General features: G+C 67.9%; 54 protein-coding genes, 3 tRNA genes and 1 pseudogene (1 of these 58 cut by a window edge). 32 read left to right on the forward strand and 26 right to left on the reverse strand.

Annotated elements, in window-relative coordinates; genetic code table 11:
* Positions 1–42: 42 nt before the first annotated feature.
* From BM417_RS42425 to BM417_RS42435, 4 genes are all read right to left on the reverse strand, one after another.
* The gene (locus tag BM417_RS42425; protein ID WP_093595977.1) at positions 43–933 is read right to left on the reverse strand and encodes an IS3 family transposase; all 891 of its coding nucleotides are present in this window, start codon (positions 931–933) and stop codon (positions 43–45) included.
* Positions 930–1247: a transposase gene (locus BM417_RS42430; protein WP_093595980.1), complete on the reverse strand. Its 318-nt coding sequence runs from the start codon at positions 1245–1247 to the stop codon at positions 930–932. The genes BM417_RS42425 and BM417_RS42430 overlap by 4 nt, the downstream gene beginning before the upstream one ends.
* A 300-nt stretch (positions 1248–1547) precedes the next feature.
* Positions 1548–2147: a hypothetical protein gene (locus tag BM417_RS47325; protein ID WP_143139061.1), complete on the reverse strand. Its 600-nt coding sequence runs from the start codon at positions 2145–2147 to the stop codon at positions 1548–1550.
* A gap of 514 nt (positions 2148–2661) precedes the next feature.
* Positions 2662–3972 carry a site-specific integrase gene (locus tag BM417_RS42435; protein ID WP_093605914.1) on the reverse strand — a complete coding sequence of 437 codons (1311 nt, stop codon included), beginning with the start codon at positions 3970–3972 and terminating at the stop codon, positions 2662–2664.
* A gap of 224 nt (positions 3973–4196) precedes the next feature.
* On the opposite strand from BM417_RS42435, the pseudogene BM417_RS50430 reads away from it, so the two are divergent.
* The 4 genes and pseudogenes from BM417_RS50430 (at position 4197) to BM417_RS42450 (ending at position 7285) form a co-directional block, all read left to right on the forward strand.
* Positions 4197–4870, forward strand: a pseudogene (locus tag BM417_RS50430) (aldo/keto reductase).
* Positions 4871–4877: 7 nt separating this feature from the next.
* Positions 4878–5048: a hypothetical protein gene (locus BM417_RS49650; RefSeq protein WP_245822728.1), complete on the forward strand. Its 171-nt coding sequence runs from the start codon at positions 4878–4880 to the stop codon at positions 5046–5048.
* 99 nt (positions 5049–5147) lie between these two features.
* Entirely contained in the window at positions 5148–6266 is a 1119-nt protein-coding gene (locus BM417_RS42445; RefSeq protein ID WP_093605789.1) for a serine hydrolase domain-containing protein, read from the forward strand.
* Positions 6263–7285: a serine hydrolase domain-containing protein gene (locus BM417_RS42450; RefSeq protein WP_177320929.1), complete on the forward strand. Its 1023-nt coding sequence runs from the start codon at positions 6263–6265 to the stop codon at positions 7283–7285. The genes BM417_RS42445 and BM417_RS42450 overlap by 4 nt, the downstream gene beginning before the upstream one ends.
* 2 nt (positions 7286–7287) lie before the next feature.
* Here the strand turns inward: BM417_RS42450 and BM417_RS42455 are convergent, their stop codons facing one another.
* Together BM417_RS42455 and BM417_RS42460 are read right to left on the reverse strand one after the other, a co-directional pair.
* A complete protein-coding gene (locus BM417_RS42455) occupies positions 7288–8196 on the reverse strand; it encodes a CobW family GTP-binding protein (protein ID WP_093605791.1) in 909 nt (302 codons plus the stop codon).
* 11 nt (positions 8197–8207) lie between these two features.
* The gene (locus BM417_RS42460; RefSeq protein WP_093605915.1) at positions 8208–9005 is read right to left on the reverse strand and encodes an LLM class F420-dependent oxidoreductase; all 798 of its coding nucleotides are present in this window, start codon (positions 9003–9005) and stop codon (positions 8208–8210) included.
* A gap of 89 nt (positions 9006–9094) precedes the next feature.
* Here BM417_RS42460 and BM417_RS42465 point away from each other — a divergent pair, with 89 nt between their 5' ends.
* Genes BM417_RS42465 through BM417_RS42475 form a run of 3 tightly spaced genes read left to right on the forward strand, consistent with a single transcriptional unit; the run spans position 9095 to position 15968 of the window.
* A complete protein-coding gene (locus BM417_RS42465) occupies positions 9095–9625 on the forward strand; it encodes a hypothetical protein (protein ID WP_245822731.1) in 531 nt (176 codons plus the stop codon).
* Positions 9626–9627: 2 nt separating this feature from the next.
* Entirely contained in the window at positions 9628–11553 is a 1926-nt protein-coding gene (locus BM417_RS42470; protein ID WP_245822733.1) for a flotillin family protein, read from the forward strand.
* Positions 11550–15968 carry a DNA repair ATPase gene (locus BM417_RS42475; protein WP_093605792.1) on the forward strand — a complete coding sequence of 1473 codons (4419 nt, stop codon included), beginning with the start codon at positions 11550–11552 and terminating at the stop codon, positions 15966–15968. Before BM417_RS42470 ends, BM417_RS42475 begins: the two co-directional genes overlap by 4 nt.
* On the opposite strand, the gene BM417_RS48865 is transcribed toward BM417_RS42475, so the two are convergent.
* Both BM417_RS48865 and BM417_RS42485 read right to left on the reverse strand, forming a co-directional pair.
* On the reverse strand, positions 15958–16440 hold the full coding sequence (locus tag BM417_RS48865) for a hypothetical protein (protein ID WP_093605793.1): 483 nt from the start codon (positions 16438–16440) through the stop codon (positions 15958–15960). The two genes, BM417_RS42475 and BM417_RS48865, sit on opposite strands and share 11 nt — an antisense overlap.
* An 88-nt stretch (positions 16441–16528) precedes the next feature.
* Positions 16529–16939 (reverse strand): PPOX class F420-dependent oxidoreductase, encoded by a 411-nt coding sequence (locus BM417_RS42485; RefSeq protein WP_093605794.1) that lies wholly within the window; start codon positions 16937–16939, stop codon positions 16529–16531.
* A gap of 34 nt (positions 16940–16973) precedes the next feature.
* Between BM417_RS42485 and BM417_RS42490 the strand changes: the two genes are divergently transcribed.
* Entirely contained in the window at positions 16974–17786 is an 813-nt protein-coding gene (locus tag BM417_RS42490; protein WP_093605917.1) for an oxygenase MpaB family protein, read from the forward strand.
* An 82-nt stretch (positions 17787–17868) separates the two neighbouring features.
* Positions 17869–18684 (forward strand): glutamate ABC transporter substrate-binding protein, encoded by an 816-nt coding sequence (locus BM417_RS42495; RefSeq protein WP_093605918.1) that lies wholly within the window; start codon positions 17869–17871, stop codon positions 18682–18684.
* On the opposite strand, the gene BM417_RS42500 is transcribed toward BM417_RS42495, so the two are convergent.
* Complete coding sequence (locus tag BM417_RS42500; RefSeq protein WP_093605795.1) at positions 18681–19853, reverse strand: L,D-transpeptidase; 1173 nt, start codon at positions 19851–19853, stop codon at positions 18681–18683. The two genes, BM417_RS42495 and BM417_RS42500, sit on opposite strands and share 4 nt — an antisense overlap.
* Before the next feature lie 323 nt (positions 19854–20176).
* Between BM417_RS42500 and BM417_RS42505 the strand changes: the two genes are divergently transcribed.
* A complete protein-coding gene (locus BM417_RS42505; RefSeq protein WP_030477903.1) occupies positions 20177–20380 on the forward strand; it encodes a cold-shock protein in 204 nt (67 codons plus the stop codon).
* Between the two features lie 86 nt (positions 20381–20466).
* Here the strand turns inward: BM417_RS42505 and BM417_RS42510 are convergent, their stop codons facing one another.
* The 4 genes from BM417_RS42510 to BM417_RS42525 form a co-directional block, all read right to left on the reverse strand.
* Positions 20467–20772: a hypothetical protein gene (locus BM417_RS42510; RefSeq protein ID WP_030477904.1), complete on the reverse strand. Its 306-nt coding sequence runs from the start codon at positions 20770–20772 to the stop codon at positions 20467–20469.
* A gap of 344 nt (positions 20773–21116) precedes the next feature.
* Positions 21117–23300 carry a heavy metal translocating P-type ATPase gene (locus BM417_RS42515; protein WP_093605796.1) on the reverse strand — a complete coding sequence of 728 codons (2184 nt, stop codon included), beginning with the start codon at positions 23298–23300 and terminating at the stop codon, positions 21117–21119.
* A complete protein-coding gene (locus BM417_RS42520) occupies positions 23300–23506 on the reverse strand; it encodes a heavy-metal-associated domain-containing protein (protein WP_093605797.1) in 207 nt (68 codons plus the stop codon). The genes BM417_RS42515 and BM417_RS42520 overlap by 1 nt, the downstream gene beginning before the upstream one ends.
* Positions 23507–23561: 55 nt before the next feature.
* Positions 23562–23822, reverse strand: a complete 261-nt coding sequence (locus tag BM417_RS42525) for a hypothetical protein (RefSeq protein ID WP_093605798.1) — start codon at positions 23820–23822, stop codon at positions 23562–23564.
* A 153-nt stretch (positions 23823–23975) separates the two neighbouring features.
* On the opposite strand from BM417_RS42525, the gene BM417_RS42530 reads away from it, so the two are divergent.
* The 5 genes from BM417_RS42530 (at position 23976) to BM417_RS42550 (ending at position 25415) form a co-directional block, all read left to right on the forward strand.
* A complete protein-coding gene (locus tag BM417_RS42530; protein WP_093605799.1) occupies positions 23976–24221 on the forward strand; it encodes a hypothetical protein in 246 nt (81 codons plus the stop codon).
* Positions 24222–24346: 125 nt separating this feature from the next.
* A complete protein-coding gene (locus BM417_RS42535; RefSeq protein WP_093605800.1) occupies positions 24347–24976 on the forward strand; it encodes a ScbR family autoregulator-binding transcription factor in 630 nt (209 codons plus the stop codon).
* 149 nt (positions 24977–25125) lie between these two features.
* Positions 25126–25198 (forward strand) — tRNA-Glu (locus BM417_RS42540).
* A gap of 38 nt (positions 25199–25236) precedes the next feature.
* Positions 25237–25310 (forward strand) — tRNA-Asp (locus BM417_RS42545).
* 31 nt (positions 25311–25341) lie between these two features.
* Positions 25342–25415: transfer RNA gene (locus BM417_RS42550), tRNA-Phe, on the forward strand.
* Between the two features lie 46 nt (positions 25416–25461).
* Here BM417_RS42550 and BM417_RS42555 read toward each other — a convergent pair.
* Entirely contained in the window at positions 25462–26166 is a 705-nt protein-coding gene (locus tag BM417_RS42555) for a protein phosphatase 2C domain-containing protein (protein WP_093605801.1), read from the reverse strand.
* Between the two features lie 61 nt (positions 26167–26227).
* On the opposite strand from BM417_RS42555, the gene BM417_RS42560 reads away from it, so the two are divergent.
* Both BM417_RS42560 and BM417_RS42565 read left to right on the forward strand, forming a co-directional pair.
* Positions 26228–26437 (forward strand): helix-turn-helix domain-containing protein, encoded by a 210-nt coding sequence (locus tag BM417_RS42560; protein ID WP_065915808.1) that lies wholly within the window; start codon positions 26228–26230, stop codon positions 26435–26437.
* Positions 26434–26961, forward strand: a complete 528-nt coding sequence (locus tag BM417_RS42565; RefSeq protein ID WP_245822734.1) for a Clp protease N-terminal domain-containing protein — start codon at positions 26434–26436, stop codon at positions 26959–26961. Before BM417_RS42560 ends, BM417_RS42565 begins: the two co-directional genes overlap by 4 nt.
* Here the strand turns inward: BM417_RS42565 and yczE are convergent.
* Positions 26912–27565, reverse strand: a complete 654-nt coding sequence (gene yczE, locus BM417_RS42570) for a membrane protein YczE (RefSeq protein ID WP_093605802.1) — start codon at positions 27563–27565, stop codon at positions 26912–26914. The genes BM417_RS42565 and yczE overlap by 50 nt on opposite strands.
* Positions 27566–27626: 61 nt before the next feature.
* On the opposite strand from yczE, the gene yczR reads away from it, so the two are divergent.
* Positions 27627–29063 carry a MocR-like transcription factor YczR gene (gene yczR / locus BM417_RS42575; protein WP_093605803.1) on the forward strand — a complete coding sequence of 479 codons (1437 nt, stop codon included), beginning with the start codon at positions 27627–27629 and terminating at the stop codon, positions 29061–29063.
* A gap of 297 nt (positions 29064–29360) precedes the next feature.
* Here the strand turns inward: yczR and BM417_RS42580 are convergent, their stop codons facing one another.
* Complete coding sequence (locus BM417_RS42580; RefSeq protein WP_093605804.1) at positions 29361–30152, reverse strand: hypothetical protein; 792 nt, start codon at positions 30150–30152, stop codon at positions 29361–29363.
* Positions 30153–30407: 255 nt separating this feature from the next.
* Between BM417_RS42580 and BM417_RS48285 the strand changes: the two genes are divergently transcribed.
* The gene (locus BM417_RS48285) at positions 30408–31247 is read left to right on the forward strand and encodes a S8/S53 family peptidase (protein ID WP_177320930.1); all 840 of its coding nucleotides are present in this window, start codon (positions 30408–30410) and stop codon (positions 31245–31247) included.
* Here the strand turns inward: BM417_RS48285 and BM417_RS42590 are convergent.
* The 4 genes from BM417_RS42590 to BM417_RS42605 all read right to left on the reverse strand — a co-directional run bounded on the left by BM417_RS42590 (position 31217) and on the right by BM417_RS42605 (position 35422).
* A complete protein-coding gene (locus tag BM417_RS42590; protein ID WP_093605806.1) occupies positions 31217–33214 on the reverse strand; it encodes a CHAT domain-containing protein in 1998 nt (665 codons plus the stop codon). The two genes, BM417_RS48285 and BM417_RS42590, sit on opposite strands and share 31 nt — an antisense overlap.
* Positions 33211–33582: a hypothetical protein gene (locus BM417_RS42595; RefSeq protein ID WP_093605807.1), complete on the reverse strand. Its 372-nt coding sequence runs from the start codon at positions 33580–33582 to the stop codon at positions 33211–33213. The genes BM417_RS42590 and BM417_RS42595 overlap by 4 nt, the downstream gene beginning before the upstream one ends.
* A gap of 49 nt (positions 33583–33631) precedes the next feature.
* The gene (locus BM417_RS42600; RefSeq protein ID WP_093605808.1) at positions 33632–34162 is read right to left on the reverse strand and encodes an RNA polymerase sigma factor; all 531 of its coding nucleotides are present in this window, start codon (positions 34160–34162) and stop codon (positions 33632–33634) included.
* A 96-nt stretch (positions 34163–34258) separates the two neighbouring features.
* Positions 34259–35422, reverse strand: coding sequence for a pyridoxal phosphate-dependent aminotransferase (locus BM417_RS42605; RefSeq protein ID WP_093605809.1), 1164 nt, complete (start codon positions 35420–35422; stop codon positions 34259–34261).
* 121 nt (positions 35423–35543) lie between these two features.
* Between BM417_RS42605 and BM417_RS42610 the strand changes: the two genes are divergently transcribed.
* Together BM417_RS42610 and BM417_RS42615 are read left to right on the forward strand one after the other, a co-directional pair.
* Positions 35544–36686, forward strand: coding sequence for an RNA-guided endonuclease InsQ/TnpB family protein (locus tag BM417_RS42610; RefSeq protein WP_218164743.1), 1143 nt, complete (start codon positions 35544–35546; stop codon positions 36684–36686).
* A gap of 121 nt (positions 36687–36807) precedes the next feature.
* Positions 36808–38055 (forward strand): DUF445 domain-containing protein, encoded by a 1248-nt coding sequence (locus BM417_RS42615; protein ID WP_407656217.1) that lies wholly within the window; start codon positions 36808–36810, stop codon positions 38053–38055.
* Here the strand turns inward: BM417_RS42615 and BM417_RS42620 are convergent.
* Positions 38028–38525 carry a CGNR zinc finger domain-containing protein gene (locus tag BM417_RS42620; protein WP_245822736.1) on the reverse strand — a complete coding sequence of 166 codons (498 nt, stop codon included), beginning with the start codon at positions 38523–38525 and terminating at the stop codon, positions 38028–38030. The genes BM417_RS42615 and BM417_RS42620 overlap by 28 nt on opposite strands.
* Positions 38526–38611: 86 nt before the next feature.
* On the opposite strand from BM417_RS42620, the gene BM417_RS42625 reads away from it, so the two are divergent.
* From BM417_RS42625 to BM417_RS42635, 3 genes are read left to right on the forward strand one after another with little or no spacing between them, the layout of a single operon-like run.
* On the forward strand, positions 38612–39136 hold the full coding sequence (locus BM417_RS42625) for a PadR family transcriptional regulator (RefSeq protein ID WP_093605923.1): 525 nt from the start codon (positions 38612–38614) through the stop codon (positions 39134–39136).
* On the forward strand, positions 39133–39807 hold the full coding sequence (locus BM417_RS42630; RefSeq protein ID WP_093605810.1) for an ABC transporter ATP-binding protein: 675 nt from the start codon (positions 39133–39135) through the stop codon (positions 39805–39807). The genes BM417_RS42625 and BM417_RS42630 overlap by 4 nt, the downstream gene beginning before the upstream one ends.
* Complete coding sequence (locus BM417_RS42635; protein WP_093605811.1) at positions 39804–42038, forward strand: FtsX-like permease family protein; 2235 nt, start codon at positions 39804–39806, stop codon at positions 42036–42038. Before BM417_RS42630 ends, BM417_RS42635 begins: the two co-directional genes overlap by 4 nt.
* Here BM417_RS42635 and BM417_RS42640 read toward each other — a convergent pair.
* Positions 41974–43992 carry an NACHT domain-containing protein gene (locus BM417_RS42640; protein WP_245822738.1) on the reverse strand — a complete coding sequence of 673 codons (2019 nt, stop codon included), beginning with the start codon at positions 43990–43992 and terminating at the stop codon, positions 41974–41976. The two genes, BM417_RS42635 and BM417_RS42640, sit on opposite strands and share 65 nt — an antisense overlap.
* Positions 43993–44064: 72 nt before the next feature.
* Entirely contained in the window at positions 44065–45132 is a 1068-nt protein-coding gene (locus tag BM417_RS42645; RefSeq protein ID WP_093605812.1) for a methyltransferase domain-containing protein, read from the reverse strand.
* A 118-nt stretch (positions 45133–45250) separates the two neighbouring features.
* Between BM417_RS42645 and BM417_RS42650 the strand changes: the two genes are divergently transcribed.
* From BM417_RS42650 to BM417_RS42670, 5 genes are all read left to right on the forward strand, one after another.
* On the forward strand, positions 45251–45628 hold the full coding sequence (locus BM417_RS42650; RefSeq protein WP_030477927.1) for a helix-turn-helix domain-containing protein: 378 nt from the start codon (positions 45251–45253) through the stop codon (positions 45626–45628).
* A 5-nt stretch (positions 45629–45633) separates the two neighbouring features.
* Positions 45634–46299 carry a hypothetical protein gene (locus tag BM417_RS42655; RefSeq protein WP_093605813.1) on the forward strand — a complete coding sequence of 222 codons (666 nt, stop codon included), beginning with the start codon at positions 45634–45636 and terminating at the stop codon, positions 46297–46299.
* Between the two features lie 102 nt (positions 46300–46401).
* Entirely contained in the window at positions 46402–46695 is a 294-nt protein-coding gene (locus tag BM417_RS42660; protein ID WP_093605924.1) for a DUF2516 family protein, read from the forward strand.
* Positions 46692–47348, forward strand: coding sequence for an alpha/beta fold hydrolase (locus BM417_RS42665; protein WP_093605814.1), 657 nt, complete (start codon positions 46692–46694; stop codon positions 47346–47348). Before BM417_RS42660 ends, BM417_RS42665 begins: the two co-directional genes overlap by 4 nt.
* A gap of 9 nt (positions 47349–47357) precedes the next feature.
* Positions 47358–47903 carry a type 1 glutamine amidotransferase domain-containing protein gene (locus BM417_RS42670; protein ID WP_093605815.1) on the forward strand — a complete coding sequence of 182 codons (546 nt, stop codon included), beginning with the start codon at positions 47358–47360 and terminating at the stop codon, positions 47901–47903.
* Between the two features lie 59 nt (positions 47904–47962).
* On the opposite strand, the gene BM417_RS42675 is transcribed toward BM417_RS42670, so the two are convergent.
* Positions 47963–48721: a MerR family transcriptional regulator gene (locus BM417_RS42675; protein ID WP_093605816.1), complete on the reverse strand. Its 759-nt coding sequence runs from the start codon at positions 48719–48721 to the stop codon at positions 47963–47965.
* A gap of 153 nt (positions 48722–48874) precedes the next feature.
* On the opposite strand from BM417_RS42675, the gene BM417_RS42680 reads away from it, so the two are divergent.
* On the forward strand, positions 48875–49423 hold the full coding sequence (locus BM417_RS42680; protein ID WP_093605817.1) for a YbaK/EbsC family protein: 549 nt from the start codon (positions 48875–48877) through the stop codon (positions 49421–49423).
* Here the strand turns inward: BM417_RS42680 and BM417_RS42685 are convergent.
* Positions 49420–52830, reverse strand: a complete 3411-nt coding sequence (locus tag BM417_RS42685; RefSeq protein WP_093605818.1) for a WD40 repeat domain-containing protein — start codon at positions 52828–52830, stop codon at positions 49420–49422. The two genes, BM417_RS42680 and BM417_RS42685, sit on opposite strands and share 4 nt — an antisense overlap.
* Before the next feature lie 111 nt (positions 52831–52941).
* Between BM417_RS42685 and BM417_RS42690 the strand changes: the two genes are divergently transcribed.
* Positions 52942–54213 carry a hypothetical protein gene (locus BM417_RS42690; protein WP_143139064.1) on the forward strand — a complete coding sequence of 424 codons (1272 nt, stop codon included), beginning with the start codon at positions 52942–52944 and terminating at the stop codon, positions 54211–54213.
* Between the two features lie 60 nt (positions 54214–54273).
* A complete protein-coding gene (locus BM417_RS42695; RefSeq protein WP_093605820.1) occupies positions 54274–54738 on the forward strand; it encodes a hypothetical protein in 465 nt (154 codons plus the stop codon).
* Here the strand turns inward: BM417_RS42695 and BM417_RS42700 are convergent, their stop codons facing one another.
* On the reverse strand, positions 54739–55627 hold the 3' portion of the coding sequence (locus BM417_RS42700; RefSeq protein ID WP_093605821.1) for an LOG family protein. The gene runs 179 nt beyond the window's last position; only the last 889 of its 1068 coding nucleotides appear in the window; its start codon lies beyond the right edge, outside the window; its stop codon occupies positions 54739–54741.

Genomic DNA, 55627 nt, shown 5'->3' on the forward strand with positions numbered 1-55627 from the left:
TGGGGCTGCCCCGTTTTGACGGACAGGGTCGATGAGGTGTGGTCACGCTACCTGATCGGCAGGCTGGTATCGGGTGGCTTCGTAGGTGGCGGGGCTGAGGTAGCCGAGGCTGGAATGCCGTCGGCGGGTGTTGTACCAACCTTCGATGTATTCGAAGATTGCCTTGTGTGCCTTGGCTTTCGTGGGCCAGGGCTGCCGGTCGAGCAGCTCGGTCTTGATGGTGGCGAAGAACGATTCGGCGACCGCGTTGTCCCAGCATTGGCCCTTGCGGCCGACGGATAGCCGCACTCCGGCGTCGGTGGCCGCGCGGGCGTACTGACTGGAGGTGTATTGACAGCCCCTGTCGGAGTGGAAGATCACTCCTGGCTCGGGTCGGCGCTGGGTGACGGCGTTGTGCAGGGCCTGCTCGACCAGGTCGGTGCGCAGGTGATCGGCGGTGGCCCAGCCGACGACGCGCCGGGAGCCGAGGTCGATCACGGTCGCGAGGTAGAGCCAGCCTTCCCAGGTGTTGATGTAGGTGATGTCGCCGCACCACCTGCTGTTGATTTCTCTTGCGCTGCAAGAGAAATCCCGCTTGATCAGGTCGGCCGGGGTGGTCGCGGCCGGGTCGGGGATCGTGGTGGTGCGCCAGCGTTTCGGCGCCCGCCCGGCTCGGCCGGCTTCGCGCAGGAGCCGGGCGACGCGCTTGCGGGAGTGCCGATGCCCCTGGTCGGCGAGCTCGGCGTGGATCCGCGGCGTCCCGTAGGTGCCGTTCGACTCGTCGTGCACCGCGATGATCTTCTCGGTCAGCGCGGCGTCGACGCGGTCACGGGCGGACGGGCCGTTGGCACGGCGGGTGTAGTAGGCGGCACGGGAGACCTTGAGCAACTCGCAGGCACGCTTGACGTTGCCGCTGCCGGCGTTCTCCGCCTCGATGAACGGATACACGTTCACCGGGTCTCCTTCGCGAAGAAAGCCGTGGCCCGCTTGAGGATCTCCACGTCCTCACGCAGCCGCCGGTTCTCCCGCCGCAACGCGGCCAGCTCGGCCTTCTCATCGCTGCTCAGCCCGCCGTCCTCGCGGGTCCCGGCGTCACGTTCGGCCTGGCGGACCCACTCGCGCACGGCGGTCTCGGTCAGGTCGAAGTCCTTCGCGACCTGGGCGATCGAGCGGTCACCACGCTGGCACTGCTCGACGATCTCCGCCTTGAACTCCGGGGTGAACGCACGACGAGGACGCCGGGGCTTGTTCGAGCCCGTGGTCTTCATAAGGACATCCTTCCAGGGGCAGAACCCCTGATCTCAGATGTCCGTCAAAACGGGTCAGGCCCAGGGCAATGCACTTGCGCGACTCGGAGCGCCCGAGGCGATCGATGTTCTCTCCGACGTCCTACGACGGCTTGACTCCAGTTTCGCGCGTGCAGAGACCACGCTTCGAGTTGACCTCGCTCAAGTGCTTCAGGCCGCGGGGCGAAATGACGAAGCAGCCGCGCACGCAGAACGCGCGCGGCTGCTGGCAGCGCAGATAGGTTCTGTCCGTCAACGCAGGCGTCTTGACCACCTGATCACCTAAATCATGTTAAGCAGATCTTGAATGGCCTTCTTGGTGGAGTCAATATTATCGGCTAGTTGCCGAAGGTCATGCGCGGCCCCGTTCAGATTGCGTGGAATCGGAGCGGCGCTTACTGGCGCCTCTGCGCCACACACGATGACTGCGATGCGACTCAGGGTCTCAAGGGTTTCTTCGGTCTTCGATACTTGGTGCGCGGCAACCGTGGTCAGGTGCGTCATTGCACGCAGATAATGCTTTGCTCCGGCGATCCCTCCTGATGGAGTACCAGGTCCAAATGGAGGAATATTGGCCTCGATCCTCTTCCATTCAGTAACCCAGCGATCCTCTTCTTCCGTTGAAACGCCACATGCTCGCGCGAAGAATCGCACCTGGTTGGCGCTGGGCTTACCATCACCCTTGCCAAAGTTCTTGTATATCGTAGACCTGCGTAGTTGGAAGTTGGACCTGTTAGCGATGCTCTGGACTGAGACACCTTTTTCGCTTCGCAAGAGAAGCGTGGCTCTCTTGAAATCCGAGGAATCCCAGGACAGCTCTGCGTCGAGCAGGGCTTCGGACATCTGTCGTCGACCGTCGTCTTCTTCGCTCAGTCCGATCATTTTGACGCCCGTCCATGTGGGAATAACTGAACGCCAACCTGGATCGCCGTTGTGGACACCAGGAACGCTGCCGTTCCGACCAGTTCAATCGAGTATCCCTCGCGCAGGAGATACCCTATGAAAAGTAGCGAGCAGACCAACGTTCCGAACCTGGCGACATATGCGGCGCGTTCGGGAGCGATAGACACATCGGGGCGACGGCTTGGTGATGTCACGAATAACCCCCTTTGAGGGTGGCAGGTAGGTGGCGCAACCTCGTCTCGTGTCCGTCGAGGAATCGATACCAGTCTGCATGTCGTGTGCATCAAGTCCAGGCGTTGAGGCGTCCAGACTTCGTCCATGCTCAAAGCAAGATCGACCGCACGGTCTCCGGAGACGATCTTCTGTACCCACTCAAGATCGAAATGCTTGCCGGATCGGCCGTTGGGTGCACTACGTCCAATCACAGTTCAGGCGATGTTTCCACGCGTGTAGACACGTGGTGGACACAAGAGCTTGGGCGCAGCCGGACTTATCAGTCTGACCCGCGTTCCCTCGGAGGGCGGCTTGGCATGCGCGAGGCCAACAGGTCCGCGGCCTGCTTATCTGCGCTTGGAACCCATGCCGCGTAGACGCGCAGGGTTGTTGCACCGCCGCCACCGTGGCCGAGGCGACCGGCGACGGTTCGGAGGTCCACGCCGGCCGTGAGCAACTCTGTTGCGCTGTAATGCCGCAGTTCGTGCAGATGGGTCTTAAGGCCCAGGCTTGCAGCCATGCGCGAATACCGATGTGTGACGCCGTCAGGGTCGGCGTGCCGGTCGTGCCCGGCAGCGTAGGAGAAAAGGAAGGTCTCGCTCGTGACGGGGACGTCCGCTGCTTCGCAGCGAGCGTGCACACGCTCAATCCATGCGGCAAGTAGGTCGGTTGTGGTCGGATCAACACTGATCCGCCGAATCTGGTGTGACTTGGTTTCCTTCTCGATCAGTTTTCCGTCGCGAATCACGATGTTGGTGCGTGCTTCGACAACGGCGCGGCAGCCTTCAGTCTCGCAACTGTGAGGATCGGTCTCGGCATGGTCGAAGACGATCCGTGGCAAGCGGAGTGCAAGCAGTTCGCCACGACGCAGGCCGGTGACCATCGTCAGCCAAACCAGAGTTCCCCACTGTTCGTCTTCTTCCCACGCCTTGTTGACGAGGAGTGCAGCCTGCTCCGGAGTCGGAGGATCGGGATTCGGTCGAGGTGCCCTTGGCTTCTTTGCGGCGTCCACAGGGTTGAAGGCGATCCAGTTCCAGCGGACAGCCGCGTTCAGCGCGCCGGACATCACAGCGTGAATCTGACGGATAGATGAAGGGCCGAGCGGCTTGCAGGCGTGTGGCTTACACCGGTCATCGCACTTGTGGTCCCTCTCGGTGCGGTGATCGATCAGCTTTACTCGTGGCTTGCAGCGACGGCGGCACCGCTTCACATCGGTGGCGAAGTCCTCGAAGGCTTTCGGTCCGAGCTGGAGAAGGCGAGTTAGGGTGACTTCGCCGAATGCCGGGCGCAGATACCTGCGGACGTACATCTTGTACCCGCTGAGGGTTGTCTCTTCGATGTCATGGCCGGATAGCCATTCGTCCAGGACTTCACCGAATTTGGCATTGCTGCGGCTGGTCTTCTTCGTGGCGATCTGCGCGCGGAACGAGTCGCGCAACTTGATCGCCTCGTCCTCGGTGGGAGCCTGTCCGGACAGGACGATGTCCTTGCCCGTGACCTTGTCCTGCCCGAGGCCGTACACGCGCACCTGGTAGGTGTTGCCGCGCTTGCGGATGCCGGTGAGGTCCTTGACCAGCTTCTTCCTGCCCATGAACAAGCACGGTACGCCGGATTTACAGGACAAACGGCAGGACAAGATCCATTCGAACACTAGAACGAGTGAGTCCGGAAAGGGGTGTCTGTGCAGGTGGGAGCAATTTTGATCTATCTGACTATCCACTTTGGAGTGGCAAAAGCCTGTGGATTAGAAGTCTCCTGCTCTGCCAATTGAGCTAGCAGCCCTCGCCGGGACAGCCTACCGATCTCCACCTCCGCATGTCCTCCGGGTTGCCAACCTCACGGTTGACGCACCACCACAACGGCAGGACAAGACCCAAGAACCCAGGCCAAAGAGGATCAGGCAAGAAAGCAGCCAGAAGGGGAATCATTCGCAGGCAGCTAGGCGAGCCTCTAAGGCGCCTGAACACCGACCACCTCGACCTCTACTGGATGCACAACTGGGATCGGAACACCCCGATCGAGGAGACCATGCGGACCCTCGACGATCTGGTGGGATCGGGCAAGGTGGGGTACATCGGGTTCTCCAACGTGCCTGGGGTGACGGCTCAGGCGCAGACCATGGCCCTGCTCAACGGGTGGACGCCGTTGATCGCGTTGCAGGTCGAGTGCTCGTTGCTGGCGTGGACGGTAGAGGGCGAGATTGCGCCCATGGCCCGGACCTGGACATGGCGCTGGTGCCGTGGAGTCCGCTCAAGAACGGGTTCCTGTCGGGCAAGCACCAAAGGAACGTGCAAGTCAGTGACTCCGAGCGGGCCAAGTTCGTGGGTGGGCCCAGCGAGGAGGAGTTCAAGGTCATCGACGTCGTCGCCGAGATCGCGGAGGAGACCAACGCAACTGCGGCGGCGATGTCGCTGGCCTGGCTGCCGGGCACAGGCTGGAACGGTTGTGCCGATCATCGGGGCGCCGAAGCTGGAGAGCAACCTCGATGAGGTCGCGTTGACGCGGGAACACATCGCCAGGCTCAGCCACGTGTCGCGGCCCGAGCTCGACTACCCCGCCGGGCTCCACGGGGAGTTGCGGGCGATGGTGCAGTTCGCCGGTACGACGGTTGATGGCGAGGCGTCGAGAATCTATCCGCCGCTGCTGCAGAGCGACGTCCGCTACTGAGGTAGAGCCTGCTCCACCCCGAGAACGGAAGCGTGCGTGACTGCGGCAGCGGGCACGTGATTGGGAATCTGTCCTCACCACGGCAAGGGGAGGAACAGGATGAAGAAGACGCTGGTAGGAGTGCTGGCAGCGGCCATGTTGTTCAGCGGAACGGCGATGGCCGCGCCGGCGAGCGACGTGCAGAAGCAGCTTGACGGGCTCACGAAGCAGCACGAGTTTCCGGCGGCGCTGGCGACGATCACCGAGGGCAACGGCAGGACCAGCGCTTACACCTCGGGGACGTCCGAGCTGAACAAGCGCACGCCCGTCCCCAGGAACGGGCAGGTGCGGGCGGGCTCCAACACCAAGGCGTTCGTTGCCACGGTGGTCATGCAGCTCGTCGGTGAGGGCAAGGTCGAGCTCGACAAGCCGATCAACCACTACCTTCCCCAGGCAGTCAAGGACGACCGGATCACGGTCCGGCAGTTGCTCAACCACACCAGCGGGCTCGCGAACTACACGAACTACATGGGGCTGGACAAGTTCGAGGAGGTGCGGCACCGCTACCTGGAGCCGCGCGAGCTGCTCGACATCGGGAACGCGCACCCCGTCACCAACGAGCCTGGCGCGAAGTTCAAGTACAGCAACACGAACTACGTGCTGCTCGGTCTGTTGATCCAGAAGATCACCGGTCGGCCGGTCGCGGAGAACGTCGACCAGCGCATCGTGCGGAAGCTGAACCTCACCGACACCTACTGGCCCGGCGTGGGCGAGCAGGGCATCCGCGGTAAGCACCCGCACGGGTATGCCTTGACCGGCAACGGGATTGAGGACGTCACGGAGATCGACCCGAGCTGGGGCTGGGCGGCCGGGCAGATCATCTCCACCACCAAGGACCTCAACGCCTTCTACCGCGGCCTGCTCAAGGGTAATCTGCTCAAGAAGGCCCAGCTGGACGAGATGAAGAAGACCGTCGACACCGCCGGTGAGATGTGGCCTGGCGTCGAGTACGGGCTGGGCATCGCCACTGCGCCGCTGTCCTGTGGTGGGCGGTCGTGGGGTCACGGTGGCGACATCCACGGTTACGAGACGCGGGGCGGGGTCACCGACAGCGGCAGGGCGTTCTCCGTTGCTGTCACGGCGTTGCCGGGCACTTTCCAGGACACGCCCGAGGAAGCCGGGAAGGCGCACGAAGCGGTTCTGGCCACTGTGGACGCTGCTCTGTGTGGTGCCAAGTGATCGCGGTCGCGGCGCTCACGGCGCTGACTCTCCTTGTCCCCCAGCAACTCGACCAGATCGTCAAGGAAGGCACGCCCGGTGTCGAGGCGCACGTGAACGGGCGCGACCTCGCGAGGGGCAACGCTCCGGTCAACGGGCAGGTGCGCATCGGGAGCATCACCAAGTCGTTCGTGGCGGTCGCGACGCTCCAGCTGGTCGCCGACAACAAGGTCGAGCTGGACGGGCCCGCGAACAAGTACGTGCCGCACATCAAGGACGGCCGCATCACCGTGCGCCAGGTCCTTCAGCACACCAGCGGGCTGCCGGACTACGTGCTCGACGTCGGGGTCCCGAAGATCGCCGACATCCGGGACCGGTACTTCGCGCCGCACGACCTGCTGGACGTCGCGCTGGCCAAGCCGCCGAGTTTCCAGCCGGGCGAGAAGTACGAGTACAGCAACACGAACTACGTCGTCGCCGGGCTGCTCATCCAGAAGGTCACCGGACGCCCGGTCGGCGAGGCGATCCAGAGCGTCATCACGAAGGCGGGCCTCAAGGACACGTACTGGCCGAGCCAGGGCGAGCAACGCATCCGCGGCCGCCACGCCCAGGCCTACTCGCTGAGCGACCTGTTCGACCCCAAGTCAGAGGTGGTCGACGCGACGGAGATCGAGACGTCCGCCGCGTGGGCGTCCGGCGCGATGGTCTCCACGCCCGCCGACGTCGCCAAGTTCTTCAGGACGCTCCTGCAGGGCGGTCTGCTCAAGAAGGCGCAACTCGACGAGATGCGCAAGGCCGTCACCGTCGACGAGAAGAGCGCCTACGGCCTCGGGCTGGAGAGCACCAAGCTCAGTTGCGGCGGGGTCTGGTGGGGCCACGGCGGGTCGATCCACGGCTGGGCGTCACTGGGCGGTGCGACCGACGGCGGCAAGAGCGCGGCGGTCACGCTCACCGCGCTGCCCGGCACGTTCGGCGACGACCCGATGAAGAAGTTCCAGCAGGTGTTCGACGTGATCGACACCGCGCTCTGCAAGAAGTGACGTCAGCGGGCGTACCGGAGGACCCAGAGCATGTCCTGCTCGGTCACCGGTTCGTCCGTTACGCACGCCAGCAGCCAGTCCGTCAGCGCCTCCGGATCGATGCCCGCCCCGATCAGCACCAGCTGCGTCGGGGCGTCGTCGGCCGGTGTGAACGAGACGTACGCGCCCACGGTCTGCAGCATGAACGTGCCGAGAGGGAACCGCACGAAACCCTTGGCGCGGAACAGCCCCTCCGGCCGTGCGCCCAGGAAGTCCATGAACAGCTTGGGGTGCAACGGATCGGTGGACTCGAAGGACACGCTGTCAAACGAAGCGTGCGCGTGCGTGGAATGGTCGTCCAGGTCGTCGAACGACAGCTGCCGCGGCCCCAGGTCCGGCGGCCGCACCTCGAACAGCAACGCCGGATCGATCTGCCCGTAGGAGACCGGCAGCACCGGCGCCGAACAAGGCAGCGAAGGCAACGACGAGACCCGGTCGACCTTGTTCAGCACCACCAGATCGGCCATCGCGAGATCGCGCGAAAGATGAGGCACGGCATCGAGCTCCACCGCGTCGGCCACGTAGATCAACCCGCCGTAGGACACCCCGGGCGCCTGCAACACCATCCGGACCATGGCCGCCGGCTCGGCGAGCCCGGACGCCTCGATCACGATGACGTCCAGGTCCGCCGCGGCCAGCCGGGTCAGCATCCCGTCCAGTTCGGTGCCGTCGACCGCGCAGCACAGGCACCCGTTCGACAGCGACACCATCGAGTCGACCTGGGCCGAGACGGAGAACGCGTCGATGTTGATCCGCCCGAAGTCGTTCACCACGACGCCGATCCGCGTGCCGCCGGACGTGCGCAGCAGGTGGTTGAGCAGGGTGGTCTTGCCGGAACCGAGGAAGCCGGCGAGCACGACGACGGGGATCACGACGTCCGAGGCTAGCCGGTGAACTCCGCGTTCCGACGCAACACCTCGTCCACGGTGCCGTCGAACATCGGCGGGTAGATCACCAGCTCGTCGACGCCCAGGTCCTCGTACTCCCGGATCACGGCCTGAGACAGTGGCACCGGCGCGGACACGCTGATCCGGAACTCGGAGGGGCGCGAGGGGAACCGGGCCAGGTGGCCGCGGATGTCGTCGGGCGTTCCGATGCCGAACCACCCCTGCGCACGGGTCACGGCCCGCCGGAACGCCGAACCGCTGTGCCCGCCCACGACCACGCGCACGTTGGACGGCCGGGGATGCGCGTCCACCCCCGAGAACGAGACGAACTTGCCCGCGAACGACGGCGAGGGCGCGTGCCAGAGCTGGTCCATCGCGTCCAGGTACTCGTCGGTCCGTGCGCCGCGATCGTCGAACGACACCCCGACCGCGGTCATCTCCGGTTCGAGGTAGCCCGCTCCGACGCCGAGCGTGAACCGGCCGCCGCTGAGCAGGTCCAGTGACGCCACCTGCTTCGCGAGCACCAGCGGGTTGCGCTGGGGCAGGATCACGATGCCGGTCGCGAGCTCCAGCGTGGACGTGACCGCCGCCACATAAGCCAGATGGGTCAGCGGATCCACGATCACGGCGTCCGGTTCGGACGGTGACGGGTCGACCCGCGGCGACGGCAGCACCACGTGATCGGACGCCCACCAGGATCGATAGCCGAGCGATTCGGCCAGTTGGGCGAGCCGCCGCGTCTCGTCCGGTCCCGCGTGGTCGCCGATGTTGAGTCCCTGCACCCCGATGTCCATGATCGGGCCAACCATCGATTTGTATCGATCATTCCCGAAAGTGCAACGGAACAGGCACTTCGCGCATCAGAATGACGAGAAGGGGGGCGATGATGACCGAGTTCCTGGCTGCCGCGCTGGCGTTTCCGACCGTGGTGTTCAGCTTTCTGTTGCTGATAGTGCTGGCCTACTGGCTCACGGTGGCGTTGGTGGGCCTGGACTTCGACGCCCCGGTGATGCCGATCTCCATCTCGATGTTCGTCGTGGTCACGTGGTTCGCCGCGCTGGTCGGCACGGTGCTCACACCCGAAGGCTCGCTCCGGTACGCCATCCTCGCCGGATCGCTGCTCGTGGGTGCGCTCGTCACGAAGATCCTTCTCATCCCGGTCAAGAAATGGACGAAACCGGAGAAACCGGCGTCCCGCAACGACTTCGTGGGTCGCACCGCGATCGTCAGGACGACCAGGGTCACCGAACGGTACGGGCAGGCCGAGGTGACCGCCGACGACGGCGGTACGGCGGTCGTTCAGGTGCGAGCGGCGCAGAGCACCGATCTCAAAGCGGGACAGACCGCGTTGATCTTCGACTACGACGCAGAGGGCGAGTTCTTCTGGGTCGTGGACATCACCACAGGGGGCTGAACATGGGTGCGATCTCTACGGGGCTGATCGTGCTGATCGCCGTGAGCGCGTTCGTGCTGATCTTGGCACTGATCACGCTGAGCAGACTTTTCAAGAAGTGCGAGCAGGGCAAGGCGCTGATCGTCTCGAAGATGCGCAAGGTCGACGTGACCTTCACGGGAACCGTTGTGCTGCCGGTGCTGCACAGGTGCGAGACGATGGACATCTCGGTGAAGACCATCGAGATCCGCAGGGCCGGCAACGAGGGCCTGATCTGCCGCGACAACATCCGCGCGGACATCCGCATCACGTTCTTCGTGCGGGTCAACAAGACCGTCGAGGACGTCATCAAGGTCGCGCAGGCGATCGGCACCGAGCGCGCGAGCCACGAGGCCACGCTGCAGGAGCTGTTCAACGCCAAGTTCTCCGAGGCGCTCAAGACCGTCGGCAAGCAGCTCGACTTCGTCGATCTGTACACCCACCGCGACGAGTTCCGCGACCGGATCGTGCAGGTCATCGGCACCGACCTCAACGGCTACAGCCTCGAGGACGCGGCCATCGACTACCTGGAGCAGACGCCGCTCAAGCAGCTCGACCCGGCGAACATCCTGGACGCGCAGGGCATCCGCAAGATCACCGAGCTGACCGCGATCGAGCACGTCAAGACGAACGAGTTCACTCGCAACGAGGAGAAGGAGATCACGCGCCAGAACGTCAGCGCGCGTGAGGCGATCCTGGAACTCGAACGGCGCCAGGCCGACGCGGAGATCAAGCAGAAGCGCGAGATCGAGACCGCCCGCGCGCAGCAGGAGGCGGAGACGCAGAAGGTGCAGGCCGAGGAACGCCTCAAGGCCAACACCGCCTTCATCCGCACCGAGGAACAGCTCGGCATCCAGACCGAGAACAAGGCCCGCGAGATCGCCGTCGCCGAGAAGAACCGCGAGCGCGTGATCGCCGTCGAGACCGAGCGCATCGAGAAGGACCGCATGCTGGAGGTCATCGCCCGCGAACGCGAGACGTCGCTGCGCATGATCGAGAAGGACAAGGAGCTCGAGCACGAGCGCCGCGCGATCGCCGACCTGGTGCGCGAGCGCGTCGCCGTCGAGAAGACGGTGGCCGAGCAGGAGGAGAACATCAAGCGCCTGCGTGCGGTCGAGGAGGCCGAGCGCGACCGTCAGCAGATCATCATCCGCGCCGAGGCCGAGGCGCAGGAGTCGCTGGTCAAGGACATCAAGGCAGCCGAGGCCGCGGAACAGTCCGCGCAGCACAAGGCACGCGAGGAGGTCGTGCTCGCCGAGGCGCGCAACAAGGCCGCCGAGCTGGACACCCGCTCCAAGATCCGTCTCGCCGAGGGCACGCAGGCCGAGGCCGCGGCGAAGGGCCTCGCGGACGCGCTGGTCAAGGAACGCGACGCCGCCGCGTCCGAGGCGCTCGGTCGCGCCGAGGCCGTGGTCGACCGCGAGAAGGCCCTGGCCGACGCCGAGGGCATCAAGGAACGCCTCAAGGGCGAGGCGGAAGGCCTGTCGCACAAGGCAGAGGCGATGGCCGCGCTCGACACGGCCACTCGCGAGCACGAGGAGTACCGGCTCCGTCTCGAAGCCGAGAAGGAGATCCGCCTCAAGGGCATCGACGTGCAGCGCGAGATCGCCGAGGCCCAGGCCATGGTGCTCGCGGCCGGCCTGGAGAAGGCCGACATCGACATCATCGGTGGCGACACGATGTTCTTCGACAGGATCGCCAGCTCGATCACCGCGGGCAAGCAGGTCGACGGCTTCGTCGGCGGCTCGGACGTGGTGCAGGCGCTGGGCTCCAAGTGGATGGACGGGTCGGCGAACTTCCCGGAGGACCTGACCAAGATCCTCAGCTCGTTCACCACGGGTGACGCGCAGAACATCGCCGCGGCGATCGCGCTGACCCAGATGGCCAAGAACAACGGCCAGACCGCATGACACAACTCGACGCGGGCACTTATGAGGTGCTGCGGGCCAGGCTGGCTGATCAGGCCACCGAACTCGCCCGCAGCACCGAGGCGCTGAACGACCGGCGCGTCGAGACGTTCGGCAGCACGGCCCTCGAACTCGTCGCCACCGAACGCATCCGGACCGAGAACAACTGCGTGCCGCGCGACATCGTCGCGCTCGGCGACGTGATGCTGTTCGGCTACAACGTCTTCATGGGCCTCAAGCCCGAGACGACGGTCAACGACGTCTTCGCGGCGCACGGCAGGGACTTCGCCACGGTCGAGGCGGAGTTCCTGCGGGACCCGAGGTTCCGCAACGACTTCGCCGAGCTGTACCGGTACTACCGGGAAACGCGGCTGCTCCAGCTGCGCACGGTCGAGTCGCGGCTGCTCGCGGTGTTCCAGACGGGCGCGCGGATCGAGGACATCCGCGTGCTGCGCTGGGACATCAAGGTCGACGGCACGGTCACGTACGTCGACAACCGCGGCGACCGGGACCACGTCTTCCCGCCCTCGCACGACTTCACGTGGGTCGAGACGACCCGCGAGCAGCACGTGCTCGGCCGGCACCCACACATCGCGATCGACAACGAGGTCTTCGTCGAGACGGTCGGCGGCACGCTGACGGTCAAGATCGAGGACAACACCGAGTCCGGTGAGGGCGTCTACGAGGAGCCCGTCGACGAACCGTTGCAGAGCCTCGCGGACGCCGAGATCCACTACGCCCGCGTCGGCCCGTTGATCCTCCTCAAGATCCTGCCGTACAAGGAAACGGCGTGGCGGCACCTTGTGTTCAACACCCGCACCAAGGTCGTCACCAGGCTCGACGGCATCGGCCAGGCCTGTCAGCGTCTGCCGGAGGACCAGGGGATCATCTTCCCCGGCGGCTACTACCTGGTCACGGGCGCGGACAAGACGTTCGACGTCGACACGGACGAGCTGGAGTTCGAGCGGGTCGTCCGGTCCGCGAACGGCGAGGACGTGCTGTACGTCTTCCACGCCCGCCGCGAGGGCCGCAGCCTGTTGTTGCCCTACAACGTGATCCGCAAGGAAGTCGCGACACCCATCACCTGCCACGGCTACTCGCTCTTCGCCGACGGCACGCTGGTCGTCTTCCGCGAGACCGGCTCAGAGGCCGTGCGCGTGCACCCGATGCAGGTGTGGCGCACGCCGTTCGTCCACGACGAGGTGCTGCCGGACCAGGCGGGCCCGCTCGCCCGCATCGGCAACGCCGACCTGGTCCGCGGCATCTCGGACTGCCTGTCCATCACCAGGATGAGCGCCGAGATGACGCCGAGCGCACCGGTGTTCGAGGGCCTGATCGCCCTGTGCACCAGGGTGATCGACGGCGTGCACTGGCTCGACGAGCTGGGGCTCAAGCAGGACGTCCAGGCCGTGCGTGCCACGGCCGAGCAGGTGCTGGACGAGTTCGAGGCCGTCCGCACGCTCACCGAGCACGCCGCCCAGCAGCTCCACACCGCCGGCGAGAAGCTCGCCTCACTGGTCAGGCTCGCCAGGTCGGCTGCGCCGAGAAGTGCCGACGAGTGGGTGCGGCTGCTGGCCGATCTGCGGTCCGCCCAGGGCCGGCTGATCACCCTCAAGGACCTCAAGTACGTCGATCTCGAAGAGATCGACAGGCGCGAGGCCGAACTGGTCGAGGAACTCGGCGCGTCCGCCCGCAGAGCCGTCGCGTTCCTCAGCGGCGAGGGCGCGTTCTCCCAGTACCACGAGGAAATCGACCAGATCGCGGCCGCGGAGCTGAAGATCGCGGCTGAGGCGACGCCGTTGCGTGAACGCCTCGCGCAGCAGCAGACCGGCCTGGAGGTGCTGACCGAGGTCGTCAGCACGCTCGACGCCGCGGACACGACGACCCGCACGCAGATCCTGGCGAGCATCGGCGAGGTGCTGGCCGCGGTCAACCGGGCACGGGCCACTGTGGACGGTCGGCGCGCCCAGCTCGCGAACGCCGAGGGCCGCGCCGAGTTCGCCGCGGAGTTCGCGCTGCTCGGCCAGGCCATCACCGGCGCGTTGTCGGTCGCGGACACCCCGCAGCGCTGCGACGACCAGCTCGGCAGGCTGTTGCTCCAGCTGGAGAACCTGGAGTCGCGGTTCGGCGAGTTCGACGACTTCCTCGCCCAGGTCGGCGCCAAGCGCACGGACGTCTACGAGGCCTTCTCCGCCCGCAAGCAGACGCTGCTCGACGAACGTGCGAGAAAAGCCGATCGGCTCGTGCAGTCCGCGGAACGGGTGCTCGGTACGATCCGCCGTCGCGTCGGGAAGCTGACCTCGACCGACGAGATCAACACGTACTTCGCCGGCGACCCGATGGTCGCCAAGGTCCGCACGGTCGCCGAGCAGCTCAGGGAGCTCGGCGACGTCCGGGCCGACGAGCTCGACGCGAGTCTGCGCGATGCCCGGCAAGAGGGAGGCCGGGCACTGCGTGACCGGGCCGATCTGTACGACGGCGCGTCGATCGTGCTCGGTCGTCATCGCTTCCCGGTGACGACCGAGCCGATGAACCTCACTCTCGTGCCGCGCGACGGCCGTCTCTACTACGCGGTCACCGGAACCGACTACCGCAGCGAGGTCACCGACCCGGAGTTCGGCAGGACCAGGCCGTTCTGGGACCAGCTGCTGGTCTCCGAGACGCAGGACGTCTACCGGTCCGAGCATCTCGCCGGATGCCTGCTCGCCGAAGGCCGCACCGACGTCACGAACGCCGCGGCGGAACGCTACGACGAGGGCTACGAGAAGGGCGTCCACGACCACGACGCCGAGAAGATCCTCGCTGTCCTGCAACGGCTTCACGCCGGTGCCGGTCTGCTCAGATACCCGCCTTCGACCCGTGCCCAGGCGCAGATCTTCTGGTCCGAACAGCCGGAAGACCGACGAGCGGTGTGGACGCGCAAGGCCGAGTCACTGGCCCGCGCCCGCACAATCTTCGGTGGCACGCACGGAATTCCGGAGCTGACAAAGCAGTTCGGGCTCGAAGCACTCTCCGCCGAGTACCTGTTCGAGGAACTCGCCTGCGAGCCCAGGGGATTCGTCACCAGCAAGGCCGCCCGCGCGGTGATCGACAGGTTCCGCGCGGTCGTCACCGAGGAACTCCACGACCGCGACCTGATCGAGGCGTGGCTGCACGCGTTCCTGAAGGACGAGGACTGCCCGGAGTTCCCCGAGGTCGTCGCGATCCTGCTCACCGACCTGCCGCGCTACGACTCCAGCGCGTCGCTGAGCGAGACCGTCACCGGCCTGCTCGGCACGCACCCCCGTGTGCACGACCAGTCGATGGACCTGCGCCTGGACGAGACCCTGACCAGGCTCAGAGCCTTCAACACCGAACAGGTGCCCGCCTTCCGCGCCTACCAGCGCAAACGTGACGAGTTGCTGACCGAGGAACGCCGCAGGCTCCGGCTCGACGACTACCAGCCCGCGGTGCTGAACACGTTCGTGCGCAACAGGTTGCTGAACGAGGTCTACCTGCCGTTGATCGGCGACAACCTCTCCAAGCAACTCAACGACGGCACCGGCCTGCTGATGCTGATCTCCCCGCCCGGCTACGGCAAGACGACGCTGATGGAGTACGTCGCGAACCGCCTGGGCATGGTGTTCGTCAAGGTCAACGGCCCGGCGCTGGGCACCGGCGTCACCTCGCTCGACCCGGCGGAGGCACCGAACGCCACCGCGCGCCAGGAGGTCGAGCGGATCAACTTCGCGTTCGCCCTGGGCAGCAACGTTCTGCTGCACCTCGACGACATCCAGCACACCTCACCCGAGCTGCTGCAGAAGTTCATCTCGCTCTGCGACGCCCAACGACGGATCGACGGCGTCTGGGACGGCGAGGCACGCACGTTCGACCTGCGGGGCAAGCGCTTCGCGGTGTCGATGGCAGGTAACCCGTACACCGAGACCGGCCGCGCTTTCCGGGTCCCCGACATGCTCGCGAACCGCGCGGACGTGTGGAACCTCGGTGACGTGCTGTCCGGCCGCGACGCGCTGTTCGCGTTGAGCTATCTGGAGAACGCGTCCGGCTCGAACCCGACCCTGGGCGGGGTCGACGTGGAACCGTTGGTGCGCTTGGCGAACGGCGAGACCGTCCGGCACGACCACGAGACCGTCGAGCTCGAACGGATGCTGTCGGTGGTCCGGAAGCTGCAACGGATCCAGCAGGTCGTGCTCAAGGTCAACCAGGCCTACATCGCGTCCGCGGCGGACCCGTCCGAGCAGCCGTTCCTGTTGCAGGGCAGCTACCGCAACATGATCAGGATGGCGGCGAGGATCGTGCCGGCGATGAACGACGACGAGGTCGAGGCGTTGATCGACGACCACTACCTCGGCGAGGCCCAGCTGCTCGGCTCATTGGCGGAAGCGAACCTCGCGAAGCTCAGGGAGCTCAAGGCTTAGCTTTGTCGCACTTCAGGTCGATCGGCTTGCCGTCCGGGCCGCGCAGGTCGACCGGCTGAAGGTGGTACTTCTTCAGGAGGTCGCAGAACTCGTCGCTCATCGGCCACTCCAGGCAGCGCTTCAACTCTTCGCCGAAGAGCGTCGAGTCACAGCGCAGCAGGTCGAACAGGCCGGCACCGGGGGTTCCCGGAGCCGGCCGCGGCGGAGGTGGCGGCCGATGATCGGGCCGGTGCCGGGGCGGCGGGTGGGCGCCAGGGGGTGGCGGCGGAGGTGGCGGCGGCCGTTCGGCACCGATGGCGGACATGGTGGTCGTGGCGGTCGCGGTGATGACCTCGGGCGGCGGGGGCGGCGGCGCGACCAGGCGGATGTCGACGGGCTTGTCCGGGGGTGCCGCGAACAGGGCCGCGACGAGGGCAGCGCCCATCACCGCGACCGCGGCTGTGAAGTAGCCGCGGCGTCTGACACCAGTCATCGCTCTCGCTCCCCAGGATCCGCCTGCCCGGTAGCCGCCGTCCCCGTGGAATCGTTGTGCCCGCTAACGGTGTTACGGGATCGCGAAATCATCCAGTCTTGTCAGGCCCCGCACTGGTCAACGAGATCCGCAGGATCACGCGCTGCTCACGTTCCATCGCCGCCCGGTAGTCGTTCCAGTCGGAGTGCTCACCGGAGATCGTCCGGTAGTACTGGACCAGCAGGTCCATCGCCTCGGGCAACGGCACGACCGTCGCGGTGCCGTTGATCTGGATCCAGCGCCCGAAGAAGCTGTCCGGCAGCACGCACAACGAGACGTGCGGATCGCGCCGGACCTGTTTCGTCTTGTAGGCGGCGGCTCGCGTGGAAACGAGCACGTCACCGTTGTCGTCCAGCGCGACGAGCACCGGCGACATGGCCGGCGTGCCGTCGGATTTCACCGCGCAGAACACCGCGCGGTGCTGGCTGCGGAGCACGTCCCGTGCCTGGTCCAGTTCCATGGTCTTCATCCTGGCGAGGCGGGACGATGTCCGCATGCCCGATCCGAACTCCGTCAGCTGGCAGCTGCACGCGGACCCGACGATGTGGATCGCCGGAATCTCGAGCCTCTACCTCCAGGCACTGCATCCCAAGGCGGTCGCGGGTGTCGTGCAGAACTCGAACTTCCAGGCAGATCCGCTCGGCAGGCTCAAGCGCACGGCGGATTTCGTCGGCCTCGGCGTCTACGGCACCGACGAGGAGATCGCCACCGCTGCGGCACGGGTGCGGGCCACGCATCGCGGCCTGCGCGGCGTCGTCGACGGCCGGACGTTCCGCGTCGACGAGCCCGAACTGCTGCTCTGGGTTCATTGCTCGGAGGTTTCGTGCTTCGAAACAGTGCTCGACCGCGCGGGGTACGGACTGTCCGAGAGGCAGAAGGACCTCTACTACTCCGAGCAGCGATCCGCAGCTGCTTTGGTCGGATTGCACCCGGATGAAGTACCGGGATCCAGGCGTGAAATGGCCGAATACTTCGACCGGATGCGTCCTGTTCTGCGGCGAACGCCCGATTCCGATGTGATCTACGACTTCTTGCACGGTCCGCCCGTGCAAGGGTGGGTCCGCCACGGACTGCCCGTGTACCGGGTTCTTGTGGGCCACCTGGCGTATTCGCTACTACCCGAGTGGGCGCTCGAACTACACGGCCGCGAGCCCTACGCCCACGCTGACCGATGGCTGCGAATGATGCGCCGAGCTGCGCTTTTGGTGCCGGGCAAGATCAGAAGACTGGCTCCGCCCGACCATCTCAGGCGTGCGATCGAGCGACACGGGAAGCATGTGACACCTGGCAAAGCGAGGCTTCCGTAGTTGTCATACATCACAGTCGATCATCGCCGCAGGTCCGTAGCATTGCGCACGAATCCACAACACCCCCGGAAGGCCTGTCGTGATCCGTCGTGCCGCGCTCCTGACCGCTGTTGCGGTGCTCGCCACCGCTTGTGGGAGCGGTGACAGCAGCACAGTCATCGGACGTGCTGACTCCGGGAAGCTGACCATCGGCATCCGCTACGACCAGCCGGGCCTGAGCGAGCGGCGGCTCGACGGCCGGTACGTCGGCTTCGACGTCGACGTCGCCAGGTACGTGGCGAGCGAGCTCGGGGTGAAGGACACCGGCATCACCTTCAAGGAGGCCCGTGGCGCCGCCCGCGAGTCGATGCTGGAGAACGGCGAGGCGGACCTGATCATCGCCTCGTACTCGATCACCGACGCCCGCAAGGAGAAGGTCGCCTTCGCCGGCCCGTACTTCGAGACGGGCCAGGGCATGCTGGTGCGCTTCGGCGAGGAGTCCGTCCAGGGCCCGGAGACCCTGAACGGCCGCAAGCTATGCTCGGTCAAGGGTTCCACCTCCGCGCAGAAGGTGAAGTCGGACTACTCCAAGAACGTGCAGCTCGTCGAGTACGGCCAGTACTCCGACTGCGTGATCGCTCTCATGGCGGGCAACGTCGACGCCGTCTCGACCGACGAGGTCATCCTCGCGGGGTTCGCCGCGGAGAACCCCGAACTGCTCAAGCTCGTCGGCAAGACGTTCTCCAAGGAGCGCTACGGCATCGGCGTGCCGAAGGGTGACGCCGAATCCCGCGACGCCGTCAACAAGGCCATCGAGAAGATGATTTCGAGCGGCGAGTGGAAGCGGGCTCTCGAACGCAACGTGGGTCCGTCGGGGTACGAGATCCCGCAGCCACCGCAGATCACGGAGAAGTCCTAGGGCGTGGCAGCGGACTTGGCGGTCCAGGCCGCCCAGTCCAGCGTCCAGTCCCAGTAGTCGCCGGCGGCCGGTCCCATCGGGTCAGCCAGTCCGAGCTGCACCGAGGAGCCCACGACCTCCACCGGGTCACCGACCATCGTCAGGTCGAAGAAGATCTTCGCGTTGGCTTCCGACAGGTTCGCGCACCCGTGCGAGACGTTCTCCACGCCCTGACTGGGGATCGTGTCGTTGTTCTCGTGCACGAACTCGCCGTTCTGCGAGATCAGCACCGCCCACTTGACGGGGATGTTCTGGTAGTTGAACACCGTGCTCGACATCGTCCGCCGGGCTTCCTTCTGCTGCACCACGTGGGTGCCGGACCGGGTCACCCGGCGCTGGTCGGTCTCCTTGCCGTACGACGCAGGCAAGTCGTGCAGCAGCGTGCCGTCGCGGTAGATCTCGAACCGCTTGGTCTGCGTGTTCGCCTTGGCCACCAGCGCCCGGTCCGCGATCTTGAACTGGGCGTGCATGTCCGTCTTGCCGTAGGCGCCGCCCCCGAACTGCACGCCGTACACGTTGACGTCGAGGAAGACCTCGGTGTTCGGCTTCCAGTACTCGCGCGGCCGCCAGTGCGCCTCGGTCTCGGAGAGCCACGCCCACGCGCCCTCGGTCGGCACGGAGGTCTTGACCGTCATGGCCTTCTGCACCGACGCCTTGTCCTGCACCGGCGCGCTGAAGGTCACCTTCAACGGCATCGCGATGCCGTACGTCTGGTTGTCGTCGACGTTCAGCTTCGCGCTGATGAGCCGCTGCGGCTTGACCGTGCGGAACGAACCGGAGACCGGCACCTCCGCGCCGTCCTGGCCCTTCGCCGAACCGGACCACGTGTAAGCCTTGTCGTAGCCCAAATCCTCGGTGGCGACCCACCGGTCGGCGGTCAACTCCCCCTTGACCGCGGCCCCGTTCGCGTCCGTCAGTGCGACGGCGGTCAGCGAACCTCCAGTCACCCCAACCTGAAACGGGCCCGCCGGGCTGATCCCCTCGCCCGACGCGGGCGTCACGCTCAGCGCGGCCCGCGCCGCCTCCTGCGCGACCGGAGTGGCCGTCGAACCGGATTCAGCCGTGCCCCCAGGCACGGAGCTGCAAGCGGACATCCCCAGCAGCAGAGCCAACATCAGTGGCCGGAACATGCGTTCTCCCCAAGATCCCCTGGCGTAACGCTATGAAGACGCACAGAGCTGAATCACGTTGCATGTGGGATCGCGATCACCCACCCGGACCAGCGGCTTTCCTCCTATTGAGGCACCCGACTGGCCGGTAATGACCTGTAGTGCTATGACCAATCACACGTTAGGCTGACCCGCGCAGGCCGTGGTTTCTGTGTTCGTGCTTCACACGCTCGCGGAACGACACGCGGGCGTGCGGTGCGCTCTCAGCGAGTTTGCCTAACGCCCCCGGGACGGCCGGGGTTGCACGGTGCAGCCCCAAGCTTTCCTGCGATGGAGGCAGGTACATGGCACAGGGCACTGTCAAGTGGTTCAACTCCGAGAAGGGCTTTGGTTTCATCGCCCAGGACAACGGCGGCGCTGACGTCTTCGTCCACTACTCGGAGATCCAGGGTCAGGGCTTCCGCACCCTGGAGGAGAACCAGCGAGTGGAGTTCGAGGTCGGCCAGGGCACCAAGGGTCCGCAGGCCCAGAACGTCCGCGCGGTCTGATCTGTAGTACGCCGCATTTGAGCCGTACGTGAGAAGGACCCTCGACCGGGCTCGGTCGAGGGTCCTTCTTCGTTCTGTCGCTGGGTCTAGTGGCCGCGCTGCCGCGCTTCCCACTCCAGGCGCTGCATGACCCACTCCGTGGCGAGAGCCTGCGGGGAGGTCTGGCGTTCGGCGGCGAGCTCCTTGAGCTGCTCGTTCGCCATGAGTTGCAGCCTCAGCTGGTACACCTGCGCGCTGCCGAAGCCCGACGCGGTGGTCTCGTTGTCCGCGTCCGGGGCCAGGGCGGCCAGGTAAGAGGTCAGCTCTTCGTCGTGCGACGTCTCCGGTTGCTGCGGTTCGTCCGCAGGGCGGTGACGGCCGGACTTGGAGCGTCCGAGGGATCCAATGGGCACCGGGACACGATAACGGCTCGGTCACGGAAGCCAAACCCCTGTGAGCCGGGTCACCCCAAGGTGTAAATGGCTCTACTCAGAGTGGATCTACCGGGGCGGCCCGCTGGGGGTCCGGGGGCATGCCCGCCGGCAGGGGTCTGGGGGCTTGGCCCTCAGAGAGCACCCGCGGCGTCAGTCGGCGAGGCGCAAGCCGAGCAGACTGATGGAGAGCTGCGGAGGCCCCCGCGCCAGGGGGAGGAACGCGGGGGCCGGAGGGGATCTCCACAGGCGCTGACCGGGGGTGTGTCAGCTTTTGGATTGTTGCACGCGCACCTTGCCGTTGGGGAGTGTTCCCCACGAGATTCTTATGCCGCCGATGGACGGAAACCCCGTAGTCGCAAGCTGTTGGTAACAACGAACACGCTGCTGAAGGCCATCGCCGCCCCCGCGATCATGGGGTTCAGCAGCCCCAGCGCCGCGAGCGGAAGTCCAGCGACGTTGTAGGCGAACGCCCAGAAGAGATTCCCCTTGATGGTGCCCAAGGTCTTGCGGGACAACCGAATCGCGTCCGCCGCCACGCGCAGGTCGCCGCGCACCAGCGTCAGGTCGCTCGCCTCGATCGCGACGTCTGTCCCGGTTCCCATGGCCAGCCCCAGATCCGCGGCCGCGAGTGCCGGCGCGTCGTTCACGCCGTCACCGACCATGGCCACAACTCGGCCCTGTGCCTGGAGATTCCGGACCGCTTCGACTTTGCCGGAGGGCAGGACGTCTGCGATGACCTCGTCGATGCCCACCTCGGCCGCGACCTCGGCGGCCACGGCGGCGTTGTCGCCGGTCAGCAACACCGGACGCAGGCCGAGTCCCTTGAGTTCCGCAATCGCTTGTGCGGACGTGGGTTTCACGACGTCCGACACGACGATGGCGCCGACAACCTTGTCATCAAAGGAAACCGCGACAACAGTCCGAGTTGTGTGTGCAACCAGGGCCTCGGTCATTTCCTGTGAAAGGACAACATTCCGCACCCGGCCGACGACGACGTGTCGGCCTTCGACCACTCCGCTGACGCCCACGCCGTCCGTGGACACGAAGTCCGACACCGGCGGAACGTCGTCGACCTCGCGGACGATCGCCGCGCCGATCGGATGCTCGGACGCGTTCTCGACGGCCGCCGCGAACCGCAGCACCTCGTCGCGCGACGTGCCGGCCGCGGGGATCACGTCGACCAGCGTCAGGCGTCCGGTCGTGACCGTGCCGGTCTTGTCCAGCACGACGGTGTCCACGCGCCGCGTCGACTCGAGGACCTCGGGACCCTTCACCAGGATTCCGAGCTGAGCGCCGCGCCCGGTGCCCACGAGCAACGCCGTCGGCGTCGCCAGTCCCAACGCGCACGGGCACGCGATCACGAGCACGGCCACCGCGGTCGTCACCGCGAACTCCAGCGGCCGACCGGCGAGCAGCCACGCGCCGAACGACACCAGGGCGATCAGCACGACGACCGGGACGAACACGGCGGACACCCGGTCCGCCAGTCGTTGCACCTGCGCCTTGCCCGCCTGGGCCTGCTCGACCAGCTTGGCCATCCGCGCCAGCTGCGTGTCCGCGCCGACGCTCAGGGCCTCGACGACCAGCCGGCCACCGGCGTTGACCGTCCCGCCGACCACCGAATCGCCCGCGCCGACCTCGACCGGCACCGATTCCCCGGTGACCATCGAACGGTCGACAGCCGAACTGCCCTCGATCACTAGGCCATCAGTGGCGATGCGCTCACCCGGACGGACCACGAACCGTTCGCCGGCCCGGAGCTGACCGATCGGCACGCGGGTCTCCACACCGTCGCGCAGCACCGCCACGTCCTTGGCGCCGAGCGCGAGCAACGACCGCAGGGCCGCCCCCGCGCTGCGCTTCGACCGGGCCTCCAGCCAGCGCCCGAGCAGCAGGAACACGGTCACGCCGACCGCGACCTCCAGGTAGATGTCACCGGAGGTGGTCGGCCGCAGCAGCAGGCTGAACTCGTGCCGCATGCCGATCGTCCCGGCCTCGCCGAACACCAGCGCGTAGAGCGACCACAGGTACGAGACCGTGACGCCCATGGAGACGAGGGTGTCCATGGTGCTGGCGCCGTGCCGTGCGTTGACGGCGGCCGCACGGTGGAACGGCCAGCCGCACACCCACACGACCACGCTCGCCAACGCCAGCGACACCCACTGCCAGGTGGGGAACTGCCATGCCGGGACCATCGAGAACGCGATCACCGGCACGCCGAGCACCGCGGCGAGGGTGACCCTCAGCCGCAGCTCACCGGCCTCGTCCACCTCGGGAGCCTCCGGCTGGGGCTCCTCGGCGTCGTAGCCCGCCGCACGCACGGTCGACACCAGGTCGTCCACGCGCAGGCCGTCCGGGAACTGAACGCTGGCCTTCTCGGTCGCGTAGTTCACAGTGGCGGAGACGCCGTCGAGCTTGTTCAGCTTGCGTTCGATGCGGTTCGCACAGGAAGCGCACGTCATGCCGCTGATGACGAGCTCGACGTGACGAGGCTCGGTCGTGGTCATCAGGAGACCTCGTACCCGGCCTCGGTCACGGCGGCGACGACCTCGTCACGGCCGAGTTCGCGGTCGCTGGTGACGGTCACGGCGCCGGTCTCGAGGACGACGTCGACGCCCGTGACACCGGAGACCTCGGTCAGCTCCTCGGTGACGGAGCTGACGCAGTGGCCGCAGGTCATGCCGGTGACGGTGTAGGTGGCAGTGACGGACATGAGAGCCCTTTCTCTGTACGGGGCTCCGAGTCTATACCCCCCTGGGGTAAGGGATCTACTGAGGACTCTCGGGTTTGGGCTGGTCCAGGTTGTGGAGATCGCTCTCGATCTTGTTGACCAGGTCGTCGAGGCCTTCGAGCATCTTGTCGAGCTCGGCCATCCTCGAGCCGAACGCGGACTCGATGTCGGCGTCGATCGTGTTCAGGTCGATGCCGCTGAGCGCCTTGAAGATCTCTTCCTGGTCGACGGCGGGCGGTGGCTGAGACGCGTTTTGGCCCTCTGCATCGGGGGAAGGCTCCGGCGTGGGGTCGGTCATCGGTCCATCATCCACTGGCGCTTCCCCGCGCGGCACACAACGCACCAGTACGGAAAGTAACGCTGGGTGGCGGTGGAATCACTCTGCGGGGGGCTGCGGCCGTTGTCCCAGGTCGCTTAGCCTCGCGCCACACCTCAAGTCGGGGAGGGTGCAATGAGCGGGTCACTGGAAGTGCGGAAGTTCCTGTTCACACAGGACGACAGCATGTCGCGACAGGGCGGGCCGAACGTGCCGGCCCAGCGGAGCGGAGAACCCTCGCGGATCTCCGACGATCAGGTTCACCGGGCCAGGCTCGCGGTCGCGCGAAGCGCACTGGGCGCCGAGGACTGCCGGATGCTGCTGGACATGCTGGGCCTGTCACCGGGCGAGGACGGCGGGTTGCCACCGGCGCAACGGTGACGTCATGAGTACGCGAAAGCGGCCCTGACTCCAGGCGCGCACCCCCCGGGACGCGTCTGCGGAGCAGGGCCGCGTCTCGAAACATACCCACGGGTCTCTTTAGCGGCAACGGCTAACCTTCACCCATGCCCCAGCAGGACCGGGCGTACGCGACACGTGAGGCGATACTCCACGCCGCGGCGGAGGAGTTCGACCGGCTCGGCTACGAGCGCACGTCGCTGACCGCCGTGCTCGCGCGCGCCGGGCTGACCAAAGGCGCGTTCTACTTCCACTTCCCCTCCAAGGCCGCGGTCGCGGACGCCCTGATCGAACGGCAGAGCGAGCTGTGGGCCCAGCTGAGGGAGTCGTGGCGGACACGTGGCCTCGATCCGCTCAGCACCCTGCACGGGATGTTCGCCGAGTCGGCCGACCGGATGGCCGCCGACGTCGTGCTGCGCGCCGGCGTGCGGCTCAACGCCGATCGCGAGGTCGGGTATCCGGGCGTCCCCAGCACGCACGTCATGTGGGAGAAGCTGATCGCCGCCTACGTGATCGAGGCGGCCGAACGCGGAGACCTGCGTCCCGGTGTCGATCCGGAGGCCGTCGCGCGGACGTTGTGCGGCGCGGCGCTCGGTTCGCGGTTGATCTCCTCCGCGACGACGGCGTGCGCCGACTTCCCCTCGCGGATCCGTGAGGTTCTGGGGCACGTGCTGCCCTGCGTGGCGTCTGCCGGCTGGAAGTTGTCTGGATCACAAACTGCGTCTGAACCCTCGTGAAGGGCCCTGAAGGCCCTGAACAGGCATTTGTTGATCTGGTCGATCTCGGTCCGGAGGGGGTTTCGGCAGGTCAGCGCATAAGTGGGACCCCCGTTTTGGAGGTGCGCGGACCTATGGCATATGCTTACGATGCTTCCAGAGACCAGCTAGTCCCCATCATCTAGCGGCCTAGGATCCCGCCCTTTCAAGGCGGTCGCGCGGGTTCGAATCCCGTTGGGGGCACGCAGTAAAGTACGGTACGGTAAGACCAGCAAGAGCAAGGCCCAGTGGCGCAGTTGGTTAGCGCGTCGCCCTGTCACGGCGAAGGTCGCGGGTTCGAGTCCCGTCTGGGTCGCTTTTCCTGTGGTTGAGATATCACAGTTCATGGCCAGGTAGCTCAGTTGGTACGAGCGACCGCCTGAAAAGCGGTAGGTCGGCGGTTCGACCCCGCCCCTGGCCATCCTTCTTCGAAAGAAGCCCCGCAGAACGCTGCGGGGCTTCTTTCGTTATGTCGTGATCCTGGCGATTGCCTGGTCGTCGTGCGTTTTGTAGCGGGGCCAACGCTTGTGCTCCGAATCACCGCGCTCGGCTTCACGGATTCGGTCGAGCACTTCGCCCAACGGCAATTGCCTCAAGTCTTCCCAGCCGAAGAGTCCGTACTCGGACACTCCACAGGAGACACCGTCTGTGAGAGCGATCACACTCGTGACTTCCTCGCGGGGCCAGGTCGCGGTCAGGGCCTGGTGTCCCGCAACGGGATCGGCCTCCGCGACCCAGTAGCCGCCCGGCTTGTTCTTCCACCTGAGGATGTCCGGGTCCGGCCGGAGATCTTCGAGTCTGGTGTCCTCGAGCACTCGGGTGGACTGTCCGAACGCGACTATCGGGGTGTCGCACAGGACGAGCGCGTCGATCGTGTCGTCGTTCCAGCGGACGATCGCCGCGGTGGACGACGGGGAGTCGCCGGGGATCAGGTCGTGTTCCTCGACGAGATTCGCGATGGCCCGGGCGAGAAGGTCGGTCAACGGATCGGTGTCGTTGATCAGCCGGGCCAGTTCGTCGGCGAGTTTCGTGGCGTACCAACCGCCGTTGCGGTCTGGCGGCCTGGTTCGCGAGGTCACGCCGTCGAGCACGACGACGGCGTTCGGCAGAACCCTGATCCGATCCTCGATGACTCGGCCCGGAGCCCCCTGCTCAGCGGTCTCGATCTTCACGGCTCCACCGTACGTGTCAACATTGGTTGACGGATCCGAGTTGTCAACGTACGTTGACATCATGACGGAAGCGACGGATCTCGCCACAGCGGCTGGGGATCGCGACCCGAAGATCGGGTTGCGGGCCGTCAGCGCGTTGCGGCGACTGCTGGAACATCTGGAGGCCGCCCAGGTCCGCAGTGCGCGGGCACAGGGCTGGTCGTGGCAGGACATCGCGGCGGAGCTCGGGGTCTCCCGCCAGGCGGTCCACAAGAAGCACGGGGGGCGATGATGATCGCGGAGAGGTTCACGAAGGAAGCCCGTGAGGCGGTCAAGGCCGCGGTGCGGGACGCGGAACAGGTGCACGCCGGCGAGGTCGGTGTCGAGTTCCTGCTGCTGGCGTTGCTCGACGCGCCGGTGCTGGCGGGGTTCGACCTGCCGCGCGACGAGTTGGAGGCGGCGTTCCGGGACTACCGGCGCAAGGGCGGGCTGACCAAGGCCGACGCGGAAGCGTTGCGGGGATTGGGAATCGACGTCGACGCGGTGATCGACTCGGTGGAGCAGTCACTCGGGACCGGGGTGTTGCGGCCGGGTCCTGGCCGGCGGTGGTTCGGGATGCCGCTGGAACCGGCCTTCAAGAAGGCGCTCGAGACCTCGTTGCGCGAGTCGCGCGACCTCGGCCACAACTACCTGGGTGCGGAGCACATCGTGCTGGCTCTGTTGCAGGGCAAGGGAATCGTGGCCGAGGTGCTGACCGAGCGAGGCGTCACGTACGAGGAGATTCGCAAACGGGCCGCGAGCGCTCGCGCCAGGTGAGCGCGGGCAGGAACAGCTGCGCGAGCGGCCCGATGCCGAGCGCGTAGAGGACCGTGCCGATGCCGACCGTGCCGCCGAGCAGCCAGCCGGTGCCGAGCACGATCAGTTCGAGCACGGTCCGCGTGACCCGCAGGGAAATCCCCGTGCGGCGGCAGAATCCGGTCACCAGGCCGTCGCGGGGACCGGGTCCGAGCCGGGAGCCGACGTACGCGGCGAACGCGACGGCGTTCAGGACGATGCCCAGTGTCAGGAACACGATCCTGGGCAGCAGTCCTTCCGGTGCGGGCAGGATCGCGAGCGTCACGTCGACGCTGACGGCGATGAGGACGACGTTCGCGATCGTGCCGATGCCTGGTCGCTGCTTCAGCGGGATCCACGCCAGCAGCACCAGGACGCCGGTGATGGCGGTGATCAGGCCGAAGCTCAGGCCGGTGCGTTCCGCGAGGCCCTCGTGCAGCACGTCCCACGGGTTCAGGCCGAGCGTCGCGCGGATCTGCATCGCCATGCTCGCGCCGTAGAGCCACAGCCCTGCGAAGAGCTGCGGGAGGCGACGGGCGGGTGAGATCCGGACGGAGACCTGGTGGAGTGCGGTCATGGAGGCCATGTGGCCATGTTGCGCCTCGATTGGCCTGGTGATCCATAGCCAATTCGGCATAATTGGCCTCATGCTCCCACCAGGTGGACGTATATCCGGTGCTCGACTGGCCCGACTGCTCGGTGAGTGGCGTCGTGGCGGGGCCCGGCAGTGTGTCGTCGATCTCGTCGCGGCGATGAAACTGCTGGTCGCGGACGGCCGGCTGCCGGTGGGGACCCGGCTGCCGTCCGAGCGCGAGCTCACCGAGGCGCTGCCCGTGAGCCGCACCACCATCACCGCCGCGCTGGACCAGCTGCGGGCCGAGGGGGTGGTGGAGTCGCGGCGCGGGGCAGGGTCGTGGATCAACGGGCCCGTCGGTGCCGGGGGTGGCATCACGGGGGGCGACGACACGTTGATCGACCTGTCCCGCGCCGCGCCTCGCGCCTTGCCGTCCGTGCGGATCGCGATGGACGTCGCGCTGGGCCAGATGCCGGAGCACCTCGCGTCGCACGGGTACGACGAACGGGGGCTTCCGGTGCTGCGGCAACGGATCGCGGACCGGTACACGGCTCGCGGGCTGCCGACGTCGCCCGACCAGATCGTGGTGACGTCCGGGGCGCAGCACGCGTGGGCGTTGGTGCTGCGGCTCTTCGTCGGGCCCGGCGACCGGGTGCTGGTCGAGCAGCCGAGCTATCCCAACGCGCTGGAGGCGGTGCGGGCGTCGTTCGGCATCCCGGTGCCCGTGCCGATGCTGAGTGATGGCTGGGATCTGGACGGGTTCGAGGCCGCGTTGCGTCAGGCGGGCCCCCGTTTGGCCTATCTGATCCCGGACTTCCAGAACCCGACCGGGCTGCGGATGTCGTCCGAGGCGCGGGAAACGCTGTCCGCGGTGCTGCGCAAGGCGCGCACTCCGTTGGTGGTCGACGAGACCTTGGTGGAGCTCGCGCTGGACTCGGCGGAGCCGCCGTTGCCGATGGCCGCGTTCGGCGGGGATTCGGTGGTGACACTGGGATCCGCGAGCAAGTCGCACTGGGGTGGACTGCGGATCGGGTGGATCAGGGCCTCCGCGGACATCGTGCACCGGCTGGTGTCGACGCGGGCGGCGATCGACCTGGGCACGCCGGTGTTCGAGCAGCTCGTGCTGGCCGCGTTGCTGGAGTCGCCGGAAACCGTGCTGGGGCAACGACGTGCGGAAGCCCTCGCGCAACGGGACGTGGCGGTCGCGGCGTTGCGGGAACATTGTCCACAGTGGAGTTTCGACGTGCCGGCCGGTGGGCTCGGGGTGTGGTGCACGCTCGACGGCCCGGTGAGCACGCGCATCGCGGTGGTGGCGCAGAACCACGGCCTGCGACTTGTCCCCGGCCCCCGGTTCGCGGTGCACGGCGGATGTGAGCAGATGCTCCGAGTGCCGTACACGCAGTCGCCCGAAGTGCTGCGCGAAGCGATCGGCCGTTTGGGTGTGGTGGCTGCATCCGTTGTGAGTACAGGGTTTCCTGCGGATGCCGACCTGTCGGTACCGGTCGCGTGAGACACGTCGGCCCGGTCTCCCGCAGCGGGGGAGACCGGGCCGACGAACTTGCCAACGAGAGGCCTGCGGCGGGGAACGTCCCAGGGATTGACGTTCCCCGTCCGCAGGTTTCCCGTGCGGTCCGAGACTGCGGGGGCAGCGCGGCACTCGGACCAGACCCGACCTGCCAGGGCGCGGTTGGCAGGTCAGGAAGACTGGGGGTTCCTTGCGTACAACGGGAAATAAGAGGAGGAGTTACTGGCGCGACGGAACGAGACGGTCACAAATCGCGCAGAGGGCAGACTGGTCCTGTCGGACTCAGTCGGGTGACGTGCTGGGCAGGCCCGGAATACTGCCGGGCTCAGTGCCGTCGCGACGCTCCTCGACCGACCACGTGGCGGGCGGGAAGAGCGAGTTGTGCGACGTCAGAACGGCGAGCACGCCACGCGTGCCGCCGGAGTTGTCGGTGTGGCCGGACGACGCGGAGGCCGTGGCGACCACAGGTGCCTGCTGGGGAGCGGGCAGCGGAGCGTCCGGTCCGGGAGTCGACCAGGTGAGGTCGCTCACCGGAGTGGGCTCGGTCTTCACAGGAGCGGACACCGGAAGGTCGGGCAGAAGAGGCACGGACTGCTTGACCGCCGCGACAGGTGCCGCGGGCGGAGGAGGTGGCGGCGGGAGTTCGGCCACGAGCTTCGCGGCGATCTTGGCGGCGCGGACCTGAGCCTTCGCCGCGAGGACCTCGGGCGGCGCCTCGTTCGAGACGGAGCCGGAGCGGCTGTTGCCCTGCGAGCCGCCGGTGAAGTCGAGGACCGGACCCTCGTCCTCTTCCTCCTGGGGCTCTTCTTCCGCGGGCCTCGTCGCGACGGGCGGCGGCACGATCCTGGCCGGCTGGTGCTTCTCGATCACCGACGCGGTGAAGGCCTCGGCCCAGCCGGCGGGATCCTCGGTCAGCTTCGGGGCCTCGGCGGCGGTGTCGGTGGTGATCTCGACGGCCGGGGGTTCCTCGGGGCTGGCGGACGCGGTCGTCCCGCTCAGCAACCAGGCGGCGGCGGTCAGCCCGCCGAGCGCAGCGGTCCGCAGCAGCAGTGCACCAGCTCCACCACTCGCCACAGGATCACCACCCGTCCACCATTTCAGGTCACCCTCAACGCACAGCGCGCCGTCGGAGGTCGACGTAGAGCTATGTCTAGCACCGGTGAGTGACTTTGCGAACCAACTCGGCGCGAAACACCCGGAAGGGCGGTCTCGTGCGGCTGTCCGTGTTGCCCTGATCAGGCATGAACACCGTCAGTGTCGTCATCGGATCGAGTGACTTTGCGCCTCGGTCCCCTGTGGACCGTGTCGCGGCGGGGGATGGTGTCCGATGTGGACGCGCCAAAGCAGGTCAGCAGCCTCTCTGAGCTGGTCGATCACGCCTCCAGTGCGCTCGGCCCGGTGGTCGTGCACGATCCGGCGGGGCCAAACGAGTGCTTGCTCCGTTCGGGGGAACTGATCGTCCCGCCGGCGGACGCACCCACTGTGCGCAAGCGCTTGCGGGGCGTCTACTCCCACGAGGAGATCGCCTCGGGTGTCATCCGCATGCACCTGAAAGCGTCCGAACGAGCGCGCGTCGTCGCCATCGCGCTTGAAGTGGGTGCAACCCCGAACCACGTCCACCTGGCCTGCCCGATCATGATCGGCACCTCCCGCCCGGTGGTGGGCGAGCGCCTCCCTGACCTGCTGGGCGAGGGCACGGTCGCGTTGCTCGACACCCCGCTCGACGCCCGGCACGGCGCGTTGGTCGCCGGTGTTCTCCGCCACCACGGCGCCTTGGTGCGCCCGTTCCCCGTCCTGGGTGCCTCGGGCTTCGGCGACGACCTGACCCTGGCCGCGGCGTTGAAGGCCACTCGCGACCTGCCGGTGGTCCTGGTCGCGTCCGGCACCTACACGTTCAACGACGAGTGCCCGCCCGTGCTGTCGGGCTGCGGCCGCAACGTCGTGGCCGCGGCGGGCAACGGTGGGTCCGCGCGTCCCTGGTGGCCCGCCGCCCTGCCCGAAGTCACAGCGGTGGGTGCAGCGGAAGCCTTCTCGGGGCACGGGCCGTGGGTGGACGTGGTCGTGTCCGGGGCCGACGTGCCCGCCACGGTCGGCTCCTCGCAGCTGCTGTGCACCGGCACCTCGTTCGCGGCCGCTCTTCACGCCGCGACCCTGGTCCCGGTGCCGTAGCAGCTGAACCCGAGGTGCGCGACGGCTCGCGCTGCCTCCGCCGGGTGGCCGATCAGGCGGTGAACCTCGGCCATGGCCTCGCTGACCTGCGCGTCCGGCACGGGGAGGGTGGTCGCGACGACCGCTCTGGTGCCGGCGTCGAGGAACGCGCGGGCCAGGCCTGACTCGCAGGCGGACAGGACGACGATCTCGGGCGGGTTCTCGATCCTGGCGATGTCGTAGCCGTAGAGCGGGCCGTCCCCGAGTTCGAGGTAGGAGAACAGCGGGTTGTCCGGGTTGACGTGCCCGTGCGCCGCGATGTGCGCGATCCCGGCACCTTCGAGCGCGTGCAGAGTTGACTCCACAGTGGACCTGCTGATCGTTCCGCCGTGCTCTTCCTGGAGAGCGGGGACCTCGTTGCCGGCCAGGTGCGGCCCGGTGACCCACGTTCGGTGGCCGCCGCGGCTGGCCGGTCGCCACTGCCGCAGCGACGGGATGACGTGGACTCGGCGGCCGAGTGCAGCCCACGGCATCTCGTGGAGCACGCCGTCCGGGATCACGATGACCTCCTCTGCTTCCGGCAGGAGATCCGTGGTGACGGCGCGTCCGGCCCGCAGGGCGAGCCGGGCGGTGCGGACGAGTTCGGCGGGGTCGGGAACCACGCTCAGGTGAGCACGCCCGTTGATCAGCGTGACCGCTCTCGTCTGTCCTTCGTGGACGATGAAGCTGATCAACGGCAGGTTTGCCGGGGCCGTCGCGCTCGGCTTCGCGCGTGACCTGGAAGCCAGGGTCAGCCTCCGGACGTCCCGCTCCAGCGCCTCCAACGGCAGCCCGAACGCCCTCGCCCGCCGCAGGTTCGTGAGTGCCCGTGCGAGCTCAGGCTCGTTGGTAGGCAAGGAAACCGAAGCGCGATGCTGCTCTGACCAGTGCAACACCTCGCGAGCGGTCCTGGCCAGTCCGAGCGCGTGCCCGGTCAGCTCACGGCGAGGCCAATCGCCGTGGTGCTCATCGAGCAACTTGAGCCCCGCACGACACGCAGCCAACGCACCTCGCCTGTTCGAGCGTCGTGCCTGCGCGAGCCACCCGAGCGCCCGCGTCTGCACGGGCCCGCGAAACCGATGCGCCGCAACGGCATCAAGCTTCCCCGCAGCCAGCATGAACTCGACATCCGCACCACCTTGCCGAAGCGCGGGACCCGGATCTCCGTCGCGCAACGCACACCGCGCGTTCAGCACCGCCAGCTCGGGAACGTGCCGATCGCACCGGCGCAACAACTCCATCGCAGGTGCCAGCACCCGCCGCGCCTCCGCCGTGAGCCCGGCCGCGAGCAACGCCTCGGCCCTGTCGACGAGCGCCTCGGGCCGGCTGGCCGAGTCGAGACCGGCCTTCGCCGCCTCCTCGTACCTGCGCAGCGCGAGCGGCAGATCGCCGGCGAGCATCGCCACGAATCCCCTGTTGTGCAAACACATCGCCGCCCTCCCCGGCTCGCCCATCGCCAGCAACGACGTCTGCGCGGCACTGAAATCGGCCTCGGCCGACACCAGCTTGGACGCGTTGCACCGGGCGATCCCACGCCCGACCAGCGCGTTGGCCAGCCACCGCTCGTCGCCGTGTCTGCGCAACTCCCTGATGACCGCGGTGAGCTCGGCGATCGCCAGCCGCGGCTCGGCCACCTGACAGAGGTGCAGCCCGCGCAGGCACCTCGCCCTCGCCAACTCCCGGCCGCGCAGATGGGGCGTGGCGAGGTCGAGGTGCTGAAGGCTCTGCCTGCGCCGTCCCCGATCCAGGTCGATCCACGCCAGCGTGAGGTGGAACCGCGCCTCGCCGGTCAGCCTCAGTCCGCGCCGGGCGAACCGCGCGGCGACGTCGAGGTGGCCGAGCTCGACGTGGGCGACGCTCAGGTCGTGCAGGGCATCGGCGCGCTGTGTCTTCGTGCCGCGGACCTCGGTCGTCGCGATGGTGGCCTGCGGGTCGGCGCTGGCGCTCACGCGACGAACCAGCCCGTGGTGAGGCCCAGTTCGGGCACGGTCACGCACAGCGGTCCAGGGGTGATGTGGGCGCGGAACCAGCCTTCGGCGTCCGGGCGGAGGGCTTGGACGGACTGCGGCGAGCGGACCTCGACGGAGACGTCCTCGTGGTCCAGGACGCCGGTCAGGTGCAGGCCTGCCGGGTCGGAGTCCAGTTGGAGGTGCAGGCGGCCGGAGCCGGCCTCGAACACCAGCAGGTGTGAGGGGCCGCGGACAGGTTCCTCGACGGCCTGCATGGGTTCGAGGCCGGTCGGGTGCGGGGTGAGGGCGGCCGGTGGGGGGTCCGAGTGGAAGAGGCCGGCGATCTCGTCGAGCAGTGAGTCCCTCATCGCGAACCTCCCGAGGTGAGCGGGCTGTGGATACCGAGGAGGTCGTTCGTCATCGCAGGTCCTCCAGCTTCCGCCGCAGCTCAGCGAGGCAACGGCTGCGCGTGGAGCCAACGCTCCCCACCTTCATCCCCAGGGCGTCGGCAACCTGTGCATAACTCAGTTCGGGGCTGTGGGCAGCGATCCGCAGGAGCCGCTGGCACCGTTCGTTCAAGGTCGTCAGCGCGGACCACAGCCGGCGCTGCCGATCGTTGGTGATCGCGACCTCGTCGGGTGCGGGAAGGGCCGACATCGGCTCCCACAGGTCGTAGGACACCTCGCGGCCGCGAGTGCGCAGGACCGTGATCGACTGGCGGGTGGCGGTACGGACCAGCCACGTGCCGACGCGTTCCGGTTCTCGCAGGCGGGTGAGGTGTTCGGCCAGGCAGAGCCAGGTGCACTGGTAGACGTCGGCGGCGTCGGCGTAGCTCAGGCGGAACGATCTGGGCACCGACCAGACCAGGCGTGAGTAGCGGTCGACGAGGGCGTCCCAGCCGCAGAGGCCGGAACGCCAAGCCACGAGAACCTCAGTGTTCGAGTCCATGCCATTTGGAGTCGAACCCCGGGCCTAAGGCTCCCGGGCTCACCCGAAAGTGGGTTGTCCACAGTTGTGGAGAAACTCATCCACAGCTGTGGACAACTACAGCTTGTGGAGGCGTTCCACGGCTTCGTCGATCACGGCGTCCTGCTTGCAGAACGCGAAACGGATCAGGTGCTGCCAGTCCGCCGGCCGGTCCGTGAACACCTGGACGGGCACGGCCGCGACGCCGATTCGGGCGGGCAGTTCGCGGCACAGGGCCAGGCCGTCCGTGTGGCCCAGAGGGCGCACGTCGGCGCAGATGAAGTACGTGCCTTCAGACGAACGCACCTCGAAACCGGCCGCACGCAGTCCCTCGGCCAGACGCGCGCGCTTTGACGAGAGGGAGTCGCGCAACCCGGTGACCCAGTCCAGTTCGGCGGTCAGTGCGTGCGCGACGGCGGGCTGGAACGGCGCGCCGCCCACGAACGTCATGAACTGCTTGGCCGCGCGGACCGCGGACACCAGCTCGGCGGGCCCGCAGACCCAGCCGATCTTCCAGCCGGTGCAGTTGAACGTCTTGCCGGCGCCGGAGATCGACAGCGTCCGCGGCGCCATTCCCGGCAGCGAGGCCAGCGGGATGTGGACAAGTCCGTCGAACACGAGGTGCTCGTAGACCTCGTCGGTGATCGCCAGCAGGTCGTGCTCGACGCACAAAGAGGCGATTGCTTGGAGCTCCTCCAAGCGGAACACGGTGCCGGTCGGGTTGTGCGGCGAGTTGACCAGGATGGCCCGCGTCCTAGGCGTCACGGCGGCGCGCAGAGCGTCCACGTCCAACGCCAGGCGACCCGACTCGTCCTCGCGCAGGCCCACGGCCACCCGCGTCGCGCCGGCCATGGCCACGGAGGCGGCGTACGAGTCGTAGTACGGCTCGATCAGGATCACTTCGTCGCCGGCCTCGACCAACGCCAGCAGCGACGCCGCGATCGCCTCGGTCGCGCCGACGGTCACCAGGACCTCGGTGTCCGGGTCGTAGGAGAGCCCGTACCGCGAGCGGTGGGCGGCGACGGCGCGGCGCAGCACCGGCATGCCGGGACCGGGCGGGTACTGGTTCACACCCGACGCGATCGCCGACTGGGCCGCCGCGAGCATCGACGCGGGGCCATCGGTGTCGGGGAAGCCCTGACCGAGGTTGACGGCGTCGTGCTGCACGGCCAGCGCCGTCATCTCCGCGAAGATGGTCGACGTGAACGGCTGCAAACGAGGAACTAGCGCTGGTACCCGCACAACGCAGGATCTTCACCTGAATCGAGTGCTGAGGGAAGCCCAGCTCCTCTGGGTGTGAGAAATCCGCGTTGTCGCAGCACCCAGAGATGATCCCGTCGAACGTATGTTCTAGATTTGTTGGATGAAGGTCGTCGTGCAGGTTCGCTTGCTGCCTTGTGCCGCGCAGGCGGCAGCGCTGGTTGCGACTCTGCATGCGTGCAACGCTGCCGCAGACAATGCATCGAAGATGGCGTTCGAGCGCGGCGTGAGTTCTCGCAATGACCTGCAGAAGCTGGTCTACGGGGACATGCGCGCAGCTGGGCTCGGAGCTCAAGCCGCGGTGCGGACGGTGAAGAAAGTAGTTGACGCCTACGCCAGCGTGCATGCGCGAATCCGAATCGGCAGCCTGGCCGGTCCAGGTAAGGCCAAGGCTGAAAGCAAGGCGATCAGGTTTCGGGAGGATGCGGCGCAGCCATTCGACGACCGCATGCTTTCGTGGCGGTATGACGACCAGACGGTGTCGATCTGGACTGTCGCGGGTCGCTTGAAGGGTGTTCGGTTCGCTGGGCATCCTGCGCAGCTCGCGATGCTCGTCGCGCACCGGCAAGGTGAGTCTGACCTGGTGTTTCGCGGCGGCAAATGGCTGCTGATCGCCACCTGTGAAGTGCCCGAACCCGAGGTTGTGCCGCCAACCGATTGGATCGGCGTGGACCGCGGAATCATCAACTTGGCCACCACGTCGGACGGCGAGAATTTTCAGGGCCGCCGATTGCGGCGTTACCGGCGATGGCACGCGCGAAAGCGCGCCGAGCTGCAGGCCAGGCGCACCAGATCGGCGACCCGTCGCCTGCGTCGGCGGGTTCGGCGGGAGCATCGCCATGTGACTCAGGTGAACCATGAGATCGCCAAGAAGTTGGTGGCTGTCGCGCAACGCACCGGTCGCGGTATCGCTCTGGAGGATCTGAGCGGAATTCGCGACCGGGTACGGCCTCGCCGCGATCAGCGAGCCACCCACTCTTCCTGGCCTTTCCGGCAGCTCGGTGCGTTCATCGAATACAAGGCGAAGCGCGCGGGTGTCCAGGTGATCACTGTAGATGCCCGCCACACCTCGCAGATGTGTCCGCGTTGCGGTCACACGGCCCGCAACAACAGGCTCAATCGAGACTGTTTCCGCTGTCGTCAGTGCGGCCTCGCTGGGCCGTCTGATCACGTCGCCGGGATCAACGTGCGCGACCGCGCACGCTCGGTGTGGGTACTTGTCAACGTGCCCGAACCTGCCGCTTGAGCGCGTGCGGTTGATGCGGCTTCGTCCATGGCAGCCAGTGATGGACGGAGACGCGATCCGATCGGGGAGCTGAAACCGCAAGCTCAGCCCCTAGATCCGGAAGTTGACGGACAATGGCGTTGTGGAGCAACTGACCGCCGCTGACCAGCAGAAGCGCACGGACCTGCGCAAGATGAAGCTCGTCGCGACGAGCTTCCTGATAGGCGCGACGATCATCTTCTTCGGCACGCACGCCTTCGAGGGCGCCTGGGTCGGCTACGTGCGGGCCGCCGCGGAGGCCGGCATGGTCGGCGCGCTCGCGGACTGGTTCGCCGTCACCGCTCTGTTCCGGCGTCCGCTGGGGCTGCCGATCCCGCACACCGCGATCATCCCCGAGCGCAAGAACATGTTCGGGCAGACGCTCGGCGACTTCGTGGGCGTCAACTTCCTGAGCCCCGCGGTCGTGCAGGACAAGCTCCGCAGGGCAGGCATCGCGGAACGCGCCGGCGCGTGGATCAAGCAGCCCGAGAACGCCGAGCGGATCACCAACGAGCTCGCGAACGTCATCAAGGGCGCGATCACGGTCCTCAAGGACGAGGAGGTCCAGGCCGTCCTCGAACAGGCGATCGTCAAGCGGGTCACGGAGAGGCCGTGGGGTCCGCCGCTGGGCAAGCTGCTCAACCAGGTCCTGACCGACGGCGCGCACCACAAGCTCGTCGACCTCATGTGCGACCGGGCCTACGAGTGGGTGCGCGACAACTCGGACAAGGTCAGCCTCATCGTCACGGACCGCGCGCCGACGTGGTCGCCCAAGTTCGTCGACGCGCTGCTCGGCGACAAGGTCTACGCGGAGCTGGTCAACTTCGCCTGGGCGGTCAAGACCGACGTCAACCACCCGATGCGGCTCGCCGTCGACCAGTTCCTGATCGAGTTCTCCACCGACATGCAGACCGACCCGGCCACCATGCAGCGCGCCGAGCAGGTCAAGCAGCAGGTCATCACCCACCCGGACGTCCAGAAGCTGATCAGCAGCGCCTGGGGCACGGCCAAGAAGATGCTCATCGACGCCGCCGAGGACCCGTCCAGCGAGCTCCGCAAGCGCGTCACGCTGGGCCTGATCAACCTCGGCACGAACCTCACCGACGACCTCGAACTGCGCGCCAAGGTCGACGGCTGGCTGGAGCAGGCCGCCGGGTACGTCGTCTCGAACTACCGCGCGGAGATCACCACGCTGATCACGGACACGGTCGAGCGCTGGGACGCCGAGGAGACCTCGCGCAAGATCGAACTGCAGGTCGGCAGGGACCTGCAGTTCATCCGGATCAACGGCACCGTTGTCGGCGCGCTCGCCGGCCTGGTGATCTACACCGTGGCCAACGTGCTGTTCTGAGGCGGGTTCTGGGCGCGGGTCCGTTTTCGGAACGTGCGCGCCTTCTCGCGGTTCCCGCACACCTGCATCGAGCACCAGGTGCGCGAGCGGTTGCGGGAGCGGTCGAAGAACGCACGCAGGCAGTCGTCGGCGGGACAGATCTTGAAGCGTTCCCAGGAGCCCAGCACGGCCAGGCGGGCGGACGCGGCGAGCACCGCGCCGAGCGCGTCCGAGCTCGACAGCACGGGGACGCCGTCGGTGAGCTCGATGTGGACGACGCCCGCCGCTGTCTGAGGCCCTGACGACCCCTCGATGGACGACCGCAGTGCCGCACGAGCGGCGCGCGCCTGCGCGATTTCGCTGCTCCGCCCCAGGCCGCGCTCGGTCACCCATGCGCGCCAGGAGGCTTCACTGTCCAGTACGTGTCGAGTGTTCAGGAAGTCGAGCAGAAGCTCGACGTCGTGATCCCAGCCGACAGTCAGACCAGTCACCCCACCACTGTAGGCGCCACGGCGGTTGCCCGTCAGGGCATCTGATGAATACACCGGGTGTATACCTCGTGTGTATAGTGCTCCTCATGTCGATCGGACACGCACTGTTGGGGCTGCTAGAGGGCGGTCCCAGGCACGGATACGACCTCAAGCGCGCCTACGACGAGCGCTTTGGTCACGACCGGCCGTTGCACTACGGGCAGGTGTACTCGACCCTGTCGAGGTTGCTGAAGAACGGCCTCGTGAGCGAGGCGGGCGTGGAGGCGGGCGACGGCCCGGAGCGCAAGCGGTACGCGATCACCGACGCCGGGGTCACTGATGTAGAACGCTGGCTCGGCACGCCGGAGAAGCCGGAGCCGTACCTCCAGAACACCCTCTACGCGAAGGTCGTGCTGGCCCTGCTGTCCGGCCGCAGCGCCACCGAGGTGCTCGACACGCAACGTTCCGCGCACCTCACCACGATGCGCGACCTGACCAAGCGCAAGGTGGACGGCGACCTCGCCGACCAGCTCATCTGCGACTTCGCCCTGTTCCACCTCGAAGCGGACCTGCGGTGGCTCGAACTGACCGCGGCGCGCCTCGACAGACTGGCCCAGGAGGTCAGGAAATGAGCCTTTTGAGGGCCGAGGACCTGCACAAGTCGTTCGGTAAGACGCACGCGCTCGAAGGTGCGGGTCTCACCGTCCGCGCGGGTGAGATCGTCGCGGTGATGGGGCCTTCCGGCTCCGGCAAGTCCACCCTGCTGCACTGCATCGCGGGCATCCTGGCGCCGGACTCCGGTGTGGTCCGCTACGGCGACCGCGAGCTCACCTCGATGACCGACCGGGAGCGCAGCGAGCTGCGGCGCACCGACTTCGGGTTCGTCTTCCAGTTCGGCCAGCTCGTGCCGGAGCTGACCTGCCTGGAGAACGTCGCGCTGCCGATGCGGCTCAGCGGCGTGAAGCGCAAGGACGCGGAGAACGCCGCGAAGGACTGGCTGGCCAAGCTGGAGGTCGACGGCGTCGCGGACCAGCGGCCCGGCGAGACGTCCGGTGGTCAGGGGCAACGCGTTGCGATCGCCCGCGCGCTGGTCACGGGGCCGAAGGTGATCTTCGCCGACGAACCGACCGGCGCTCTCGACTCGCTCAACGGCGAGCGGGTCATGCACCTGCTCACGACGGCAGCCAGGGAGACCGGTGCCGCGGTCGTGCTGGTGACGCACGAGGCCCGCGTCGCCGCCTACTCCGACCGCGAGGTCGTCGTGCGGGACGGCAAGGCCAGGGACGTGGAGTTCGCTCGATGAAGCACGTGTTCAACGACCTCGCCCTCGGCGTCCGGCTGGCCGTCGGGGGCAGCCGGAAGTCGTGGGGGAGGCTCGCACTTCAGGGCGTCGGCATCGGTCTGTGTGTGGCGATGCTGTTGCTCGCCGCCGCGTTGCCGAACGCGTTGGACGCACGGGACGACCGGGGTGATGCGCGCAGTGAGATGACCGAGGGCGACGGGCCGGCGCCGGTGCTGGTCGAAGAGATGTACGTCCACTTCCGCTCGCACGACATCCCCGGCACGTATGTGAACGTGCGCGCGCAGAACGCTCCGGTGCCGCCGGGCCTCGAACGGTTGCCGCAGGACGGCGAGGTCGTCGTGTCGCCCGCGCTCGCGCAACTGCTCGCGTCGCCGGAAGGTGAGCTGCTGCGTCCCCGGTTCCCGCAGAAGGTGATCGGCACGATCGGCGCGGCGGGCCTGATCGGACCTCACGACCTGAAGTTCTACGCCGGTGACAGCAAGATCGCGGAGGACGCCGGCACCAAGGTGTACGGCTACGGGCGTGCGTACCAGCGCATGGGGCTCGACCCGGTGCTGTGGATGCTCAGCCTCGTCGGCATCGTCGTGCTGCTGTTCCCCGTGCTGGTGTTCGTCAGCGTCGCCACCAGGCTCGCCGCCGCCCAGCGCGACCGCAGGCTCGCGGCGTTGCGGCTGGTCGGCGCGGCGGCGGGCCGGGTGCGGCTGATCGCGTCCGGCGAGACGCTGGTCGGCGCGCTGACCGGGCTCGTGTTCGGCATCGGGATCTTCCTCGCGGTGCGGCCGCTGGCCGACGACGTTCCCGTTCCCGAGCTCGCGTTCTACCCCGGCGACCTGCTGCCCACCCCGTCTCTCACGGCGGTGGTGCTCGTGGCCGTGCCGGTGCTCGCGGTTCTCACGTCGTTGTTCGCCATGCGCCGCACGATCATCGAACCGCTCGGCGTGGTCCGGCACCAGAAGCCGGTCCGGCGCAGGCTGTGGTGGCGTCTGGTGCCCGCGCTCGGCGGAATCGCCCTGCTGGCCAGCCAGTTCGGCGACAGCGGCGAGAAGGGCACGACGTTCCAGGTCGTCGTCATCGCCGGCGTGGTGCTGCTGATGCTGGGCATCCCGGTGCTGCTGCCGTGGCTGGTGGAGCGGGTCGTGAACTGGATGCGCGGTGCCACCCCGGCCTTGCAGCTGGCGGTGCGCCGGTTGCAGCTCGACGCGGGTACGGCGGCGCGGGTCGTCGGTGGCGTGGCCGTGGTGCTCGCCGGCACGGTCACGTTGCAGGTCATCCTCGCGAGCGTCGAGAAGGACGTCGTCTCGGAGGAGAAACGGGACGCGACCCACAACTTCATCGCCCTGACACCCAAAGAGGACATCGACGCCGCCGGACTGCGGAAGGCTGTGGAGGCCGCCGAGGGCGTGCGGGCCGTGCACGTGCTCGACCGCACCTACGTGACCCAGCCGGACGACCGCACCACGTCCGTCTCCGTCGGCACCTGCGCGGCGTTGAAGGCACAGGCGGACGTCACGGACTGCGTGGACGGCAAGGCCTACCTGGTGCGGTTCGCGCGGGACATGTCCGAGGTCAGGGCGGGCGACGCGGTGAAGACGCAGGGCGAGAGCGCCTGGACCCTGCCCGCGCTGCGGGAGGTCCCCGGCACCAGTCCCGGCATCTACCTCACCCCTGCCGCGGCCAAGGGCCTCGACCTCACCGACAGCCGGCCCCAGTTGCAGGCCGAGCTCGACCTCGCGGTGCCGGACGCCGCCGAGCACATGCGCAACTCCGTCGCCGCGTACAGCTGGCGGGTCCACGCGTACTTCGTCGGCCAGGACGACTCGGCCGAGGTCGAGTTGATCTTCGCCTCGATCCGCAGGGCGTTGCTCGCGGGCGCGGTGCTGACGTTGCTGCTGGCCGGAGCGTCGTTGCTGGTAATGGCGCTGGAACAGGTCCGGGAACGCCGCCGTCCTCTCGCCGTGCTGGCGGCGACCGGAGTACCGCGCGGCACGCTCGCCAGGTCGTTGCTGTGGCAGAACGGCGTGCCGCTGGTGCTGTCCACGGTCATCGCGGTCGGCACCGGCGTCGGGCTCGGCGTGATGGTCACGCGGGTGTTCGGCGCCGAGGTCGCCTACGACTGGCCGGGCATCGCCGCACTCACCGGCGCCTCGGTGGCGCTGGTGCTCGCGGTCACTGCTCTGACGTTGCCCTCGCTGAGAAAGGCGACCGGAGCACTGGGGTTGCAGAGCGAGTAGTCGACTCGTGCTCTGCCAGGCGGTCCTGCACCAGTCCGTGCCGGAACTGGTAGCAGGCTCCCGCCCGGCAGAGCACGCCGAGCTTGCGTGAATCCTCCAGGAACACCATCAGCTCCCAGGGCAGCTTTCCGCGCAGTGCCAGCCAGATCCGGGCGACGGTGAACCACCACCAGCGCAGGTGCAGCACGGCCAGTGCGAACCCGAGCATCAGCCCGGACGCGAGCCCCAGCCCGACCATGCCGGTCTGGCCGGGGCCGAACACCAGCGCCGCCGCCGAACCGAACACCACGGCCAGCACGAGAGACCCAGTCCACACCGCGATCCGGTCGCGCGACATCGTCCACTGAGGACTGGAAGCCTGCGACAGCTCGGCCGCGCTCGACAACGCGAACCGCAGCGCGATCGCCACGGCGAGCCCCAGGCCGACGACGAGTCCGGCGGAAAGTCCGTACAGTGCCCCGAAAACGAGTCCGGCGGCAAGTCCCAGCACGCCGGGCACGAGCAGCAGACTGCGCCAGATTCCCAAGCGCGGCTTGGCTTTGCGCTCGTGTGACGCGGTCAGCGCGGCCGCGCCGACACCGATGCCCGCCACCAGGCCGGTGATCGGGGCGAGCGACGGCGTAATCGAGTACGCCATCAGCCAGCCGACGCCGAACCCGCCGATCGCGCCCAGCACCAGCGCGCCGAGCACCGCGAGCCACGTGCTGCCGACCGAGCGGCGCAGCTCCCACCAGGCCAGTTCGCGGATGCCGCGCTCACGCATCTCGTGAGCCAGGAACTCGAGCCACTTGCGGGCCCTGTCGCGCGGCCAGACCTGCGTGGCCCTGGCGTGGTGCGCGAACGCCCTGTTGCCGAACGCCCGCGACACCAGTTCGTCGCAGAGGTGGTCGGAGATCGCCCGCGCGTCCGGGAAACGGCCGCGGTCGAGCAGTTCGGTCGGCTCGGCCTCGCTGTCCGCGTAGACGATGCTGGCGAGCCACATCGTGAGCGGCGTGGACAACGCGTCCGCGAGCCTGCCGTCCGGTTCCTCGCGCAGCTGGATGAACACCGGCTCCCAGCGCGCCGCGCCCCAGCTGTCGGCGCTCGCCCGCAGATAGGCGGCGACCTCGTCCAGGTCCAGCGGGGCCAGTTCGACGACGTCCGCGCCGGGCAGCGGACCGGCGAGGTGGACGGCCTGCGCGAACTCGGCCGTGCGGCAGGTCAGCACCAGCGGCCGGTTCGCGCCGAACGCCTTCGAGATCCGCGCGAGAGCGTCCGCGCGCTGGTGGGCGGGGATGTCGTCCAGGCCGTCGAGCACGGGCAGCACCAGGTGCTGCTCGACCAGCAGATCACCGGCGTAGCTGCCGTACAGCTCGGTGTTGCGCAACGCCGGATGGTCCTCGTAGAGCCTGCGCGTGAGCCACGTGCGGACGTCCTCGACCGCCGGGTTCCACGTCGACAGCGGCAGCAGCACCGGCACCATGCCGCCGTCGTAGCGGTCCAGCAGGCCGCACGTCAGCAGCATCGCGACCGTCGACTTGCCGGTGCCGGCCTCGCCGATGATCACCATCCGGCGGTTGATCTGCCGTTCGAACGCGCCCACCACGGCGTCGCTGCGTCCGGGCGGCGCGTCCGGCTCGTCGCTCACGTCCAGTTCGGGGGCGATCCAGTGCAGGTCGAGCACGTCCGGGTCGGTGAGGCCGCGCGAACGCACCTCCTCGTTCCACTGCGACTGAAGGCCGACGGCGAGCGCGCGGCACGCGGCGTCGAGGTGCTCGTCAGTGCTGAGCGCGGCGTTGTGCCTGCGCCGGACCCACGGGTCGAGCAAAGCCAGAAAGCCCAGGAACGCCAGCGCGAGCACGATCAGCCACAGGTGCGGGTGGATGCCGAGGTCGGTCACGATCAGCCCGGCCGCGGTGAGCAACGCGGTCAGCACGCACCCGGCCAGCAGCGCTCGCTGACGGAATCTGGACATGCGAGGCATCATGACGCACCGCATCCGCCTGGGGTCGATTCAGTGACCCGTGTCGTGACGTTTGGTTGTTGATCACAGATGCCAGCGGAGATCGCCCAGCGTCAGGTGCTGGCCGTCGGCGCCGATCGTGATCCCGAACTGGTCGCGGCGCGGTTTGCCCAGGTCGTTCCAGTCGACGAGGGCCTGCTCCACGACGTCCCACAGCTTGCGCGGGCCGCCCTGGTCGACGTGCGAACCGTGGTGGTGCACCCAGGATCCGTCCGAATGGGCCAGCCAGTCGCGGCCGGCTGCCACGTCCGGCAACGCGATGCCCGCGAAGAACTCGAACGGGCTGGCCGGATCGATGACGGAGTTCAGCCGCAACGTGGTGGCGCGGCGTTCGAACGTGCCTTCTCCCGCTAGCGCCCGTGGGTGGGCGTGCGCGCGCAACGGCATGAAGCGCCCGTCCTCGGTGAGCACGCGTCCTTCGCCGGTGCCGTCGCCGTTGGACGCGATCAGCACCAGCCCGGCGCCGATGGGGCGGTGCAACGTCGTCACCACCAGGCCGCCCTGCCTCGTCTGCTCCAGCCAGGCGGCCGGAATGGTCGAGACGGAGCAGGTGGCCAGCAAGCGGTCGTACGGCGCGCGATCCGGATGGCCGAGCGCGCCGTCGCCCGTCACACAGGTGGGGAAGAAACCGTTGCGGTGCAGTCGTTTGCGTGCTCGCCGCGAGATGTGCGGGTCGACGTCGATCGTGGTGACGTTGCCGGAACCCACGGCGTGGCACAGAAGAGCCGCGTTGTAGCCCGTGCCCGTCCCCACCTCGAGGACCGACTGTCCGTTGTGGACGTCCAGGGCCTCCAGCATGATCGCCATGATCGTGGGCATGCTCGACGAACAGGTCGGTGTGCCGCCGCTCACGGTGTCGTCGCCGTCGAACTGGGTAACCCACACCCGGTCGGCGTAGACCAGTTCGAGCCACTCGGGGTGCCGCGCGGTGACCTGTTCCCAGTCGCCGGTGTGCAGCTGACGGTAGAAGCGCGGCAGGAACTCGTGCCGCGGAACGGCGCGAAAAGCCTTGAGCCACTTGGAATCGTGCAGCACACCGTCACCGAGCAGGTGATCCGCCAGCTCGGCTCGTAACGCCCCGGCGCCGTCCATGTCACCTCCCACGGTATCCCTGTGGCGTAGCACACGCAGCGATTGCTAGCAGGGTGCTTGCAATAGCTAGCACTCGTCGCTAACGTAGTTGGTGGCACGAGGAACGGGAGCGGGAACAGTGGACAAGTCCATCGACAAAGCAGTCGCGGACCTCGGCCGCAACATCGGTGAGTACATCCGCGAGCAACGCAACACGGCCAAGATCTCCTTGCGGGAACTGGCGAAGCAGGCGGGTGTCTCCAACCCATACCTCAGCCAGATCGAGCGAGGACTGCGCAAGCCGTCCGCGGAGATCCTTCAACAGATCGCCAAGGGCCTGCGCATCTCGGCCGAAGTGCTCTACGTCGAGGCCGGGATCCTCCAGCAGCGCGAAGGCGGTGCGTTGGCGGACGCCATCGTCGCCGCGACCGATCTGACCGAGCGGCAGAAGCAGGTGCTGCTCGACGTCTACGAATCTTTCCGGCGGGAGAACACCGCCACCAACAAGGAGGACTGATCTCCATGCCGAAGCTCACCCAGGACGACGTTCGCAAGGCCGCCGAGCAGGGCGCGCACGCCGCTCGTCAGGCACTGCTCGCCGCTCTCGGCGCCGGTGACCTCGCCGCGAAGGCCGTCGTCGAGGCCCTGAACAAGGCCAAGGAGCGTGCCGAAGAGGCCCGCACCCAGGCCAAGGACCTCCCGACCGAGCTGGGCGACCTGCGCGACAAGCTGCAGCCGGCCGAGCTCAAGAAGCTGGTCGACGCCTACACCGCCTCCGCGGTGAACCTGTACACCTACCTCGCCGACCAGGGCGAGCAGACGCTGGAGCAGATCAAGGCCCAGCCGCAGGTCAAGCAGGCCGTGGAGCAGGTCGAGCAGGCCGTCGAGGCCGCGCAGAAGCGCGCCGAGTCCGCTGCCGCCGACGCCCGTGAGCTCGCGGACGACGTCCTCGGCAAGGTGACCCGTCGCACCCGTTCGGTCGGCGAGAAGGTCGCCATCGCGGTCGACAAGGGCAGCGAGAAGCTGGCCGAGGAGATCGCCGAGGCCGGTGACGAGGTCGCGCACGAGGTCCGCAGCACCGCCCGCAAGACCGCGAACCGCACGGCGCCGCGCAAGCCGGCGACGACGACCCGCACCACGACCACGACGACCGCGGCGAAGAAGACCACCCCGAACACCGCCAAGTGAGTCTGTGAATTTCTCCGGGAGGGGAGCAGTCCGACAGGGCTGCTCCCCTCCCGTCGTACGTCCACGTAGTCTGGTTGCGTGTTCTACGTGCCGATCTTCAGCATCTGGAACCTCGACGGCATCGTGTACTTCTTCGCCGACCTGGGGTTCAGCATCTTCGGCCTGTTCGCGTTCTTCCACGCACTGAGTCAGCGCCCCGACGCGTACACCGCGATCGAGCGCATGACCAAGCCCGCCTGGATGGGTATCACCGGCGGCGGGACGGCGGCGTTGCTGCTGTTCGGGCCAGGTGGGGTCGGGTCGATCTTCTGGCTGGCCGGTCTCATCGCGGTGCTCGTGTACATGGTGGACGTGCGCCCGAAGCTGATCGAGGTCCAGCGCGGCCCTCGTTGGTGATCACCCACTCGTACGGCTCCGGCTCACCGGTGACCCTGGTCGCCCACGGGCTCGGCGCCACGCCCGGTGAGGCGCGCATCCCCGCCTCCGGGCTGCCCGGCACCCGTGTCGTGGTGACGCTGCCGTCCCACGGCGACGCCCCCGACGCTCCGGCCGGGTACTGGGACTACGGCCGGATCGCGGCCGATCTGGGCACCGTTGCAGCCGAACACGCCGTCGGTGTCTCGCTGGGCGCCGGCGCGCTGGTGCGGTTGATGTCCCTCGAACCTGATCGTTTTCAGCGGGTGGCCCTGCTGCTGCCCGCCGTGCTGGACCAGCCTCGGCCGCCGATCACGTTGCAGCAGCTGTCCGACCTGACCGTCGGACCGCCCATCTACGTCGCCGAGCGGCGGGCCGCGTTGAAACGCCTGGAGGCCGCCGCCGAGCAGCTGCCGGGTCAGGTGGCTGTGTCCGACGCCTCGGCTTTGGCCGCCGTGCCGACTCCGGTACTGGTGATCGGAGCGGTCGGAGACCCGTTGCACCCCGAGGACGTGGCCAAGGCGACGGCCGCGGCGTTTCCCCAGGGTGAGCTGTGGCTGATCGACTCGCCCTCGCCGATGATCACCCATCGCGCCGAGATCCGGCACCGGTTGGTCTCCTTCTTCGCCGGGTAGCCGAAGTGCATGGCTGAACAGAAGAAGATCGCGTTCCTCGTCGCCGAAGAGGGCATCGAGCAGATCGAGCTCACCGATCCGTGGGCGCACGTCGAGAAGGCCGGCGCAGTGCCGCGCCTGATCGCGCCGAAGCTCGGTGAAGTGCGCGGGTTCAACCACCTCACGCCCGCCGACTCGTTCTCCGTAGACACGACCTTCGCCGACGCGTCCGCCGACGACTACGACGGCGCCGTGATTCCCGGCGGTGTGGCCAACAGCGACTTCCTGCGCATGGACGACGACGCCGTCGAGCTGGTCCACGCGTTGGTCGCCGCCGGCAAGCCGATCGCGGCGATCTGCCACGGCCCGTGGCTGCTGGTCGAGGCGAACGTGGTGCGCGGCAAGATGCTGACCTCGTTCCCGAGCCTGCAGACCGACATCCGCAACGCGGGCGGCGACTGGGCCGACGAAGAGGTCCGGGTGTGCGACATGAACGGGTGGACGCTCGTGACGTCCCGCAATCCCGACGACCTGCCGGCGTTCAACCGGGAAGCCTTGAAAGCTTTCGGCCTGTAAAGGGAGGGCGGGATCTGCAGCTCCCGCTGTGCCTTTCTCCCAGAAAAGCAAATCAGGTATTACAACCGCGTCTCGGCGTAGTGCTTCATGGCGTCACGAGTCCACTCGGCCATGTTGCCGCCGCCGTCGACCTCGAAGTTGACCCGGAACTCGTCCGAGTCGACGTAGAGGTCGCCGAGTCCCTGGTAGGACTCCCGGTTGGGCGTCCAGCTCAGGCAGATCCAGCGGTAGTGGCGGTCGATCAGCTCCTGCGTCTCCGGAGCGTCGATCGCCGTGCCCGCCGTGTACAGGACACCGAGCTTCTGCGCGATCTCCTGCCACTGGGCCATGAACTGGTCCGCGTCGGCACGCGTCCAGCCCTTCATCTTCTTGCGGCTCTCGGCGATGTGCTCACGGGCACCCTCGCCGTAGCGCTCGACGAGCTCGGCCTCGTGCCGTTCCTGCTTCTTCGCGTCGAAGCCGTCGAACAGCTCTTCCATCTTCACTTCGTCCCCTCCTTCCAGTTCTTCGATCGTTCGCGCGACGGTGTGGGCGAGCCGGTCCAGCCGTTGTTGCTCGTCCCGCAGCCACCGGTGGTGGTTGCGCAGGACCGTCAGCTGGTTCGTGCCGTCCAGCACCTTCGCCACCACGTCGAGGCCCAGACCCAGGTCGCGCAGCAGCAGGATCTGCTGAAGGCGGTGCACCTGTTCCTTCTCGTAGTAGCGGTAACCGTTGTCGCCGATCCAGGCCGGCGGCAGCAGCCCGATCGAGTCGTAGTGCCGCAGCGTCCTGGACGTCACCTTCGACATCCGGGCCACCTGGGCGATCGACCAGGCCATTTCGGTTCCCCCTTCGCGCTCTCCCAAGACGTTAAAGGTTGACGCAACGTCAAAGTCAACGCGACTTTTCATTGCACGCGGGGACCTTTCGTACTCTCAGGCAGTACGCGGGGGCCCTGCGTGCGAAAGAAGCCAGGGGGACGGGCTGGCAGGATGGGCGGCGTGTGGACCATCGCCGGGTCTCTCGAACCCGTACCTGTGCTGTCTCGCCTCGACCTCGTTCCGGAACCGGTCGCGCTCGCGCTGAAGACCCTGGACGGCGCTGACCGTGTCGCCGTGGCCGAGATCGACCCGACCCTCGCCGACACCGCCGAGTTCTGCGCGCACTACGGCTCGCCGCTGGAAGCCTCGGCGAACTGCGTGGTCGTCGCGGGCAAACGCGGCGAGGTCGTCCGTTATGCGGCCTGCATGGTGCTGGCGACCATGCGCGCGGACGTGAACGGCGTCATCCGCAAGCGGCTCGACGCGCGCAAGGCGTCGTTCGCGCCGATGGACGAGGCCGTGGCGTTGACCGGCATGGAGTACGGCGGCATCACGCCCGTCGGCGTGCCCGCGGACTGGCCGATCCTCGTCTCGCCGGAGGTGGCCGCCGCCCCCGAACTGATCGTGGGCAGCGGCATCCGGGGCAGCAAGATCCTCATCCCCGGCGACGTGCTGATGAAGCTCACCGGGGCCGAGATCCTTCCCGATCTGGCGCGCTAGCAACCGGAGGCGCACAGCCGGGTGATCACCTGGTCCGGGTCGAGGTTCCACCTGATCACCCGCGGGTCCGGGCCGGACGACGTGAGGTCGCCGTCGGAGTCGAACAGCACGGCGTTGACGGGGCCGGTGTGCCCGGTCAGCGTCGCGACCTGCGCGCCGTCGGCGACCTGCCACAACGTGATCAGGCTGTCGTTCGCGGCCGCCGCCACGGTCGTGCCGTCCGGGCTGGCGGTGACCGCTCCGATGGCACCTCGGCCGGTGACGAGTGTGCGCGCCCTGCCGTCGCGGCCCCACAACGCGACCTCCCCGCCCGCGTCGCCCACCACCAGCAGGTCCGAGCCCGGTACGGCGGCGATCGACTTCACCGCGGGGCCGGTCTCCCGGACGACCTCGACCTGGTCGCCCGCCCACCGCAGCACCCGGCCGTCGGCTCCGCCCGAGATCACGAGGTCGCCGAGCAACGCCACGGTGTTCACCGGACCCGAGTGGGCCGCGGGCAGCGGCCGGCCGGGTTCCGCGGAGTTCAGGTCCCACACCACGATCGTCGCGTCCACGCCGCTGGTCACCGCGCGTTCGCCGGACAGGACCAAGCTCTTGATCGCGCCGCGATGCCCCTGCCAGGTGTGCAGGAGCCGGCCGTCGGTCTGCCACGACGAGAGCGCGCCGCGCGTGTCGGCGACCACGATCTCGGCCGCGGTCCGGAACGCCAGCGCCGTCACGTGCGCGGGCACGTCGATGCGTCCGATCTGCTTGCCCTCGCGGTTCCACAGCAGGACCATCCGGTCGCGCCCGCCGGTGGCCAGCACCGCGCCGTCCGGGGAGAGCGCGATGCCGTCCGGCGGACTCGTGTGGCCGGTCAGAGGGGGCAGCGGCAGGCTCCAGAGGCTCACGCTCTCGTCGCCGCCCGCCGCGAACCAGTTGCCGTCCGGGCTGAGCGCCGCCACGTAGAACGGATGCGTGCGGGTGATCAACCCGGTCAGCCACCCGCCGTCGGGCACCGTCCACCAGCGGATGCTGCCGTCGTCGCTGGTCGACACGACCTTGGTGCCGGTCGCGTCGAACTGCACCGAGTGCACGCCGCCGACGTGCCTGCGCAGCCCGGACGTCTTGCCGGTCGCCAGCACCCGCAGCACCACCTGGTGGTCGTCTCCGCCGGATGCGAGCACACGGCCGTCTGGACTCAACGCAACCGTGCGGACAGCTCCGACGTGATCGGTGAACGTGCGCGCGACGCCGTTCTCCACCACCAACGTGCCCTTCTCGCCACCTGCGGCGAGCACGGACCCGTTCAACGACAACGCGTGGACCTCACCCAGCTCGTGCAGGATCGTGCCCGTCCGTGTCCACTCATCCGTGCGCCACAAGGAGATCAGGCCGTCGGCTGTCGCGACTGCGGCGGTCGATCCGTCCGCTGAGAGCACAAGAGCTCGTACTGCGGCGTCGAGAGAGGTGGTCCGCAACGGCAGGTGCGTTCTGGTGTCCCACAAGGTGATTCGCCGGTCGTCACCCGCGGACACCAGGGTCGTGCCGCCCGGCATGAACGCGAGAGCACGCACGGCGCCGTTGTGCTGCGTCAAAATCGCCGGTGCGGCAGCGGAAGAGGGCGCCCGCAGCAGCACCGAGTGGTCATCGCCCGCAGTGGCGAACAATGAGCTGTCCGCGCTGAACGCGACCGCGCGAACCGGCCCGCGATGATCCTTCAACACCGTCCGCGCGGGCTTGTAGGCCGCAGTGCTCAGCAGTGCTCCACGCGCTTCGGCGGTCGCCGACGTGCGATAGGCGTCCACGGCGAGTTGCGCGGCCGCGTCCGGCCACGACGCGCTGAGGTCCTGTGCCTGCACCGCGATCTGGCGTGATTCGGCGACCTGCTGTTCTCTCAGCGCGGCGTTGCCCTGCACGACGGCCACGGACGTCACCACCAGGCACGCCACGGTCAGCACGGCCAGTGACTTCACCAGCGTGCGCAACCGGCGGGACTGCCGGTCCGCCGCCTGTCTGGAAGCGCTCTCCTCGTCCACCGCCGCCTGCAGGAACTCGCGTTCCAGGTCGTTGGACGACACCGGCCACTCGATCCGGCCTGCCAGTTCGCGCATCGCGGCGAGCCGGGCACCCCGGTAGAGCTCGCCGGGATCGCGGCCGGCCGACTGCCACGCGGCGGCGGCGGTGGTGAAGTCGCGGTGCAGCCGCAACGCCTCCCGGTCGTCGTCGATCCACTGCCGCAATCGGGGCCACGCGCGTACCAGTGCTTCGTGTGCGAGCTCCACAACGCCGTCCGCGACGACGATCAGCCGTGCGTTCGCGAGGACGTTCACGACGTGCGCGGTGTCGGTCGGCCGGCCCGCCGCCATCACCTCATCGAGCGGAGCCCGGCGGCGCAGGTCGTTCACGTCGTCGTGCGTCTGCACGAGCCTGAGCAGCACTGCGCGCGCGACGGCTTGCCCGCGCACGGACAGCTCGGCGTAGGTGCTCTCGGCCGTGGCGGCGACGGCGCCGGTGACCCCGCCGCTCGCCCGGTAACCGTCGAGGGTCAGCCGGCCGCGTTCGCGTCTTCGCCACGTTTCCAGCAACGCGTGCGACAGCAACGGCAGCGCGCCCGACTGCCCGCGCACGTCGGCCATCGCGGCCGCGAGCATGTCCGGCTGCACCTTCAGCCCGGCGCGCATCGCCGGTAGTTCGACGGCGGCCCGCAGTTCGTCGTCGGTCATCGGCCCGACCAGCACCTGGGCATCGCGCAACGCGTCCACCAGGGCGGGCACCGTGGCGCAGTGACCGAGGAAGTCCGCCCGCACGGCGAGCAACACCCGATTGCCGCCGTCGAACAGCGACGCGACGAACGCCTCCCGGTCGACCGCGCTGTCGAAGTGGGTGAACAGCTCCTCGAACTGGTCGACCACCACGAGATCGGCCTGGCCGCCGCGCCAGGTCGTCGGTGTCGCGGTGAGCACCGTCCAGTCGGTCAGAGCCGGCAGCACCCCGGCGTGGATCAACGAGGACTTGCCCGATCCGGACGGCCCGAACACGCCGACGACGCGTTGTCTCCGGATGCGGCCGGCGATGTCGGCGGCGAGGTCGTCCCGTCCGAAGAACCGGTCCGCGTCCTCGATCCCGAACGCCGTGAGCCCGAGGTACGGCGTCGAGTCGTTCTCGCCCGCGGCGGCTTGACGCCAGCGCTGCTCCCATTGGGTCACATCGCCTTCGCATGCCTGGACGTACGCGAGCGCCACCGCGAGCGACGGCAGCTGTTCTCCCGCGGCGGCCTGCGAGAGCGCCGTGGCGGAGTAATGCGCGCGCAGGGCGAGTGTCCGGTAGTTCGGCGAGCCTGCCTTCTCTCTCAGTTGCCGCAGCTCCCAGGCGAATCGCTGGACCGGGCCTTCCTCGGGATCGATCGGCCGCTCTCGTCTACCCACTCGAACTCCAGTTGATCTGAGTTGATTGAAAAGCGCCTGCGCCACTGCCTGATCAACTCAACCCGCTCTAAACCTGGTGCCGCAACGACTTCGGGCTGAGCAGGAGCGATGATGACCAGACGCTGGCGCACAGCACTTCTAGTGGCGTTGACGGGTGCGCTGAGCGCGGCGTTGCCCGTGCAGGCACAAGAGGCGGCAGACGACCTAATCCACAGCCGCCCAACGGGTGCGTTCGCATTGACGCCCGATTGGAGTCTCGAGTCCTCGGCGGCGCAGCTGCAGTCCGCGGTCGGCACCACGACGTCGGTCGCCGCCCTGCTGCGTGACGCGAACCGGGACATCGCGTCCTGCAACAACGCGCAGCAGCAGGCACTCCCGGAGAACTACGGCCGAACGGACTACCCGCTGACGTCCGGGCAGATCCTGCACAGCAGCGAGAAGTTCTGCTGGGACCCCGGTGACAGCAAGGTCGACTACTGGATCCCGCAGGGCGTCACCGGTTCGTCGGACGCGGACGACGACGGCCTGTGGGGCGAGAACCGCATTCTGCTGGTCAGCTGGCACTACGACGACTCCGCGCCGGACAAGGGCGTGCGCGTCTCGTTCGTCGACATGAAGAACCGCAAGTACCGGCACGTGCTGCTGGTCGAGCCGACCGCGAACGCGAACTACAAGGCCGTGCCGATCCACGCCGGCGGGCTCGCCTGGCTCGGCCACTACCTCTACGTGGCCGACACCGACGGCGGCCTGCGCGTGTTCGACGTCGAACGCCTTCTGGAGGTGTCCGACGCGCAGGACAGCATCGGCAAGAGCGGCAGCAACTACTACGCCTACAACTACAAGTACGTGTTGCCGCAGGTCGGCTGGTACCGGCAGTCCGTGCGGACGGACTGCGTGCCGAGCGCTTCCCAGCTGTGCTTCTCGTCGTTGTCGCTGGACCGCAGCACCACGCCGGACACGCTCGTCGTCGGCGAGTACCGCAACGAGCGCAGCACCGACGCCGCCGTCGACGGTGGCCGCGTGGCCCGCTACCGCGTGGACGCCTCGTCCCGGCAACTCGTGCTCACCAACGGCAAAGCCGTGCCGCAGGACGTGGTGACCGTGCCGCGCAGCAACCTCCAGGGCGTGCAGACCTGGGAGGGCCGCTACTACCTCGGTCGCAGCTCGAACCGCAACCACAGCTGGATGCACTCGGGCGTCGTGAACGGCGCCACGGACACCCACAGCTGGGCCATCGGTGGCGAGGACCTCTATCACGAGCACGGCCCGGGAATCACCGCCGGAAAGCTCTGGACGGTCACCGAGCACGCCTGGACCGAGGACGGCAGCACGTTCATCGACCGGCGAGCGATCTTCGCCGTTCCGCTCAGCGAGATCGGCTGAGCCCACTCGACTTCCGCCTCGCTTCGAGGCGGGAAACCCTGACGAACTGGAGGAATCTCTATGCGCAAGCTCGTGCTCGCAGTCTCCATGGCCTTCCTGGCCGTGATGGGCTCCCTGATGCCCGCGACCGCCTCGGCGGAGGCCACGTCGGTGCAGGCGGTGTCCGAGATCGGCGTGGCGGCCGACGGCGTCGAGTTCGCCGTCGCCGGCACGCTGCCGCCCCGCTCGCAGCTGACGTGCCACTCCTACACGGCCGTCGAGATCTGCTACGAGAAGGGCGGCGACCACTGGTGGGTGCAGGACCAGGACTCCGACGGCGCGTCCGCCGGTGTGTACTGGGAGAACATCCGCAACGGCTCGCTGTACCGCAACGGCACCTGCATCACCAGCCTCGGCACGGGCAACTGGGGCCAGTGCAACAAGGACTACTACGAGGACAGCGTGCTGAACGGCTTCCCCTGCACCTGGAACCGCAGCACCGGTGGCGACATCGTCTGCTCGTCGTCGGGCTACCGCTACCAGTGACTAGGACTGGTACTTCTGCAGTAGTGCGATCGCCTCGTCCACGTCGTCCGTGACGAGGATCCACTGCTCGGCCTCCCGGCCCGCCGCGAGCTTCATCACCAGCGGCGCGGCCGGGATCTCGTCCGTCCAGAAGGCCTTGCCCAGGAAGATCATGGGCGCGGCGGGGCCGACGCTGCCGTAGTAGTTCTGCGTGAAGTCCTGGAAGACCTCCTGGACCGTGCCCGCCTTGCCCGGTGTGTAGACGATGCCGCCGGTCGCGACGGTCAGCAGGCCCTCCTCGCGCACCGAGTTCGCGAAGTACTTCGCGTGCAGCTCGCAGGCCGGGTTGGGCGGCTCGTGGCCGTAGAACCAGGTCGGGATGCCGATCGTGCGCGGGGTGTCGAAGCTGCGGATCTCCGGGAACGCCGCGAGCCACCGGCCGATCGACTCGTCGTCGTGGCCGAACGACGGGGCCTGCGCGATGGCGTCGAGGACGTCCTGGTCAACCTCGCCGAGCCGCACGCCCAGCGGCACGGCCTCCATAGCGCCCGGTCCGCCGCCGGTCAGCACGGTGAAGCCCGCGTGGCCCAGTGCGGCGCCCAGTGCTACCGCGTTGCGGTAGCCGTCCGTGCCGCGGGCCAGCGCGTGGCCGCCCATGACCGCGACCGGCGAGCCCGTCAGCGTCTCGTCGAGGGCCTCGGTGATCGAGTGGTCGTGCAGGCGTTCGGCCAGCGCGTGCAACGGGTCCGGGTGGTGGCCCTGCTGCTTGCTGTGCCGGTAGATCTCGGCGTCCGGGGTGTCGGCGTACGACTTGGGGTTCGCCGGGTCGAAGCCCGCGAACAGCTCCTTCGGCGTGTACAGGGACGACCGGTACACCTCGTAGGGCAGGTCGGGGATGACCGGGAAGATC

It is taken from the genome of Lentzea waywayandensis, assembly GCF_900115955.1.
Classification (GTDB): Bacteria; Actinomycetota; Actinomycetes; order Mycobacteriales; family Pseudonocardiaceae; genus Lentzea; species Lentzea waywayandensis.

Bases quoted from the DNA above. Each gene is read 5' to 3' on its own strand.
- BM417_RS42430 (WP_093595980.1), bottom strand. From the start codon at position 1,247: ATGAAGACCACGGGCTCGAACAAGCCCCGGCGTCCTCGTCGTGCGTTC.
- BM417_RS47325 (WP_143139061.1), bottom strand. From the start codon at position 2,147: ATGATCGGACTGAGCGAAGAAGACGACGGTCGACGACAGATGTCCGAA.
- BM417_RS42435 (WP_093605914.1), bottom strand. From the start codon at position 3,972: ATGGGCAGGAAGAAGCTGGTCAAGGACCTCACCGGCATCCGCAAGCGC.
- BM417_RS42445 (WP_093605789.1), top strand. From the start codon at position 5,148: ATGAAGAAGACGCTGGTAGGAGTGCTGGCAGCGGCCATGTTGTTCAGC.
- BM417_RS42460 (WP_093605915.1), bottom strand. From the start codon at position 9,005: ATGGACATCGGGGTGCAGGGACTCAACATCGGCGACCACGCGGGACCG.
- BM417_RS42465 (WP_245822731.1), top strand. From the start codon at position 9,095: ATGATGACCGAGTTCCTGGCTGCCGCGCTGGCGTTTCCGACCGTGGTG.
- BM417_RS42470 (WP_245822733.1), top strand. From the start codon at position 9,628: ATGGGTGCGATCTCTACGGGGCTGATCGTGCTGATCGCCGTGAGCGCG.
- BM417_RS42475 (WP_093605792.1), top strand. From the start codon at position 11,550: ATGACACAACTCGACGCGGGCACTTATGAGGTGCTGCGGGCCAGGCTG.
- BM417_RS48865 (WP_093605793.1), bottom strand. From the start codon at position 16,440: ATGACTGGTGTCAGACGCCGCGGCTACTTCACAGCCGCGGTCGCGGTG.
- BM417_RS42485 (WP_093605794.1), bottom strand. From the start codon at position 16,939: ATGGAACTGGACCAGGCACGGGACGTGCTCCGCAGCCAGCACCGCGCG.
- BM417_RS42490 (WP_093605917.1), top strand. From the start codon at position 16,974: ATGCCCGATCCGAACTCCGTCAGCTGGCAGCTGCACGCGGACCCGACG.
- BM417_RS42500 (WP_093605795.1), bottom strand. From the start codon at position 19,853: ATGTTCCGGCCACTGATGTTGGCTCTGCTGCTGGGGATGTCCGCTTGC.
- BM417_RS42505 (WP_030477903.1), top strand. From the start codon at position 20,177: ATGGCACAGGGCACTGTCAAGTGGTTCAACTCCGAGAAGGGCTTTGGT.
- BM417_RS42515 (WP_093605796.1), bottom strand. From the start codon at position 23,300: ATGACCACGACCGAGCCTCGTCACGTCGAGCTCGTCATCAGCGGCATG.
- BM417_RS42520 (WP_093605797.1), bottom strand. From the start codon at position 23,506: ATGTCCGTCACTGCCACCTACACCGTCACCGGCATGACCTGCGGCCAC.
- BM417_RS42525 (WP_093605798.1), bottom strand. From the start codon at position 23,822: ATGACCGACCCCACGCCGGAGCCTTCCCCCGATGCAGAGGGCCAAAAC.
- BM417_RS42530 (WP_093605799.1), top strand. From the start codon at position 23,976: ATGAGCGGGTCACTGGAAGTGCGGAAGTTCCTGTTCACACAGGACGAC.
- BM417_RS42535 (WP_093605800.1), top strand. From the start codon at position 24,347: ATGCCCCAGCAGGACCGGGCGTACGCGACACGTGAGGCGATACTCCAC.
- BM417_RS42560 (WP_065915808.1), top strand. From the start codon at position 26,228: ATGACGGAAGCGACGGATCTCGCCACAGCGGCTGGGGATCGCGACCCG.
- BM417_RS42565 (WP_245822734.1), top strand. From the start codon at position 26,434: ATGATGATCGCGGAGAGGTTCACGAAGGAAGCCCGTGAGGCGGTCAAG.
- yczE (WP_093605802.1), bottom strand. From the start codon at position 27,565: ATGGCCTCCATGACCGCACTCCACCAGGTCTCCGTCCGGATCTCACCC.
- yczR (WP_093605803.1), top strand. From the start codon at position 27,627: ATGCTCCCACCAGGTGGACGTATATCCGGTGCTCGACTGGCCCGACTG.
- BM417_RS42595 (WP_093605807.1), bottom strand. From the start codon at position 33,582: ATGAGGGACTCACTGCTCGACGAGATCGCCGGCCTCTTCCACTCGGAC.
- BM417_RS42600 (WP_093605808.1), bottom strand. From the start codon at position 34,162: ATGGACTCGAACACTGAGGTTCTCGTGGCTTGGCGTTCCGGCCTCTGC.
- BM417_RS42610 (WP_218164743.1), top strand. From the start codon at position 35,544: ATGAAGGTCGTCGTGCAGGTTCGCTTGCTGCCTTGTGCCGCGCAGGCG.
- BM417_RS42625 (WP_093605923.1), top strand. From the start codon at position 38,612: ATGTCGATCGGACACGCACTGTTGGGGCTGCTAGAGGGCGGTCCCAGG.
- BM417_RS42630 (WP_093605810.1), top strand. From the start codon at position 39,133: ATGAGCCTTTTGAGGGCCGAGGACCTGCACAAGTCGTTCGGTAAGACG.
- BM417_RS42635 (WP_093605811.1), top strand. From the start codon at position 39,804: ATGAAGCACGTGTTCAACGACCTCGCCCTCGGCGTCCGGCTGGCCGTC.
- BM417_RS42640 (WP_245822738.1), bottom strand. From the start codon at position 43,992: ATGTCCAGATTCCGTCAGCGAGCGCTGCTGGCCGGGTGCGTGCTGACC.
- BM417_RS42645 (WP_093605812.1), bottom strand. From the start codon at position 45,132: ATGGACGGCGCCGGGGCGTTACGAGCCGAGCTGGCGGATCACCTGCTC.
- BM417_RS42655 (WP_093605813.1), top strand. From the start codon at position 45,634: ATGCCGAAGCTCACCCAGGACGACGTTCGCAAGGCCGCCGAGCAGGGC.
- BM417_RS42670 (WP_093605815.1), top strand. From the start codon at position 47,358: ATGGCTGAACAGAAGAAGATCGCGTTCCTCGTCGCCGAAGAGGGCATC.
- BM417_RS42675 (WP_093605816.1), bottom strand. From the start codon at position 48,721: ATGGCCTGGTCGATCGCCCAGGTGGCCCGGATGTCGAAGGTGACGTCC.
- BM417_RS42680 (WP_093605817.1), top strand. From the start codon at position 48,875: ATGGGCGGCGTGTGGACCATCGCCGGGTCTCTCGAACCCGTACCTGTG.
- BM417_RS42690 (WP_143139064.1), top strand. From the start codon at position 52,942: ATGACCAGACGCTGGCGCACAGCACTTCTAGTGGCGTTGACGGGTGCG.
- BM417_RS42695 (WP_093605820.1), top strand. From the start codon at position 54,274: ATGCGCAAGCTCGTGCTCGCAGTCTCCATGGCCTTCCTGGCCGTGATG.